Genomic DNA, 56920 nt, shown 5'->3' with positions numbered 1-56920 from the left:
AAATTAGGACCTAAGTCTTGCATAAATTGCGCCGAATCAACAGAGGGCAAGGGGCATTGCCAGATTTTTTCTCCAAAATGACGCTTCTGCCGCGCAAGCCCCCCCTTCGCCCGCCTGCGCCCCTACAGGCGGCGGGGTCAATCATGCCCCGCGTGCCTCGACCAGAGGGCATGAAAATGGTGGATCGGGCCATGGCCGGAACCGACCGAAAGCGCCCCGCCTGTCCGGATCGCTCCCCCAAGCCATATCCGGGCCGACGAGACCGCCTGTCGCAGCGCTTGACCCTTGGCAATTTCGGCGGCAATGGCGCTGGAAAGCGAACATCCCGTACCATGCGTATTGACCGTTTCGATCCGCTGGCCTTCGAACCAGAAGGCCGCTGACCGTTCCACGAAGAGATCGGGGCATTGCGGGCCGGGCAGATGCCCTCCCTTTACCAGCACCGCGCGTGCGCCCATGGCCATGAGCGCTTCTGCCTGCCTGCCCATTGCGGCACGGCTGACGGCCTCGTCATCGCCCAGAAGTGCGGCGACCTCCGGCAGATTGGGCGTGACAAGCGTTGCCCGCGCCAAAAGGCGGGTCTTCAGCACGCCAACCGCCTCCGCCTCCAGCAGACTTGCCCCGCCCTTGGCGACCATGACCGGATCGAGCACGACGGGAATGTCGGGATGCGCATCGAGACAATCGGCAATCGCCGTGGCGCTGCCGGCATTGGCAATCATGCCGACCTTGACGGCATCCACCCGAATATCGGCAAAGACGGCTTCGATCTGGGCGCGCACGAAAGAGGGCTCAAGCGCCATGACGGCACTGACGCCGCGGGTATTTTGCGCCGTCAGTGCCGTGATCGCCGCCATGCCGAAGGTTGCACATGCCGCAAATGTCTTGAGATCGGCCTGGATTCCGGCCCCGCCGGATGGGTCGGATCCTGCAATCGACAGCACATTGGCAATCTGGCCGGGGATAGGATCTTGCATGGATTTCATCCTGTCGCTGCTGTTTTAGCCGGTTGCGAAGGCGCATCGGATCGGCGCGAAGCTAACCTTCCCGCATCAGGAATGGAACCGGAAACTGCCTTCAGGCATTCAAACGATGTTTGCGTTTCAATTCCTCTCCGGACAGCCCCTGCCGCAGGCCGCCCGTTGAGCCGCCCTCACGACCAGGGACCAACGGTCCCCGCACGCAAAGGCCGGGAGGGAGCCATATCAAAGGAGTATTGCAGCATGACTTCAGTGTTACAGGCCCCAGTGCCCCATGCCTCCGAACCTTCCCCATCTGCCTTTTGCGATGGCGGCTTCGAAGCGCGGATTCCTGCCCTGATCAGAAGTCATCCAGCCGCCTATGCCGTATTTTTCGACATTGACGGCACATTGCTCGACATTGCCGGCAAGCCGGACGAGATCATCGTGCCGCACGGACTTCCCGAAGCGCTGGCAAAGCTGCAAGACATGCTGGGAGGCGCGCTTGCGCTGGTGACGGGGCGCGGCATGGATTTCGCAGACCAGCTCTTTGCGCCCTTTCGTTTTCCGCTTGCGGGCCTGCACGGCGCCGAGCGGCGGGATGCCTTGCAGAACCTGACACGGGCGGAGCCGACGGCGGCATTCCTCGACGCAAAGGCTTATTTGCAGCACATGGCAGAAGAGCTTCCCGGCATTCTGATCGAAGATAAAGGTGCGGCCATTGCCGCCCATTACCGCCATGCGCCAGCGCTTGCCGATGAGCTGGAAAAGCTGATGAACGATGTTCTTGCCAGATGCGGCAAGCGTTACGCCCTGCAAGCTGGCAAGATGGTGATGGAAATCCGCCCGGCAGGCGCCAGCAAGGGCAGCGCCGTCGATGCTTTTCTTGCCATGGAGCCGTTCCTTGGGCGGGTTCCGATCGCCTTTGGCGACGACCTGACGGACGAAGCCATGTTCGATGCGGTCAACCGCAAAGGCGGCATCTCGGTTCATATCGGCAGCAAGGGCGAGCGAGAAACCCGCGCCACCCACAGGCTTGCCGACCCGCAGGCCGTGCGCAGGCTTGTTTTTGCAGCCACCTCGGCCAATCCGCCACCGAATGGCTGAGGCCACGGCTTTTCGTGCGCAAATACGAAAAACCACCAGGGAAGGCCTGCCCCGGCAGGCGCCAATTACAGGAAGACATGACATGAGCAGACTGGTCGTCATATCCAATCGGGTTCCCGTTCCAGACGAAAAGAAGGGCGCCCCGGCAGGTGGCCTTGCGGTTGCGTTGCGGGCCGCGCTCGAGGAGCGCGGCGGCGTATGGATGGGCTGGTCGGGCAAATCCAGCGGCGAGCAAGACGCAGGCCCGCTTTCCATGATCGAGGATGGCAACATCACTTATGCGCTGACCGATCTTACCGATCGCGACGTGGAGGAATATTACCACGGCTTCGCCAATCGCGTGCTCTGGCCCATCTGCCATTACCGGCTGGATCTGGCCGATTACGGACGCAAGGAAATGTCGGGTTATTTCCGGGTAAACGGCTTCTTCGCCGAACGGCTGCTGCCGCTGCTTCAGCCCGACGACACCATCTGGGTGCATGATTATCACCTCATTCCGATGGCGCGGGAGTTGCGGGAACGGGGCGTCACGAACCGCATCGGCTTTTTCCTGCACATTCCCCTGCCCCCCGCCGATGTGCTGTTTACCATGCCCGTGCATGAAGAGATCATAAAGTGCCTTGCCCATTACGATCTCGTGGGGTTCCAGACGGATCACGATCTGGCCAATTTCGTCGGCGCGCTCGAACGGGAGGGCATTGGCCACTCGCCAGCGCCCGGACATCTGGTTTCCTTCGAGCGCAAGTTTCGTGGCGGCGCCTATCCCATCGGCATCGAAACGGCTGCCTTTGCCGGCTTTGCCCGGCGTGCTGCCAGCCATGCCATGGTCAGGAAGGCCGAGGAGAGCCTGGTCAGCCGTCCGCTGATCATTGGGGTGGACCGTCTGGACTATTCCAAGGGCCTGACCCAGCGCATCGACGCCTATGAGCGCTTCCTCGTGGACAACCCGCACCATCGGGGCAACGTCACCTATTTGCAGGTAACGCCGAAGTCCCGCTCCGAGGTTCCCGAATACGAGGCCATGCAGCGCACCGTGGCCGAACAGGCGGGCAGGGTCAATGGCGCGCTCGGCACGGTGGACTGGGTGCCGATCCGCTACATCAACCGTTCCGTCGCAAGGCCGCTGCTGGCCGGGCTTTACCGTCTGGCGCGGGTGGGCCTCGTCACGCCGCTACGCGATGGCATGAACCTCGTGGCCAAGGAATATGTGGCGGCGCAAAACCCCGAAGATCCGGGCGTCCTCATCCTGTCACGCTTTGCCGGCGCCGCCCGTGAAATGAACGGCGCCCTGCTGGTCAACCCCTATGACATGGAAGGCACGGCCAATGCCATCAAGCGGGCGATAGAAATGCCGTTGGAAGAGCGCAAGGCCCGCTGGCAGCAGATGATGGACCGGCTGCTGGTGCATGACGTCAACCGCTGGTGCGACGATTTCCTCAGCGATCTGACCGAAGAGGAAAATGCCGCTCACGCCGCCTTGGCGACGTGATATTCCTTGATGGCCGCCATTTTGATGGCCGGATAACGCTCGGATTCATAGCGCAGGGAGAAACCGTCCTGCGCCATGAACACCGGATCGCCATCGAGATCCCGGCAGAGATTGCCGCGCTGGACGTTGAGAAACTTTTCCAGCTCGGCCGGCTGATCGGATGAGATCCAGCGGCAGACCGAAAAGCGCGACATTTCAAAAGAGACAGGCAGGCCATATTCCGCCGAAAGCCGCTCTTTCAGCACGTCGAGCTGCAAGGCGCCAACCACCCCGACGATGGCCGGAGACCCGTCTTCCGGCTGGAACAGCTGCACCACGCCCTCTTCCGCCATTTGTTGCAGGGCTTCCTTCAGCTTCTTGGCCTTCATCGCATCTTCCAGACGCACGCGGCGCAGGATTTCCGGCGAGAAGTTCGGCACGCCCTGGAAGACCAGCGCTTCGCCTTCCGTCAACGTATCGCCAATGCGCAGCGTGCCGTGGTTGGGAATGCCCACCACGTCACCGGCATAGGCGGTATCGGCCAGTTGCCGCTGCGAGGCGAAGAAGAATTGCGGCGCGGTCAGGCCCATCTGCTTGCCGGTACGGGCCAGACGCGCCTTCATGCCGCGCTCCAGCTTGCCCGAGCAGATACGCGCAAAGGCAATGCGGTCGCGGTGGTTGGGGTCCATATTGGCCTGGATCTTGAAGACGAAGGCGGTCATCTTCTCTTCCGCCGCATGAACCTTGCGGGTATCGGCCACCTGGTCGCGCGGCGGCGGCGCAAAGGCGCCGAGCGCGTTGATGAGATCGCGCACGCCGAAATTTCTCAGCGCCGAGCCAAAGAAGACCGGCGTCATGTGCCCTTCCAGAAAGGCCTCCACATCGAAGGGGCGGCAGGCCTCGCGCGCCAGCTCCAGTTCCTCGATGAAGGCGGCGCGCTCGTTTTCCGGCAGATGTTCCGCAACGCTTTGCGGACCGTTGACGGCAAGACCTTCCACCTGCGTATCATTGCCCCGGAAGGTGTTGGCCTTAAGATTGTAGGAGCCGCAGAAGGTCTTGGAGCGCCCCACCGGCCAGGTGACAGGGGCCGTGTCCAGCGCCAGCTTTTCTTCCACTTCATCGAGAATCTCGAAGGGGTCGCGGCTTTCGCGGTCCATCTTGTTGATGAAGGTGATGATGGGAATGTCGCGCATACGGCAGACTTCGAACAGCTTCAGCGTCCGCGGCTCGATACCCTTGGCGGCATCGATGACCATGACGGCCGCATCCACGGCCGTCAGCGTCCGGTAGGTGTCGTCGGCAAAATCCTCGTGACCGGGCGTGTCGAGGATGTTGTAAACCTTGTCGTCATATTCGAAGGTCATCACCGAGGTGACAACCGAGATGCCGCGCTCTCGCTCGATCTTCATCCAGTCGGACCGGGTCTGGATGCGGTCCTTCTTGGCCTTGACCTCACCGGCAAGCTGGATGGCGCCACCGAACAGCAGCAGTTTTTCGGTAAGCGTCGTCTTACCGGCATCCGGGTGGGCGATAATGGCAAAGGTGCGGCGGCGGGCGACCGCTTCTGCGAGCGTCTCGGGCATGGGTCTGCAATATCCTTGTGAATTGCGCGTTATCTAGCCTTTCATCGGCAATTATGCAATTGAGGAGCCGAAAAAGGATAGACGCCATGCCCGATGCCAATGCCCCCCGCCTTCTCCTCAAGCGCCTGCCGCATGGCGAAGGGCTTGCCCTGCCCGCCTATGAAACCGCCGGCGCGGCTGGCATGGATCTGAGCGCTGCCGTGGAAGAGGCTCGGCCCCTCACGCTTTCGCCCGGCAAGCGCGCGCTGGTGCCGACCGGCTTCATATTGCAGATTCCGGAGGGTTTCGAGGCGCAGATCCGCCCGCGCTCCGGCCTTGCCTTCAAGCATGGCATCACCTGCCTCAACACGCCCGGCACCATCGACAGCGATTACCGTGGCGAGGTGAAGGTGCTGCTCGTCAATCTGGGCGAGGAGGATTTCACCATCACCCGCGCCATGCGCATTGCCCAGATGGTGATTGCCCCCGTAACGCAGATGGCAGTGACCGAGGTTGACGAAACATCGCAGACGCTGCGCGGCACCGGCGGCTTCGGCTCCACAGGACTATGAGGCGTTGAAATAAAGATTTGAAACAGGCCGCTTTGCGAAGCGATTTTTCCCTCACGGCTCGTCGTGAAAGATAAAGGGTTCTGGTGCTTCATCGCCTTTGCCCGTAATCTCTGCCGCGAAAACAGTCGAAGGGAGATATGCATGTCCGACACGAACAAGCCCGGTCGCGGTCGCATTTACGGGTCGATCACGGAAACCATCGGCAACACCCCGATCGTCAGGCTGGACAAGCTGGCCAGGGAAAAGGGCGTGAAGGCCAACCTCCTGGCCAAACTCGAATTCTTCAACCCCATTGCCTCCGTCAAGGACCGTATCGGCGTGGCGATGATCGAGAGCCTCGAAGCCAACGGCACCATCACCCCCGGCAAGAGCGTGCTGGTGGAGCCCACCTCCGGCAATACCGGCATTGCACTGGCCTTTGCCGCTGCCGCCAAGGGCTATCGCCTCATTCTCACCATGCCGGAAACCATGTCGATCGAGCGGCGCAAGATGCTGGCGCTTTTGGGCGCGGAACTGGTGCTGACCGAAGGGCCAAAGGGCATGAAAGGCGCCATTGCCAAGGCCGAGGAACTGGCCGCCACCCTGCCGGACGCCATTATTCCCCAGCAGTTCGAAAACCCGGCCAACCCCGAAATCCATCGTAAGACCACCGCCGAGGAAATCTGGAACGATACCGATGGCGCCGTGGATATTTTCGTTTCCGGCATCGGCACCGGCGGCACGATCACCGGCACCGGGCAGGTGCTGAAATCCCGCAAGCCGGACCTCAAGGTGATTGCCGTCGAACCTGCCGACAGCCCGGTACTCTCGGGCGGCCAGCCCGGACCTCACAAGATCCAGGGCATTGGCGCGGGCTTTGCCCCCAAGGTTCTCGATACCGCGATCTACGATGAAATCGTGACCGTGACCAATGACGAGGCCTTCGAAACGGCCCGCCTCGTGGCGCGACTTGAAGGCGTGCCGGTCGGCATTTCATCCGGCGCGGCGCTGACGGCCGCCATCAAGGTCGGCTCGCGGCCTGAAAACGAGGGCAAGACGTTGGTGGTCATTATTCCCTCTTTTGCAGAACGTTACCTTTCAACGGCGCTTTTCGCCGGGCTTGGTGAGTAAATCAGGCAAAACATGCGCGTATCGCGTCTGCTGCGGGAAAAATCCGCAACAGGCGCGATAACATCGTAAAATGAACAAGCTACGGCGATTGCTTAAATTCGGCAGCCGGTCTAGGGTGTGTGGACATTCGGCATCCGGAGTGGCGAAAACGATGATTTTCGAGAACCGGAGCGGAGTGTACTTGAGTACATGAGCACCGGGCGCGCAGAAAATTACGGTTTGCGGCCGCTCAAGGGCGAATGTCCACACACCCTGGTCTCGCTTTTCTGACATGCCGAATGAAGCGGAAAGATAATGCGCCTGCGAAGCAAGCTCGACAGATTGCCTTCCTTCAAGGCCATGGACCGACCTTTCCGCGTGCATGAACATGTGATGGTCTGTTGCGCCACCGTGCTGGTTTTCCTCGCGGTTCTGGCGCTTCGCTTCTGGCTCGATACCTATCTCAACGGCACTTTTCCCTATGTCACCTTCTTCCCCGCCGTTCTTCTGGTTGGCTTCGTTTTCGGGGTTGGGCCGGGCGCGTTGATGGCCGTGCTGGGCGGTCTTGCTTCCTGGTATTTCTTCATACCGCCCTATTTCAGCTTCGAAGTTTCCCTCAGCACCACCATTGCCATGCTGCTCTATTGTTTCGTGGTCATCACCGATCTTGGCCTGACCGCCCTGATGATGCGGGCCTACCGGGCCGAGAAACTGGCGCGCGCCGAGGTGGAAATGCTGGCCGAGCAGCAGGAAGTCATGGCGCGGGAACTGGACCATCGGCTCAAAAACGTCTTCGCCACCATCAACGCCATCATCAGCCTCTCGCAGCGCCATGCCAGCGATGTCCCCGGCTTTTCACAGGCGCTACGTGAAAGGCTCAATGCCATGGCGCGGTCCAACCTGCTGCTGCGCGGCCTTCGGCCCGGCGACGAGGCCACCGTTCAAAGCGTGATTGCGCAATCGCTGGAGCCCTTCGACAAGCGCGGCACCGCCCGGATCGAATTGCACGGCCCGGCCATATCGGTCAGCGGTCAGGCCGTGGTGCTTCTCAGCCTCATCCTGCATGAACTCGGCACCAATGCGGTGAAATACGGCGCCTTCTCCGTGCAAGACGGTCAAATCCGCATCGACTGGAAGGTTGACGGGAGCGAGAACGAAAAACACCTTGAAATCCGCTGGCAGGAACGGGGTGGCCCCTGCCCCAAACCGCAGGATGATGGCGAGGGCGGCTTCGGCTCGGTTCTGGTGCGCAAGGTCATAGGCGCCGTCCGCGGCAGCGCCACATTGCGCTTTCCGCCGGAAGGGGCCGTGGCCGATCTCATGATTCCGCTTTCCGCCATCACCCCGAAACAGACCGAGGAAAGCGACGGCCATATCGCCGCCTAAAGCACGTCGAGCAAAAGTGTGCAGCGGCTTCCACTTTTGCTCGACAAAGTTTTTTCCCCGTTTGCCGTGACGCAAACCCGGCTTCCACTTTTGCTCGACAAACTTTACCCTCCGTTTGCCGTGACGCAAAACCGGCTTCCACTTTTGCTCGACAAACTTTACCCTCCGTTTGTCGTGACGCAAAACCGGCTTCCACTTTTGCTCGACAAACTTTACCCTCCCCCCCAAACGAAACAATCCCGGATACCCCAATGACCGATTTGCAAACCGTTCTCGATGCCGCCGACAAGGCCTTGCCGGAAAGTCTGGATCGGCTTTTCGAGCTTGTTCGGATCAAGTCGATCTCCACCGACCCTGCCTATAAGGAGGAATGCCGCAAGGCTGGCGCCTGGCTGGTGGAGGTCTTGAACGAAATCGGCTTTACCGCTTCCCTGCGCGATACGCCCGGTCATCCCATGGTGGTTGCCCATCACGAGGGCGCAAACGAGGCTGCGCCGCATGTGCTGTTTTACGGCCATTACGATGTGCAGCCGGTGGATCCGCTGGAGCTTTGGGAAAACGATCCCTTCGCGCCCGCCATCAAGGAAATCTCGCCGGGCCGCAAGGTCATCACCGGGCGCGGCACCTCCGATGACAAGGGGCAGCTGATGACCTTCGTGGAGGCCTGCCGCGCCTATAAGGCCGCCCGTGGCAACCTGCCTCTCGGCATCACCATTCTCTTCGAGGGCGAGGAGGAATCCGGCTCTCCGTCGCTCAAACCCTTCCTGAAGGCGAACGAGGCCGAACTCAAACGGGATTTTGCCCTCGTCTGCGACACCAGCATGTGGGACCCGCAGACACCCGCCATTGCCGCGGCACTTCGCGGACTTCTGGGGGAGGAAGTCACCGTCACGGCGGCGGACCGCGATCTCCATTCCGGCCTGTTTGGCGGCGCAGCGGCCAATCCCATCCACATTCTCACGAAAATCCTTGCCGATCTGCATGACGAAAACGGCCGCGTGACGCTTGATGGCTTCTATGAAGGCGTCGAGGAAACGCCAGACAACATCAAGGCCTCATGGGAAGCCCTTGGGCGGGATGCAAAATCCTTTCTCGGCGAAGTCGGCCTTTCCGAGCCCGCGGGCGAAAAGGGCCGCAGCGTTCTGGAATTGACCTGGGCGCGTCCGACCGCAGAAGTCAACGGCATTACCGGCGGCTATACCGGCGAAGGCTTCAAGACGGTCATTGCGGCCAAGGCGTCTGCCAAGCTTTCCTTCCGGCTGGTCGGGCAGCAGGATCCCGAGAAAATCCGGGAAAGCTTCCATGCCTTCGTGAAGGCCCGCATTCCAGCCGATTGCTCGGTCACGTTCCAGGATCATGGCGCATCGCCCGCCATCCAGCTTCCCTATGACTCCGAAGCGCTGACCAAGGCCCGGCTTGCCCTTTCCGAGGAATGGCCCAAACCCGCCGTCGTCATCGGCATGGGTGGCTCGATACCGATCGTCGGTGATTTCCAGACAATGCTGGGCATGGATTCGCTTCTCGTCGGCTTTGGTCTGGTGGATGATCGCATCCACTCCCCCAACGAAAAATACGAGCTGAATTCCTTCCATAAGGGCATTCGCTCTTGGATCAGGATCATTGACGCGCTGGCGAAATAAGCACGTTGTGACGCTCCTGCGGCCGCTCTTGCCAGTACATCCGTGGTCAAGGGCCGCAGGGCGATCACATCGGGCAGATGAAATCTCCATCCGCTTGAAGAAATGATTGCGCAAAATACTTAACCATCATTTACAGCGCCCGGCGTTTTATGGAACGCACAAAGAAAACTGTAACGCGATGAGGGATGACGTTTCCATGAGCCTGCAATCCGTGAAAGACTTCTTTGCCAGCCACGCCCCGGATATTACCGTGCTGGAAACCGAAAAAAGTTCTGCAACCGTCGCCATGGCGGCAGAGGCGCATGGCGTCGATCCGGACCAGATCGCCAAGACGCTCTGCATCCGGGCGGGTGAAGAGGTTATACTCCTGGTGGCGGCAGGCATGGCGCGGCTGGACAATCGCAAGTTTCGAGATCGTTTCGGCGCAAAGCCGAAAATGCCGGAAGCGGAAGAGGTTCTGGCGCGAACGGGCCATCCTGTGGGCGGTGTGTGCCCCTTCGGTCTTGCAACGCCAATGGCGATATATTGCGACAGGTCTCTTCAGGCGCACGCCGAAATCCTGCCCGCCGCCGGCGCCGGAAATTCGGCAGTCCGGCTGACCCCTGATCGCCTGATCGAACTGACCGGCGCCGAATGGGTTGATGTCTGCCAATCCGGTTCGGGCATAGCTGGCTGAGATATGGCCGACTGAGAAATGATCTTTCTGCAAACATGAAAAGGGCGGCGCCTGCCACGCCGCCCTCTCCTCCTCACCCATGCCCACTCAGGAAAATTGACGCGCCCCACTAGAGCGGTTCATTGTTTCACGGAAACATTGAGCCGCTCTAACTATTTGTTTTTACGCATTTTCAAACGGAAAACCGGCTTCCACTTTTCCTGAAAATGCTCTAACAAGCGGACCCATTCAATCTTGTGTGACAGGCTTTTTCGGGCGGAAATGCATGTCGGCTCAGTAACGATACCAGGGGCGGCGCTGCTCCTGCTGCTGCGTACCGATCAGATAGCCCACGAGACCGCCAATCAGGGCCATGCCCAGAAGGGCGGTGGAGGCCGCAGTGGGATGCTCGCGCACGATGCCCGCAACCGTTGCGGCTTCATCGCGGGCGTAGCGCGCGGCCTGCTCTGCCTGACGGGCGGCAGAAGATGTCTTGCTGCGCAAATCGTCTGCAAGCGAGTAGCCCTGACTTGTCAGACTATCCTTCAAATGAGCCAGCTGGGCTTGAAGTTCGCGCATTTCAGCCTGCATTCGCATGTTATCAGCCATAACAACTCCTTTTGGCATTTCGTTCATCGTCTGCCGTTTCAACGGACTGCCCCGCGCTTTGTTCCGAATGCGACTTCTTCCCGTTTTTTTGAAAGGGCCATAGAGGGACCGGGTCTTTTCATCCCTGACGATCCATTATAGGCAGGGAGAATCCGGTACTTGAAAACAATCAACCGTCCGCGCTCAGGAGACCGACCGGCACGCATGGCACGCAATCCTTCATCCCGCCGCATCGAACCCAGTCTCGGCCCCTCGAAAGACGAGGGCGATGACGATATTCGTCTGGACAGCGAGGATCGTGTGACGGGCCCTCGCGGCAAGGGGACCGCTCCACGGGGTGCAACCGCCAAAACGCCGCGCGTGCCCCAAGAGAGCGCCCGGCGAAAAACGCGGTCCGGACCCGGTTTTTTCGGTGCCATCCGCCGTCTTTTCTACTGGTGCATAACCCTTGGCATCTGGGGCGGCATCGCTGTGGCGGGCGTGATTGCCTATTTCGCCGCACAAATGCCAAGCGCCAGCAGCTGGACCATTCCCGACCGTCCCCCCAACATCAAGATCGTCTCGGTCGATGGCACGGTCATTGCCAATCGCGGCGCAACCGGCGGCGAGGCGCTGGCGCTCGAGGAAATGTCGCCCTATCTGCCGGAAGCCATCGTCGCCATCGAGGACCGGCGCTTCTATTCGCATTTCGGCGTCGATCCCATTGGCATCGCCCGCGCTTTCGTCACCAACATTCTCGTGGGGCAGAAGGCGCAGGGCGCTTCCACCATCACCCAGCAATTGGCGCGCAATCTTTTCCTCTCGCCGGACAAGACGCTGGAGCGCAAGGTGCAGGAAGTGCTGCTCTCGCTCTGGCTCGAACACAAGTTCACCAAGGAGCAGATCCTCGCCATGTATCTGAACCGGGTCTATTTCGGTTCGAATGCCTATGGGGTGGAGGCGGCCTCCCAACGTTATTTCAGCAAATCGGCCCGTGACATCAATCTTGGGGAGGCCGCCACGCTGGCAGGCCTTGTTAAGGCGCCGTCCCGCCTCTCCCCCGCCACCAATCCGCAAGCCGCGCAGGACCGCGCCCGTGTGGTGCTGGGCGCCATGCGCGAGCAGGGCTATATTTCAGACAGCGACCTGACGCGCGCCATGGCCCAGCCGCCTGCCCGCGCCAAAAGCTATTGGTCCGGCGCCGGTCAATATGTGGCCGATATGGTGATGGACGAGCTGAAAGGCCTGATCGGCGAGGTCAAAACCGATGTCGTCGTGACCACCACCATTGACGCGGATCTCGAAAAGGCGGCGGAAAAATCGATAGCCACGACACTCGACAAGGACGGGGCCAAGCAGAACGTCTCGCAAGGGGCACTTGTCGCCATCGATGGCAATGGCGCGATCCGGGCACTGGTCGGCGGGCGCGATTATGCCACCAGCCAGTTCAACCGCGCCGTCAAGGCAAAACGCCAGCCGGGATCGGCCTTCAAGCCTTTCGTTTATGCGTCCGCCATGGAGCTTGGCGACACGCCGGACACCATCCGCAACGATGCCCCGATCCGCATTGGCAACTGGACGCCGGAAAATTACGAGCAGAAGTATAATGGCCCGGTCACGCTCGCCTATGGCTTTGCCCATTCCCTCAACACCATCGCCGCGCAGCTTGTCATGGAAGCCGGTCCCGATCAGGTCATCAAGCTGGCGCATCGTCTGGGCATCGAATCCGAGCTGCAAAGCAATGCGTCCATCGCGCTTGGCACGTCGGAAGTCTCTCTGCTGGAACTGACCTCGGCCTATGCGCCCTTCATGAATGGCGGCTTCAAGGCAACCCCGCATGTGATTGCCGAAATTGCCGATGTGAGCGGCAAATCTCTCTACAAGGCCGATTACGGCGAGCCGCCGCGCGTGCTGAACCAGCAGATCGTCCAGCAGATGACGCTTCTCATGGAAGGCACGGTGCGCGAGGGCACGGGCAAGGCCGCCCAGCTCAAGGACTGGCAGGTGGCGGGCAAGACCGGGACCACGCAATCCTTCCGCGATGCCTTGTTCGTGGGTTTCACCAGCAATCTGACCACAGGCGTCTGGTTCGGCAATGACGACGGCACACCGATGAAGAAAGTGACCGGGGGCGGTCTGCCGGCAAAGACCTTCAAGGATTTCATGACAGTGGCGCACAAGGGCCTGACGCCCGTGCCGCTGTTTGGCGACCAGCGCCCGCAGGAAGACAGCGAGCCTTCGCTGACCTCCATGATCCAGCAGGTTCTGTCCGGCACGCCGGACAATGCCTATCCGCCTGCTCCCGCCTCGCCGCAGCAACCCTCGGCAGCCGTGCCTCCGACGCAGACAGGCCGTGATATTCTTCCGCAGGCCCAGCCGCAAATGCAGCCGAACGGCGCTTTACGCGGACAATATCCCGCGGGCGGCGCGCAACAGCCTGAAGCGGCCGATCCCTATGGCAGGGCAGAAATGCCGCCGGCGCGCAATGAACCCGGCCACTGGCAAGACGAAAGCGGCTACCCCGCGGAAGATATGGGCCCGCCCGCCGACCTTGACGAGACATCTCGACAGCCCGCTCAAAGGCAGGGTGGAAGCACGACCCTTCTCGATGTGATCATGGGACGCTGATGCAAAAAGCCACAGGCAAAGGTCCGGCGCAAGCAAGCACGGTTATGGTTTTCCGCTTTCGCATAACAAGGCGGGTTTTCGCCGCTCAAAAAGGCAAACCACCGAACCGGCACGGCTCCGAAGGACCAAATTTTCGTTCCGCAACCACAGACTTCAACATCCCGTGAATTTGGTGCCTTGCAGTCCCAAATTCCGGTTCTTATATACGCCGCATAAGGCAGCATCGCTGCGCAAACCCGAAGACAAAAATCCACGTCGAGGGGCTGTCAACGGAATGCTTTTGGGGTTCCGACAGCCTGCTTCAAGGAGAGAATAACATGGCAAAAGTAATCGGTATCGACCTTGGAACGACCAATTCCTGCGTCTCCGTCATGGATGGCAAGGACGCAAAGGTCATCGAAAATTCGGAAGGTGCACGCACGACGCCCTCCATGGTGGCCTTTTCGGAAGACGGCGAGCGTCTGGTCGGTCAGCCCGCCAAGCGCCAGGCTGTCACCAACCCGACCAACACGCTGTTTGCCGTGAAGCGCCTGATCGGCCGCCGCTTCGAGGACCCGACCGTCGAGAAGGACAAGGGTCTCGTGCCCTTCCACATCGTGAAGGGTGACAATGGCGACGCCTGGGTCGAGGCCAATGGCAAGGGTTATTCGCCCTCACAGATCTCCGCCATGGTTCTCCAGAAGATGAAGGAAACCGCGGAAGCCTATCTCGGCGAAAAGGTCGAAAAGGCCGTCATCACCGTTCCGGCCTACTTCAACGACGCCCAGCGTCAGGCCACCAAGGATGCAGGACGCATCGCCGGTCTGGAAGTGCTGCGCATCATCAACGAGCCGACCGCGGCCGCCCTGGCTTACGGTCTCGACAAGCGCGAAGGCAAGACCATTGCCGTTTACGACCTTGGCGGCGGCACCTTCGATATTTCCATTCTCGAAATCGGCGATGGCGTCTTCGAAGTGAAGTCCACCAATGGCGACACCTTCCTTGGCGGTGAAGATTTCGACATGCGACTGGTCGAATATCTCGCAGCCGAGTTCAAGAAGGACAATGGCATCGAGCTGAAGAACGACAAGCTTGCCTTGCAGCGCCTGAAGGAAGCCGCTGAAAAGGCCAAGATCGAGCTGTCTTCCTCGCAGCAGACGGAAATCAACCTGCCCTTCATCACCGCCGACGCCTCCGGCCCCAAGCACCTGACGATGAAGCTGACGCGCGCCAAGTTCGAAAGCCTCGTGGACGATCTGGTGCAGCGCACCGTCGCGCCCTGCAAGGCCGCATTGAAGGATGCAGGCGTTACCGCCGCCGAGATCGATGAAGTCGTGCTGGTCGGCGGCATGAGCCGGATGCCGAAGGTTCAGGAAATCGTCAAGCAGCTGTTCGGCAAGGAGCCGCACAAGGGTGTCAACCCGGATGAAGTGGTTGCCATGGGCGCTGCCATCCAGGGCGGCGTGTTGCAGGGCGACGTCAAGGACGTACTGCTGCTCGACGTGACGCCTCTGTCGCTGGGTATCGAAACGCTGGGTGGCGTGTTCACCCGTCTGATCGATCGCAACACCACGATCCCGACGAAGAAGAGCCAGGTCTTCTCGACCGCGGAAGACAACCAGCAGGCTGTTACCATCCGCGTCTCGCAGGGCGAGCGCGAAATGGCAGCCGACAACAAGCTGCTTGGCCAGTTCGACCTCGTCGGCCTGCCCCCGGCCCCGCGTGGCGTTCCGCAGATCGAAGTGACCTTCGATATCGACGCCAACGGCATCGTGCAGGTTTCGGCTAAGGACAAGGGTACCGGCAAGGAGCAGCAGATCCGCATCCAGGCCTCCGGCGGCCTTTCCGACGCCGACATCGAAAAGATGGTCAAGGATGCCGAAGCCAATGCCGAGGCCGACCGCAAGCGCCGCGCCGTGGTGGAAGCGAAGAACCAGGCCGAAAGCCTCGTTCACTCCACCGAAAAGTCCCTGAAGGACTATGGCGACAAGGTTTCCGAGGCGGACAAAAAGGCCATCGAAGACGCGATTGCCAGCGTCAAGGGCGCACTCGAAGCGGCCGAGCCGGATGCCGATGACATCCAGGCCAAGACCCAGACCCTCATGGAAGTATCCATGAAGCTTGGTCAGGCCATTTACGAGGCGCAGCAGGCCGAGGCTGGTCATGAAGGCGCATCCGGCGAGAAGGACGACAATGTCGTTGACGCCGATTATGAAGAAGTGAAGGATGACAACACGAAGAAGTCGGCTTGATGCAGACTTCTCGTAAAACATCTTTCGGAACATGGCTGGCCTTCGGGCCAGCCGCATTCTCCTTGCTGATCGCCACGACGGCCTTCGCACAATCGGCGGGAGATGCGCAGCGCCGCATCAGCACTGCCGAGGCAACCGTCATGCAGGCCATTGCCAGGCGGGATTCGGGCATGTTGCGCAAGGCTATCAGTGATCTGGCCCCGCTTATCGAAGCAGGGTTGAAGCGCAAGAAGGCCGGTGGACAGGTTTCGTCCTGCGATCTGGCCGCGCATTCGCTGGGTTTTGCCGCCACCGCCCTGACTGAGGCTATTACGCAGCGCGGCGAACCGCGAAAGCTGCTGATGGGTGACGCGCGGGACGCGGCTGCGGATTTCAGCAAGGACATGGCCGCCTGCGATGTGCAGGCCGGACAGAAAATCGGCAACCACGCGGGCGTGGAACGGGCTTTGAGAGCTTTGTAAGACCATGGCAAAGGCAGATTTTTACGAAACCCTCGGCGTTTCGCGAAGCGCGGATGAAAAGGAGCTGAAAAGCGCCTTTCGCAAGCTCGCGATGACCTATCACCCGGACAAGAATCCGGGCGATGCCGAAGCGGAAAAGAAGTTCAAAGAGATAAACGAGGCTTATGAAACGCTGAAGGACCCCCAGAAGCGTGCCGCCTATGACCGTTTTGGTCACGCTGCCTTTGAACAGGGCGGCATGGGTGGTGGCGGCTTTGGCGGGGGCGGCTTCGGTGGCGGCGGCGGTGGCTTCTCCGACATCTTCGAAGATATTTTCGGCGAGATGATGGGAGGCGGCCGTGGCGGGGCCCGCGCCCGCTCCAGCGGTGGACGCGAACGCGGCGCCGACCTTCGCTACAACATGGAGATCTCGCTGGAAGAGGCCTATGCCGGCAAGACGGCGCAGATCAGGGTGCCAACCTCGATTACCTGCGAAGTGTGCTCGGGATCCGGCGCCAAGCCCGGCACCAAGCCCACCACCTGCTCCACCTGTCAGGGCTCCGGTCGTGTACGCGCAGCCCAAGGGTTTTTCTCGATCGAACGCACCTGCCCCACCTGTCATGGCCGGGGCCAGACGATTTCCGATCCCTGCACCAAGTGCCATGGCCAGGGCCGCGTGACCGAAGAGCGTCAGCTTTCCGTATCGATTCCTTCCGGCATCGAGGACGGAACGCGCATCCGGCTGCAAGGTGAAGGTGAAGCAGGGCTGCGCGGCGGGCCGTCCGGGGATTTGTACATCTTCCTCTCGGTCAAGCCGCACCAGTTTTTCCAGCGCGAGGGGGCGGATCTTTATTGCTCCGTGCCGATTTCGATGACCACCGCAGCCCTTGGCGGAACCTTCGACGTCACGACACTGGATGGCAGCAAATCGCGCGTAACCGTGCCGGAAGGCACGCAATCGGGCAAGCAGTTCCGGCTGAAGGGCAAGGGAATGCCCGTGCTGCGCTCGCAGCAGATGGGCGATCTTTATATCCAGATCCAGATCGAGACGCCGCAAAAGCTCACCAAACGCCAGCGCGAACTGTTGCAGGAATTCGAGCAACTGTCCTCCAAGGAAAACAACCCCGAATCCACCGGCTTCTTTGCCCGGATGAAGGAATTCTTCGAAGGCTAGAGCATTTCCAGGAAAAGGGGAAACCGGTTTTCCGTTTGAAAATGCGCAGAAACAAACAGTCAAAGCGGTCACGCCGGCAAGGTGATGACGCGAAAGACAATATCCGCCGCCTTTGGGCGGCGGAACTGTTTGTGGATGGATGCCCGGAGATTGCCCTCGGTCCTTCAATAGAGCATTGTCCGACCGTATTGCGTGTGGCCCGCAGAAGAGGACGATCCGTTTATGAGCCTGGCAGGCAAGCAAATTCTCCTGGTCATCGGCGGTGGTATTGCTGCCTATAAAAGCCTCGACCTCATCCGCCGTCTGCGGGAACGAGGCGCCTGCGTGCGCCCTTTGATGACGGCAGCCGCGCAGCAATTCGTAACGCCGCTGGCGGTGGGGGCGCTGAGCGCGTCGCATGTCTATACGGACCTTTTTTCCCGCGAGGATGAGCAGGATGTCGGCCATATCCGGCTGGCGCGGGAGTGTGATCTGATCGTCATCGCGCCTGCAACGGCTGACCTGATGGCAAAAATGGCCAATGGGCTGGCTGACGATCTTGCCACCGCCGCCCTGCTGGCGCGGGACAAGCAGGTGCTGGTTGCGCCCGCCATGAACCCGCGCATGTGGGAAAATCCGGCCACCAAACGCAATGTCGCCTGTTTGAAAGCCGATGGCATTGCCTTCATCGGCCCCATGCGCGGCGAAATGGCCGAAAGCGGCGAGGCAGGCCTTGGCCGCATGGCCGAGCCTCTGGAGATCGTGGGCGCTATCGAGGATATGTTGAGCGCCCGCTCCCGCCCCTTGCAGGGAAAAAAGGCCATTGTCACTTCCGGCCCCACGCATGAGCCGATCGATCCGGTGCGCTATATCGCCAATCGCTCCTCCGGCAAGCAGGGCCACGCCATTGCCGAGGCGCTTGCCAGGCTGGGCGCCGAGGTGACATTGGTGTCAGGGCCGGTTACGCTGGCTGACCCTGCCGGGGTGAACGTCATTCATGTGGAGCGTGCCGAGGACATGCGAGACGCGGTGCTGAACGCCCTGCCCGCAGACATTGCGGTGATGGTCGCGGCGGTGGCAGACTGGCGCGTGGCGGACGCATCCACGCACAAGATCAAGAAGCAGCCCGGAGAAGGCCCGCCTGCGCTGGTTCTGGCTGAGAACCCGGACATTCTTGCCACCGTCGGACATCATCAGGCACGTCCGCGCCTGGTTGTCGGCTTTGCTGCGGAAACGCAGAATGTCAGCGTCAATGGTCGCGCAAAGCTGGAGCGCAAGGGGGCCGACCTGATCGTTGCCAACGATGTTTCACCCGAAACCGGCATCATGGGCGGCGAACGCAACAGCGTCAGGCTGATTTATCGGGAGGGCGAGGAAAGCTGGCCGGAGCTTTCCAAGGCCGACGTTGCCGCAAAACTGGCGGAAAAAATCGCAGCCATGCTGGCAGATGCGTGATCCCTGGAGCATTTCCAGCAAAACTGTATTCGATTTTGCGACAACGACAGGCGAAAAAACAATGACGTAAAGCGTCAGCCGCGAATCTGAAAGATCGCGACACGCTTTATAAAGCGTTGAAGCTCGCTCAGCCAGCCCGTCGGCAATCGGCGGATTGGAGCAGCGAGCGTATTTCCCGCAGCAATCGATCCGGGTTGACCGGCTTCTGCAAGACCATATTCGCTCCACTCGTCAGCGCATCCACCCGCGAACTGTCACGCAGATCGCCTGTCAGCACCATGATGGGGCAGCGGCGGCGGCGCTTGAGCTGTTCGATCATGCGGATATAACGCAGAACCGATGGCCCCTCGCCGCCGGGCATACCGAGATCGGTTATGATGAGATCGGCGCTGGCGCCATCATCCGAGGCCACCTCGCGACGCAAGGCGTCGAAATCGCCGACCAGCGCGACCTTGTGACCGGCCTTTTGCAGCACGGCCTTCAACAGCGTGGCATTGACCAGATCATCCTCACCCACCAGCACGTTCAGGCATTCAGCCGTGGGGCTGGCCTCGCCGATGTCTCGCTCCTCCTCCGCTTCAATGGCGTTATCGAAGCCGCTCATCAGGCCGCGCAGCACGTCGCTGAGGGTCTGTTCACGCAGCGGACGGATGAGCCAGGCATCGAAGCCGGTCAGTGGACGGGTCGGGCGCTCCTCCGGGGTCACGAGAAACGTGCGACGCAGTCTGGGCAGGGTTTCAAGTTTTGCCGCCAGATGCGCATCGTAACCGGAGATGCTGCGGTGATCGACGATGAGATCGGTAACAGGCGCAGCAGTCTGGCTCAGTCGCAGGATTTCCTCCAGCGCCTGCATCGGATCGGCCGTTGCGAAACAATATCCGCCCAACGCCTTGACGCTGGCCCGGCAGCTTTCCGCCGCCGGTCCCTCCGGCGCCAGCACCACCACCACGGAGCCCGCCAGAAGCTCCTCATGCGGGATCTGCGGCCGGTCAGAACCTGCCGGACGGCAGGGAAGCCGGATTTCGAACAGGCTACCCTTGCCCTTCTGGCTTTCGGCAACCGCCAGCGAACCGCCAAGCGCCATCATCAGCCGTTGCGAGATAAAAAGGCCCAAACCCGTGCCGCCGCTGCGTTGCAGAAGATCGCCCGCCTGCGAGAACTCGACGAAAAGCCGTGCCCGCTCTTCCTCCGTCATGCCGGGGCCGGTATCGCGAATACGAATGACCAGTTCCTCACCCAGGCAGGTGCTTGTCACCAGAACACCCCCCTCCTGGGTAAATTTTACGGCATTGCCAATGATGTTGAACAGCACCTGCCGCAGGCGCGCCACATCCACCTCGATTTCCGGCGGTACGGCGGCAGCGGCGGTTGCGGCAATTTCTATGCCCTTGGCGTGGGCGCGCGGGGCCAGCATTTCCACCACGCCCTCAATCAGCCGGCGGGGTGAAACACGCTGGTTGTGAAGCTCGAAATGGCCGGTTTCCAGTGTCGAAAAATCGAGAAGATCCGCCACCAATTGTTGAAGCGCCTCGCCCGCCTGCACGATGGAGGCCAGATAATTTCTCTGCTCCGGTGACAGCTCAGTCCGACCCAGCAGGTAGCTCATGCCCAGAATACCGTTGAGCGGCGTTCGCATTTCATGGCTCACAGTTGCCAGAAGCCGCTCCCGCACACTTTCTGCCGTTTCTCTCGGTAGGGAGACATCCTGCATATCCATCGGGGCCACGCCTGCCATCCTGCTGCTGGACAAGGAACGGGATCGTTCCTGTTCGGGACAGTTTCTTCTCTACAGCGTCCCGGTTAAGGAAACGTCGCATCATTTCGGCATTGTGTGAGAGGGACTGTTGCCGAACTGTAAAAGTAATTGCTAAAATTTACAACATGTCGGGCAAAACCGCGCAGGCTTTCAATGCGCCTCGCGAGATCTCCGCCATGGCTGGAACAATGCTCTTGCAGAGATGCGCCTCGTGATCCTCAAGGCTTCTTGCGCCGCAAAAGCAGCAGTTCTTCCAGCAGGATCAGACCGGCGCCGACGCTGATGAAGGAATCTGCCAGATTGAAGACGGCAAAGGACCATGTTTGCGTATAGAAAAGGATATAATCGACGACATAGCCGTAAACAAAACGGTCGATGATATTGCCGAAGGCACCCGCAATGATCAGCGAATAGCCGAAATGAGCAAAGCGATGATCGCCGCTGGTATTGCGCCAAAGCCATAGCACGAAGGCCACGATGACAAGCCGCATTCCGACGATGGCCCAGGCATCGAGATGCGAGAGCATGGAAAAGGCAACGCCCAGATTATGCGTGCGGAACAGCCCCAGCATCGGCACGACATGCACCAGCTCATGCATGGGCAGCATGGCCTCGACCGCGTATTTTATCGCCTGATCCAGCAAAAGCGCCAGCAGGATGCAGAGGATGGCCGGAATCGGGCGGGAAAACAGCGCGGGAGAGCGGGTCATTCTGCGCCTTCCAGTGTCAAGAGATGGCGGCGCGCCTCAAATAGCATGATGCCGGTGGCAATGGCGAGATTGAGCGAATCCGCCAGCCCCGCCTGCGGGATGCGCGCCAGCCGGTCGGCGGCGGAGGCCAGTTCTTCCGGCAGGCCGGATTGCTCGTTGCCCATCATCACGACGGTCGGGCGGCTCTTGTAATCAATCTTGCGATAATCCACCGCCCCGGCCAGATGCGTGGCGACAAGGGCCACACCCGCCGTCTTTTTCCAACGCAGAAAATCCTCCACGCCGGTCTTCACCAGCGGTACTGCAAAGACGGAGCCCATGGTGGCACGCACGGTTTCCATGGAAAACGGATCGGTGCAATCGCCGATCAGCATGACGCCGGAGGCCCCGGCGGCGTCGGCGGTGCGGATGATCGTGCCGAGATTGCCGGGATCGCGCACGCGGTCCAGCGCCACCCAGGTTTCGTTTTTATCCAGCCGGACATCGGAAAGCGCACGCCAGCGCTGGTCGAACACCGCCGCCACCATTTGCGGATTGTCCTTGCGGGTAATGGAGGACATGACCTTTTCGCTGACTTCCAGCACCATGCCACCACGGGCAACGGTCCGCGCCGCAACCTTCTCCACCAGCGGCTTGCCACGCGCCGCCTTGGAATAGAGCAGATAGCGAATGCTCCAGCCCAGCTCCACCGCATCGATCACCAGTTTCAGCCCTTCGGCCAGAAAGGTACCGGTTTCTTCCCGCGTTTTCTTCTGCGAAAGCGCCTTGATGTCCTTGACCAGCGGATTGGCGAGGCTCGTAACCTCTTTCACCTGCCCGACGCGGCGCTCCGTCCGTTCCCGGCCCTGATCCTTGAAACCTTCGCTCATAGGGGTGTCCAACGGCTGAAAAGAGAAGTGGAAAGGGCGCGCGCCGGTGTCTTGCCATCCAGGCCCGCCTCGCGCAGCACAAGCTCGCCGGACTCGACCAGCCCGTTCCTGCCGCGCATGGTCTCCCGCATCAGCTCATGAATGGCGTAAAAACTGGCCCGGATGGAATAGGCGGTCAGCACCAGCCCCTTGGGTTTTGGCGCCAGGATTTCACGGCAGGTTGCCAGCATTTGCGGCAAATGGTCGAAAAGCTGCCAAACCTCGCCATTGGGACCACGGCCGAATTTCGGCGGATCGGTGAGGATGATGTCATAGCGGCTGCCACGGCGCTCCTCGCGCTGAATGAATTTCATGGCATCCTCGCAGATCCAGCGGATCGGCGCTTTTTCAAGACGACTCAGGGCCTGATTTTCTCGCGCCCAGCCAATCGCCTTCTTCGAGGCATCGACATGCGTGACCTCCGCTCCGGCCGCCGCCGCCACCAGCGAGGCAACCCCGGTATAGCCGAAGAGGTTCAGCACCTTGAGCGGCCTGTCCGAAGCTTCGATCACCGATTTCATCCATGTCCAATGAGCAATCTGCTCGGGAAACACGCCAACATGGCGGAAGGCCGTGAAGCGCCCATGAAAATCCACGCCCAGAAGATTGAGCGGCCATGTCTCTCCCAGCGCCTCACGGGAAAAGCGCCAGCGGCCCATGCCGTCCTCGTCGGTATCGCCGGTAAAGATGGCATCCGCCTTTTCCCAGACATGTGCGGGCAGAGCGGGCGGCCAAAGCGCTTGCGCTTCCGGCCGCACGATGCGGTAGGGGCCATATTGCTCAAGCTTCAGGCCGTGGCCGCTGTCGATGAGGTGAAAATCGCCAGCTCCGGTCGATTCCAGTATGACTGGAACCGCTTCACGCGGCAGGGCGCCGCTGCGCAATGCAAGCGGCTCGCTTGCAGCTTGCGGCTCAACACGGCCCACTTTCACGGCCTCGTCAGGCCTTGGCTTTGCGTGCGCGGCTCCAGCCTTCTCCGGCCTGTCTTCTCTGAAGGTCCGATCCGGCCTCGGCCGCCGTGGTGCGCCAGCGGATTTCGCAGCGCCAGAGCGCTGCTGCGGCGGGCGTTTGGATCTGTCTTTCACGGCAGGATCGGCCTTCTGTTCGGTTCAAGCGAAATGCGCGCCCGCCGCCGGACAGGCCGCGGAAAGGCGTGGGCGGCCCATAGCATCAAGCAGGGCCGCAAGGAAGGGCGTAAAGCCCCCTCAGCGCGAAGAAAGCGTCGGCAATTGGGCGGCAGCCACCTCGTCGGCGCGCTTGCGGTGCCTGTCGGCCTCGCTTTCCCAGCGCGCCGCAGAGCGTGCCTCGATGCGCGCCCGCTTGCGATGCTTGCCCTGCGCAAGCCAGGTGGCAGCCGCACCGGCAATCGCGCCCACCAGAAAGGCCAGAAGCAGGAAAACAAAGAAGGGCGCTGCGGTGGACAGCAACTGATCCTCTGGCCGGAAGGGATTGAGCGCCAGCGTCACCATCTGCCGGTTGGCGACACACAACACCACCAGAACGACGGCAAGGGGAACAAGCACCACCAGATTGACGATTTTCCTGATCATTTCGATGCTCCTTTCACCGTCGAGGATGGAACGGCCATTTCCTTCTCAAGGCAGGAATGCGCGCTGGCGCCGCCGGTTCCAGACCTCGATTGCGGGAGGCATTTTCTGCCTCAATCGGCATCTTCATCAATATCGACATCGCCCATTCCCGGATTGAGCCGCTCGCGCAACTCCTTGCCGGTCTTGAAGAAGGGAACCCACTTCTCCTCGACGAACACGGTTTCCCCGGTGCGGGGATTGCGCCCGGTTCGGGACGGACGGTTTTTCACCGAAAAGGCACCAAAGCCGCGCAGTTCCACACGATTGCCGCCCGCCAGCGCGTCGGTGATCTCATCGAGAACCGCGTTGACGATGTTTTCGACGTCACGGTGATAAAGATGCGGGTTACGCGCGGCAACGATCTGCACCAACTCCGACTTGATCACGACAGCCCCCTTTGATTTGCAAACATTGTTTTCAATTTAACCACCCGATCGCCGCACCGCATGATATTGCAGCAGAAAGCAGCGCCTTCGGGCGCGGATGCCGGTAAAACACCATAGAAAATCGGATTAATCAATCGGTTAAGGGTTTTTGCGGCAATCTGCGGTAAAACATCTCCTCGCAGCCGCTCTTTCGGGGGCGGCAAAACCTTGCAAGAGGCGCCAAAAAAACCATATTGGCAGCCTTTGAGGGACATGCAAAACATGCGCCTTGCGCCCGGACATTGCAAAAATACCGGACCGCAGAGCTTCACGGATGGCAAAACCATGCTCAACAGCCTCGACGCAAACTCTCGCGAGCAGTTTGCCAAAGTGTCGAACGACCGCTACCGGCGGGCGCTTGGACATTCCGCGCGCGTTCGCAGGCTCAAGATCCTGCTGCCGCTTTGCGCCGCCCTCCTTTCTTTAGGCTTCGTTGCGGTTTCCATCGTGCGGACCTACCTGCCTGAATCCATCAAGATCGCCGGCGCCGACATCGAGGATGGCAAGGTCGTGATGTCCAGACCCGCCATCGCCGGACGCAACACAGACGGTGCATCCTATTCCATGAATGCCCTGCGCGCCCTTCAGGACATCAAGAACCCGAACCTCATCACGCTCGAAACCATCACCGCCAAGGTTCCCGTCAGCGAGGGCGACATGGCCGACATCCGGGCCGAGCGCGGCACCTATGACCGGGCCAGCGACCGCTTCGTCCTCGACAAGCCCTTTGACATCAACATGGCAAGCGGCATGACGGCGCGCTTCCAATCCGGCGATCTCGACATCAAGGCCGGGAAGCTCAAGACCAAGGACCCCGTCTCCATCAACACAAAGGAAGCGTCCATAGTTGCGCAGTCCATGGATATGACGGATAAGGGGCAAATCATCACACTCACGGGAGCCGTTCGGATGACGATTTCGGGTTCCGCCCTTCAGAAACAAGGCAATTGAGAGCCCGATCATGACCAAAGGATCCCGTGGTCTTCCCGTTTCCGCAGCCCTTGCAGCGCTTCTGGCGCTGTCTTCGGCGGCATTTGCCCAATCCACCACCAGCAATATGAACGGACTGAAGCTTTCCGGCGACAAGCCGATCCAGATCGAAAGCGACGAGCTTGAGGTGCGCCAGCAGGAAAACAGCGCCTTCTTCAAGGGAAATGTGCGGGTGGTGCAGGGCACCACCACCATGCAATCACAATCCATGGTGGTGAAATACAAGAACAAGCAGGGCGAAGGCCAGGGCAATGCGCAAGCCGGCGCGGGGCAATCGGGTTCGGGTCAGGGACTGACCGGGGGCGACGCCAAGATCGACACCATCGATGTGTTGAAAGACGTGGTGCTGAACACCGAGACCCAGAAGGCAACCGCCGACAAGGGCCATTTCGATATGAACAGCCAGGTCTTCATCCTTGAGGGCGACAAGGTCGTTCTTTCGGAAGGCAAAAACGTCTTCGTCGGCTGCCGCCTGACCGTGAAAATGACAACGGGCGAAGCAAAGCTTGATAGTTGCGGGGGGCGCGTGCAGATCCAGCTCGACCCGAAATCCCAGCAGAAACAATAGGTTTTCGCCCGTGACAACGCCAGACTCCAGCGCGGCGCCAAAGCCGCCGCGTGACAAGAGCCGCTATCAGGGCACGCTTATTGCCCACGGCCTGACCAAGACCTACAACACCCGCCGCGTGGTCAATGGTGCGTCGCTCGTTGTCCGGCGCGGCGAAGCCGTTGGTCTGCTCGGTCCGAACGGAGCTGGCAAGACCACCTGCTTCTACATGATTACCGGACTTGTGCCCGTGGACGAAGGCACGATCGCCATTGACGGCAACGACGTGACCTCGATGCCCATGTATCGGCGCGCACGCCTTGGCGTCGGCTACCTGCCACAGGAGGCCTCGATCTTTCGCGGCCTTTCCGTGGAAGACAACATCCGCGCCGTGCTGGAACTGCACGAACCGGACAAGACGAAGCGCGAGGCAAAACTCAACGAATTGCTGGCGGAATTCAACATAGAACGATTGCGCAAATCCGCAGCCGTGGCGCTTTCGGGCGGTGAACGGCGTCGTCTTGAAATTGCCCGCGCCCTTGCCACCGACCCCACGTTCATGCTGCTGGACGAGCCCTTTGCGGGCGTGGATCCGATCTCGGTATCGGATATTCAAAATCTCGTGCGCCATCTCACCGCGCGTGGCATCGGCGTGCTGATTACCGACCATAACGTGCGTGAAACGCTCGGCTTGATCGATCGGGCCTATATCATTCATGCGGGGGAAGTGTTGACCCATGGCCGCGCCGATGACATCGTCAACAATCAGGACGTCCGCCGTCTCTATCTCGGCGACAAATTCAGCCTGTAAGGCCTGAATTCGATTTTGATGAAGCGGCATTGGTTTCGTTGAAACACAGACTCCCTATAAAAATCCGCCAAACTTGATTTTCGAGGCGGAATCCGCCCGCAGACCGCTTGACCAAACCCCCTAAAAAAGCAATTTTTGGGCCAATCGCAACTTCCCTATGCAAATTTTGCAGAACAAAGGGAGTTCGAAGGGAGCGTAGGGGAGTTTGCGTCCACCATGGCCCTGTCAGCCAACCTTTTTCTTCGCCAAAGCCAATCATTGGTGATGACGCCGCAGTTGATGCAATCCATCCAGCTGCTCCAGATGACCCACCTGGAACTGGTTCACTTCATCGGGCAGGAGGTTGAGAAAAATCCGCTGCTCGAAATTGCATCAAATGATGAAGCGGCAGGCGGTGGTGCGGATGCCGCAAGCAACGATGCGCAGGCCGATAGCAGCCCCGAGCCCGAAGCAGGCCTTGCCAGCGACTGGTATGAAAACGGCAACGCCCAGGTTGGCGAAAGCCTGGACAGCAATTACGGGGTGGCCTTCAGCGACGATGCCGCAGCCCCCAGGATTGACATGCCGGACATGCTTGGCCAGTGGAAATCGATGCCCGGCGGGACGGCGGATGGCGCCGACGGCTACGACCTCGATGACTTCGTGGCCGTCAGAACCACCCTTCGCGATCACATTCTTCAGCAATTGCCGTTTTCGATTACCGCAGCAGCCGACCATATGATTGCGCTGGCCCTGCTCGACCAGATCGACGAGGCTGGCTATCTGCGCGCCGATCTGGACGAGATCGCCGGCAGCATTGGCAGAGCGAAGCCGGACGTGGAGCGGGTGCTGGGCATATTGCAAAGCTTCGACCCGCCGGGGATCTTCGCGCGCAGCCTTGGCGAATGCCTGGCCATCCAGCTTCGGCAGCGCAACCGCCTCGACCCTGCCATGGCCACCCTTCTCGATCATCTGGAGCTTCTGGCGCGGCGCGACTTCGCCCAGCTCAAGCGGTTGTGCGGCGTGGATGAAGACGACCTCCTGGACATGATGGCGGAAATTCGCGGCCTCATGCCGAAACCCGGCGCCGCCTTCGATACCGGCCCCACCCAGACCATTGTCGCCGATGTCATCGTTACCCCCGCCAAGGGCGGCGCCTGGGCGGTGGAGCTTAATCCGGAAACTCTTCCGCGGGTGCTGGTCAATAACCAGTACCACGCCGAGATCAAGAAACAGGGCCGCCAGGAACAGGGCGAGCAGGCCTTTCTCAGCGAGTGTATGCAAAACGCCACATGGCTGATGCGCAGCCTCGACCAACGCGCCCGCACCATCATGAAGGTCGCGACAGAAATCGTGCGTCAGCAGGACGCCTTCCTGCATCACGGGGTCGATCACCTGCGGCCGCTCAATCTCAAGACGGTGGCCGAAGCGATAAAAATGCATGAATCGACCGTCAGCCGCGTGACGTCCAACAAATACATGCTTACACCCCGTGGCCTTTTCGAGCTGAAATATTTCTTCAGCGTCTCGATCGGCTCGGCAGAGGGCGGCGATAATCACTCCGCAGAAGCGGTTCGCCACCGTATTCGCCTCCTGATCGCGCAGGAGACCGCCGATAATATTCTCTCCGATGACGATATTGTCGAAAGTCTGAAGAGTTCCGGCGTGGACCTTGCCCGCCGCACCGTGGCGAAATACCGCGAGGCCATGAATATTCCCTCCTCCGTGCAACGCAGACGCGAAAAGCGCGCCATGGCCCGCAGTTCCGGCTGACGGCGTGCCGCAGAGTTAACAAGACGTTGACTTTTACAGCCTCTATCTTTAGAGGGACGCGAAATACATGCAGAAGATGAAAAATCCGGGATCGAACACGGGACATTGCCAATCGATGCGAAGGCAGGTCCCGGCAAGGCCGCTGGCGACCGAGGGGGAAACGGCAACGATGGCGGAGAAGAATGGCAGGGCAGCTGAATGGAAACATCCATGGGTTGCCGACTGAAACGGGGATGGGGCATGGCAAACACGGAAGTGCTTGGACGTGCGCGCGCCTTGGCGTAAACTGGTTTCCGCAAATCATTATAAGAAGGGAAACTCCATGAGTGTGCGTGTATCCGGCAAACATATGGAAATCGGCGAATCGTTCCGTGAGCGGATCGAGACACAGATCGCAGATGCCGTGACCAAATATTTCGACGGGGGATACTCCGGTCAGGTAACGGTCACGAAATCCGCGTCGCGCTTCTCCGCCGATTGCATCGTGCATCTCGATAGCGGTGTGAAGCTCCATGCCGCCGGTGAAGCCAACGATCCGCAGCCTGCCTTCGACGCGGCGGCAGAGCGGATCGAAAAGCGCCTGCGCCGCTACAAGCGCAAGCTCAAGGACCATCATGCCGCCAGCGCCACCGAGATTGCCTATACCGTCATGGACGCCGTTCCCGACGAACATGAGGAAGTGCCGGAAGATTTCGCGCCGACCATCGTGGCAGAAAGCACCAAGAAGCTGAAGACGATGTCCGTGGCCACCGCCGTCATGGCGCTGGACATGACAGACGAGCCGATTGTTCTGTTCAGAAGTCCGGGCAAGGATGAATTGAACATTGTCTATCGCCGCAATGACGGCAATATCGGCTGGATCGATTCCGCGACCATCAAGGGCTGACTGGATCTGGCAGGAAACATGCGCCGCCTGCGGCGCATGTAAAACAGGAAACAGAAAGGAAAGGCGATGGATGCCATGGCCTTTCCCCAAGACGGCGGCGGCGTAAAGGAAAACCCAATGGCCTTGGCAGATTTGCTGCATCAAGATGCGATCATTCCCGCCCTGAAAGTCAATTCCAAAAAACAATTGCTTCAGGAGCTGGCAGCAAAGGCCGCAAAGCTGACCGGGATTTCGGAGCGGGAAATCTTCGACGTGATCCTGCAACGCGAACGCTTGGGCTCAACAGGCGTTGGCAATGGCATTGCCATCCCGCATGGCAAGCTCACCAGTATCGGCTCCATCAAGGGTATCTTTGCCCGCCTTGAAACGCCGGTGGACTTCGAGGCCCTGGACGAGCAGCCGGTCGATCTCGTCTTCCTTCTTCTGGCGCCGGAGGGCGCGGGCGCCGACCACCTGAAAGCGCTGTCGCGCATTGCCCGCGTGCTGCGGGATCAGGATCTGGTGGCAAAGCTCAGGGCCAGCGATTCGCCAACCGCCCTTTACACCTTCCTCAATCAGGATCAGGCATCCAACGCAGCCTGAAGACCGGATGCCTCCACCGTGGAAAGACCGGGTTCAGTTCAAAACGAACAACGTCCTTAAGCTGTCTTTAATATAGATGCTTTACCTCTCTGTCGGGGCCACCCCATGCGGGCCTGTGGCCAATCCGACCTGGTGGGGGTTGATAGAGCGTGCAGCTTCCGAAATTTATACAGGACAAGCCCGTTCGCGAGGCCCTTATCCTTGGCCTTACGGGTCTTTGCATCTGGATTCTCGCAATCGAGATCGACCTGCATGAAAGCATCGACAAATTTCTGCACGCCCACGAAACCTGGCAGTTCGATGAGGCGTTTACCGCCATCAACATTATCGGGATATACAGCCTGATCTATGCCTACCGGCGCATTACCGATCTCAAGCATGAAATCGCCCGCCGCAACCGGGCAGAGCGCAATATCGACTGGCTTGCCCATCACGACCCGCTGACGCTCCTGCCCAATCGCCGCGCGCTGGAAAAGCGGGACCACAAGGCAAAGGCCGATACGCCATCCGTCATCTATTGCATCGACCTTGACGGGTTCAAAAATGTCAACGACCTTGTCGGCCATCAGGGCGGCGATCTCCTGCTGAAGGAAGTGGCCCATCGGCTCAAGACCATGCTGCCTTCGGCCCAGGCCTACAGGCTGGGCGGCGATGAATTTCTGGTCATTGCCGACAGGACGCCGGCCACCGATTGCATGAGGCTCGGACATCGCATTCTGCGCCTTTTGTCTGCCCCCTATGACGTCGGCGGCATGACCTCCGAAATTGGCGCCAGCATTGGCTTTGCGCTTTATCCTGAAGACTCTGCCGATTTTTCCGATGCAATTCACTGTGCCGACGTGGCCATGTATGTGGCCAAGAAAAGCGGGCGAAACGGCGTGTTCGGCTTCGAGCGGATCATGGAGGATCGCATTCTTCGCCGGGCCGAGACGGAGATGGCGCTGAAGCGCGCCATACGCAGTGACAGCATCGTTCCCTATTACCAGCCGCTGATTGACCTGCGCACCGGCGATATTCGCGGTTTTGAAGCGCTGGCCCGCTGGGAAGCTGGTCCAAACCACATCATCCCGCCTTCCGATTTCATCGCGCTGGCGGAAGATGCGGGGCTGATCGTCGAGCTTTCGGAGCGCCTGTTGAAGGCGGCCTGCCGGGATGCCGTAAACTGGCCGCCCGAGACAATTCTGGCCTTCAACATTTCGCCACTGCAACTGAGCGACAAGCAGATGCCGCTCAGGATCATGAACGTCCTGCTCGAAACCGGCTTTCCCGCCCATCGCCTGGAGCTGGAAATCACCGAAACGGCATTGGTGCGCGACATGGACTCCGCTGGCGCCATTCTCGGCGAATTGCAGGCGGCCGGCATCAAGATCGCCCTCGATGATTTCGGCACCGGCTATTCCAGCCTGTCGCAGCTTTCGAAATTCCGCTTCGACAAGATCAAGATCGACCGCAGCTTCGTCACCGGCTTCGAAACGGACAAGAAGCGGGAGGACATCGTGCGGGCTATTCTTGGCCTCGGCCAGGGCCTGGGCATATCCACCACCGCCGAAGGCATCGAGGAAAACCATCAGCTCGACTTCCTGAAAAGCGTGGGCTGCGATTTTGGCCAGGGCTATCTCTTCGGCAAGCCGGTCAGCGGAGAAGATACCCGGCGCCTGCTGGCACGTCACGCGCGGCCCAACGAAAATGCCGGGACGGATGCCGCATGAAACGCAGCGAAGAGTGAGCATTTCCGCTTCCAAGCCGGGAGAAATCGGCTATGAAGCAGGGGTTTGTTCATTCAGGGATTTTTGTCATCATGACGCAATTCGACGTCCTCACCATCGGCAACGCCATCGTTGACATCATATCCCGCTGCGAGGACAGCTTTCTTCTCGACAATGACATCACCAAAGGCGCGATGAACCTCATCGATGCCGAGCGCGCCACGCGGCTCTACAGCCTGATGGGCCCAGCCATCGAGACCTCCGGCGGCAGCGCCGGAAATACGGCGGCAGGCGTTGCAAGCCTGGGAGGACGCGCCGCCTATTTCGGCAAGGTGGCCGCCGATCAGCTGGGTGAAATCTTTACCCATGACATTCGCGCCCAGGGCGTGCATTACACGACCCGTCCGGGCACGACCGAGCCGCCCACCGCCCGTTCGATGATTTTCGTCACGGAAGACGGTGAGCGCTCGATGAACACCTATCTCGGCGCCTGCGTCGAGTTCGGCCCCGAAGACGTGGAGCCGGACGTGGTTGCAGCATCCCGCGTCACCTATTTCGAGGGCTATCTCTGGGATCCGCCGCGCGCCAAGGAAGCCATTGTCGAATGCGCCCGCATTGCCCATGCCAATGGCCGGGAAGTTTCGATGACGCTTTCCGACAGTTTCTGCGTTCACCGTTACCGGGATGAGTTTCTCGACCTCATGCGGTCCGGCACCGTGGATATCGTCTTTGCAAACGAGCAGGAAGCGCTTGCCCTTTACGAAACGGAGAATTTCGAGGATGCGCTTGAGCGCCTTGCCAGCGATTGCAAGCTTGCAGCCGTGACGATGAGCGAAAAGGGCGCGGTGATTGTGCGCGGCAAGGAGCGTATTCGCATCCCGGCAACCGCGATCGAAGAACTGGTGGACACCACGGGCGCTGGCGACCTTTTCGCAGCCGGCTTCCTTTATGGCTATACCAGCGACCGTTCGCTGGAAGACTGCGGCAAGCTGGGCTGCCTGTCCGCTGGCATTGTCATCCAGCAAATCGGCCCCCGCCCCAACCTGTCGCTGAAAAAAGCCGGGCAGGACTACGGGCTTATTCCCGTCTGATCCTGCGGCGGCGGCAAAGCTGGGGCTGTGGGGGTCAGTTTGAGCCAACCATCCCCTTCATCGAACAATTCGCAAAGGCGGCAGCGGTTTCGCCTTTTCTCGCCGACAATGCTCCCTACGCCTTCAAAAGCGGTCTATTTGAACACTTCGCCGGGATAGGCGCCCCAGATTTCTCCCTGGGCGACCCAGCCTTTGACCTCGTCGGTCTGCACATGGCACCAATTGCCATTGCATTCGCGCACATGGACAACCACACCCGGTTGCAGCTTGGCCGTGACCCGAGCATTCGGCAGGCTCTCGGCGCGGAGGTTCACGAAAATATTATCGCCCTTGCCCTTCATCCATGGCGCGGCCAGCGCGGTGCGCTCTCCCGAAAGCAGCGTCTGGTTGACCCATCCCTCCGTTCCGTCCGCATCGCGGATCCGGCGCCAGTTTTCATATTCCTGCACGATTTCCACCGGCAGACCCGCCTTGGTATACATCCACGAGGCGGCATAATCCGTTCCCGGCCCGATGCGAAGATTGACGCGGGCCGATTTCAGGCTGACAAAGCGCGGCAAGGGAAGGCCGCTGGCGCCCTTCATGGATTGCGCAGCCGCAGGATACGCACCCGAGGCAACGACCACGGCGGCAAGAATGAAATGTTGCAAGCCCTTCAGCATTTTTCACCTTCCAGCAATCTGCTGAAATGCTCTCGCTTTCTCTTTTGTTTCACCAGGATCCGATCAGCAAAACCGTGTTACACTTTTCCTGGACTTGCGATGGGGCGCCCTTGCCCGATAAACGGGCAACACCGCCCCAAACCTCTTTGCAACGCAAGTCCGGACAAGGAAAACCGTGTTACACTTTTCCTGGACTTGCTCTATGTGAATCATGCGGGAATCATCGCCCGTCCTGGTTAACGACATCTTTACAAGGTATCGAAACTCGCCATGACGCAACGAAAAAAAACCACGGTCTATCTGACGCGGAAATTGCCGGATGCGGTAGAAACGCGGATGCGTGAGCTGTTTGACGCCGAATTGAATGTCGATGACGCACCGCGAACGCGCGAAGAATTGATCGCCGCCGTGCAGCGTTGCGATGTTCTGGTTCCCACCGTGACGGATCGAATCGATGCAGGCATCATCGAGGCGGCGGGTCCGCAGATGAAGCTGATCGCCAGTTTTTCGAACGGTACGGACCACATCGACGTGGATGCCGCCGCCCGAAAGGGCATCACCGTTACCAATACCCCGAACGTGTTGACGGAAGATACCGCCGATATGACCATGGCGCTCATTCTTGCCTTGCCGCGCCGCCTTGCTGAAGGATCGCGCATCCTCACCGACCAGCCGGGCGAATGGGCAGGCTGGTCGCCCACCTGGATGCTTGGCCGCCGGATCTGGGGCAAGCGCATCGGCATTGTCGGCATGGGCCGCATCGGCACAGCTGTTGCAAGGCGCGCGAAGGCCTTTGGGCTCTCCATTCATTATCACAACCGCAAGCGCGTCAATCCACAGACTGAGGACGAGCTGGAAGCCACCTATTGGGACAGCCTCGACCAGATGCTCGCACGGGTGGACATCGTTTCCGTCAATTGCCCCTCGACCCCTGCCACCTATCACCTGCTTTCGGCCCGCAGGCTGGCGCTGATGCAGCCCACCAGCTACATCGTCAACACCTCACGCGGCGGCATCATCGATGAGACGGCCCTCATTCAATATATCCGGGAGGGCCGGATTGCCGGAGCCGGGCTCGATGTTTTCGAAAACGAGCCCGCCGTGAATCCAAAGTTGCTGAAGCTTGCGGAAGAGGGCAAGGTGGTTCTTCTGCCGCATATGGGATCGGCCACCATCGAGGGCCGCATCGATATGGGCGACAAGGTGATCATCAATATCCGCACCTATTTCGATGGCCACCGTCCGCCGAACCGGGTGCTGCCCGGCCGGAGCTGACGCCGGGCACATGCCGCATCGTCACCGAGGCAATCAAGCCTGTAGAGGCTTGACCATCTCCACGAAGGTCGTTCGCTCGTAACCGGGATGGCTTTTTTCGGCCACCCTTCGAAATCCCCAGGCAGCGAAGCGCTCATGGTTTCCCTTGAGCTCGATGCGGGTTTCCAGCTTGAGCCGCGTTACGCCACAGGCCCTTGCCACGCCTTCGGCAGCCGCCAGCATGGCGCGGCCAATGCCCTTGCCCTGCAAATCCGGCAGAACGGCGAGTTTGCCAAGATAGAGCGTTTCCGCGCCCTCCTGACGGCAGAAAAGACAGCCCACGAGGCGGCCATCCATCATTGCCGCATAGCCGATCTCTTCCGCAGCCTTGGCACGAAGCGTCTCCGGCGTCAGCTTCAATGCCGAGGATGGCGGGTCGATCAGCGGATGCATGTAATCGAAGGCGGCCAGCACCAGCGCCAGAAGCCCGTCCCAATCCTTGAAACTCTCATCAATCTGAAGAATCTCCACCGTCATGGATGCTGTCCTTCTTCCCTGCGCCGCCGATATGCCACCGTGTCGAAACGCGCCGACAGGCCATCGTAAAGTAGCAGACGGCCCACTAACGGATTGCCAATGCCGGTGATGAGTTTGATGGTTTCCATGGCCATCAGCGTGCCGATCACCCCCGTCAGCGCACCGAGGATACCCGTTTGCGCACAGGCGGGAACAAGACCCTGCGGCGGCTTTTCCGGAAAGAGATCGCGGTAACGCGGAAAAAGGCACCCGTCCTTGTCCCTCTCATAGGGTTTCAACACGGTCAACTGCCCCTCGAACCGGCCGACCGCACCCGTCACCAGCGGACGTTCCGCCGCCTGCGCGGCATCGGCCGCCGCATATCGGGTGTCGAAATTGTCAGAACCGTCGATCAGCACGTCATAGCCTGACAGGTAAAGCGCGGCAAAGGCCTGGTCGAAGCGCTCCTCGTGGCAGATGACACGGACATGGGGATTGAGCCGGGCCAGAGCTGCGGTTGCGCTTGCCGTTTTCAGCTCCCCCACCGTCTGGGTGTCATGAATGACCTGCCTTTGCAGGTTGGACAGCGAAACGCGGTCATCGTCCACGATACCGATAGAGCCCACCCCCGCCGCCGCCAGATAATGCAAGACGGGCGCGCCGAGCCCACCAGCGCCAATCACCAGAACGCGGGCGGCTTTCAGCTTCTGCTGGCCAGCACCGCCCACCTCCGGCAGCAGGATATGACGCTGGTAACGGGCAATTTCGTCTGGTGTCAGAGGTTCCATCGGGAAAGCTCCATTTCAAAGCGTCAACATACCATCCTGCACGCTGACATGCTGGGCCTTATCGCCCAGTGCCGCGAACATCTGCCGGTCCGTGCCGGTCATGAAGGCCTGCCCGCCCAGCGCATCGATCCGTCCAAACAACGCCGCCCGGCGGTTTTCGTCCAGATGGGCGGCAATTTCATCGAGCAGCAATATCGGCGCATATCCCGTCATGGTGGCCGTCAACTCGGCATGGGCCAGGATGATGCCCACCAGAAGCGCCTTCTGCTCGCCCGTGGAACAGCGCTCCGCCTCCATATTCTTTTCCCGATGCCGCACCAGAAGGTCGCTGCGATGCGGGCCCTCCAGCGTGCGTCCCGCAGCCGCATCCCGCCCCCTGCCCTGCTCCAGCAGGCTGCGGTAGCGATCTTCCAGATCGATGGCGGGCAGATTGGCGCCGTCGTCCATAAAGCCCGACAGGGCAAGATCGGCCACCGGAAAATTCTCCGGGTCCTGCCGCTCGAAGATAAGCGCGGAGAGAAGCCGCATCATTTCCTGCCGTGCCAGCGCCATGGCGATGCCAAGCGCCGCCATTTGCTCCTCCAGCCCGGAAAGCCAGGCCGGATCGAAACGGCCTTCCGACAAAAGCCGGTTGCGGCTGCGCATGGCCCGCTCGAAATCGCTGGCGCGGCGCCCGTGCAACGGATCGATCGACAGAACGAGCCGGTCAAGGAAGCGGCGGCGATCAGACGAGGTGCCGGTAAACAACCCGTCCATGGCGGGCGTCAGCCAGACGAGGCGCAGGTGATCGGTGAGTTCGTCTACCGACCTTGCCGCAGCCCCGTTGACGCGCAAGCGGCGAAGGGCCGCCTCCTCCTGCACCTCCGTGCCGGTTCCAAGCTCCACCTCCCCCGCCATGCCCTCAAGTGCTGCGAAAATGGAAAATCCGCCGGAAGCCCCGGCCCGCGCCACATCCTGCAGCACCGCGCGCCGCAGACCACGCCCCGGTGAAAGAAAGGAAACCGCCTCCATGAGATTGGTCTTGCCGGAACCGTTCGGGCCGGTCAGCACCACATGGCGACCATCCAGCGCAAGCGACGCTGCCGCGTAGTTGCGAAAATCGGTCAGCTTCAAACGGGTGATGAAGGTTTTTTCAGGCATTACGACGCGGGCTTGCAGACTGTTCGTGACATCTGGTCCTCGAAATCACGGCATGGGGCTTGAAGGCCGGCTTCATGGCGCGCATTCATTCTTCAAGCCCGGAGAAGAGGCCGCTTGACCTGTTACACCCAGATCGGCACCCTGGGTTCCTGTGCTGCGAGCATCACTCCGTGATCCTCGTTTCACTCATCAAACCACTAGGCGCAATCGCCGCATGAGACAAGAGCGCGACCGCCTTTTCCACCGGGCAAGCCCGTGGGAGACTGCCATCTGAAAGGCTGACCCATGCAGGACGATGATTTGACCCCGGAAGAGGCCCGGCGGGACCATTGGGACATGATGCGTTTTCTGGCGGGCAATGCCGCACTGGGGGCAGCGCTTGGTCTGATCGTTGCCGGTTTGCTGCTGTGGCTGGACGTGGGTGGAATTGGCCGGCTGCTGGACCATAGCAACGACGCTCCGGTGGTGGCGCTGATGCTTGGACTGCCGCTGGCGCTGATCTTTGCCGCCGCCGTGACGGCCTCGGCGGTGATGCTCATGCCCTATCGCAAGAAGAAAGCCCGCCGGGACTGACTTGACGCGCCACCGGAAGACCGCCATCTCACCGGCACAAGGAGACGCTATCATGACAGAAGACGAAGCCCGCCTGATCCGTCTGGAGGAAACCGTGGCCCATCAGGCAAGGACCATCGACGAGCTTTCCGAGCAACTGACCCAGCAATGGAAGCTGGTGGAGCAGATGCGCCGCAAGTTGGACCAGCTGACCGACAGTTTCCTGGCCCTTGAGGAGCAGGCGCTGGGGCCTGCGCCCGTGACGAGGCCCCCGCATTACTGACGAGGTGCCGCAACAAAGCGGCCTCCGCGTCTCTTTGAACGTGCTTCAGCGCCAGACGAGAAGTCCGATCAGGCCAACGACACCCACTGCGATGCGCCACCATGCGAAAGGTGCATAACCCCGGCGGCTGACGAAGTTGAGAAGCCCGCGCACCACGAGGAGCGCGGAGAAAAAGGCGGCAATGAACCCAATGCCGATGAGGATGCTGTCATCGAAGCTCAGGGTGTTGCGGTTCTTGTAGAGATCCAGCACGAAAGCGCCCAGCATGGTGGGCATGGCGAGGAAGAAGGAAAACTCCGCCGCGGAGCGCTTGTCCGTGCCCAGCAGCAACGAACCGACAATGGTGGAGCCGGAGCGCGACGTGCCGGGGATCATGGCAAGGCACTGGAAAAGCCCGATCTTGAAGGCAAGCGACAGCGGATAATCCATCACATCGGTATAGCGCGGCTGAAATTTCATCCGGTCCACCAGAAGCAGGATGACGCCGCCAACGATCAGCATGATGCAGATGAGCATCGGCGTCTCGAAAAGCACGGCCTTGATGAAATCATGCGCGATGGCGCCAATGACGGCGGCGGGCAGGAAGGCCACCAGCACCGCCAGCACGAAGCGGCGGCTGCGCACGTCATTGGGCAGGGCGAGCGCAATGGAAATGAGCTTGTGGGCATAAACTGACAGGATGGCCAGGATCGCGCCCAACTGGATCAGCACGGCAAAGGTGTTTCCCGGCGAATTGAAGCCGAGAAAATGCCCGGCCAGCAACACATGCGCGGTGGAGGACACGGGGATGAACTCGGTCAGACCTTCGATGAGGCCGAGAATGAGCGCGCTGATGATCGATTGATCTTCCATGGAATATCCTAGAGCAGGTGGTCGATGACCAGTTGGAATACGAGGCGGTTGCGCAACAGGCTTCCCACCGCGGGAATGATTCTCCTTCCCCCTGAAACGCAGGGATTTGTGGCTATCTCGGCGGCAAAGGTCAATCTCTCTGGTGAAAGCGCGGCTATTGCAGATGACAAAACAACCGATTCGCCTATATGACAGGCCGGAAAGCCCATGGTGACGGATGCGTTGCGCTTCCGCTCACGCTGCCTCACCGCCCCCGGATAGATCCAAGAACCCAGATGTCCACTCTTTATCATCACCCCATGTCCACCGCCTCGCGCTTCGTTCGTCTGATTCTGGCCGAATACGGCTATCAGGTCGATCTGGCGGAGGAGCAGACATGGGAAAAGCGCCGCGAATTCCTCAATCTCAATCCCGCCGGCACCCTGCCGGTCTATGTGGATGACAATATGCGCACCCTGTGCGGGGCAACCGTCATCTCCGAATTTCTCGACGAGACCCACGGAGTATTGAAACGCGACCGGCGGCTTCTGGCGGAAGATCCCTTCCAGCGGGCGGAAATCCGCCGTCTTGTGGACTGGTTCCTGCAAAAGATGGAGCAGGACGTGACCCGGCCTCTGGCGCGTGAGCGCGTGTTCAAGCTGCAAACGCCGAACGGCCTTGGCGGCGGCGCGCCGGATTCGAAGATCCTGCGCACGGCCCGCAGCAATATTCACCAGCATATGAAATATCTGAGCTGGCTTGCCGGTTCGCGCACCTGGCTTGCCGGAGACCGCCTGAGCTATGGCGACCTGGCGGCAGGCGCGGCGATTTCCGTGCTGGATTATCTGGGCGAAATCGACTGGGCTGAAGCGCCTCTTGCGAAGGACTGGTATCAGCGGCTGAAATCCCGGCCAAGCTTCCGCCCGCTTCTGGCCGAGCGCGTGCGCGGCCTGACCCCGGTTTCGCATTACGCCGATCTCGACTTTTAACGGACAGGCGCCATGGGGCAGGCAGCATCCCTTGCGCGGCAGCGGGAAAGGCAGGTGAAGCTCACCGCCTTTCTCAAGCAGGAAGCTGCCGACAAGGGTTTCGATCTCTGTCGCATCACCCTTCCCGATGCCATTCCGCAGGCGCCTGCAAGGCTGCGGCAATTTCTCGAAGCTGGCCATCACGGCACCATGGAATGGATGGCGGAAACGCAGGCGCGCCGCGCCGATCCCCGCGTGCTGTGGTCGCAAGTACGCTCCATTGCCATTTTCGCCATGAATTACGGGCCCGATCACGACCCGCGTGCCTTGCAGGGCGATAGGGCAAAGGCGGCCATTTCCGTGTACGCCCGCAATCGTGATTATCACGACATTATCAAGGGCCGGCTGAAAGAGGTTGCCACGCGCTTTGCCGCGCGCGCGGGCGAAGATGTCAAGGTGTTCGTCGATACCGCGCCGGTGATGGAAAAACCGCTGGCAGCGGCAGCGGGGCTCGGCTGGCAGGGCAAACACACCAATCTCGTCAGCCGGGATTTTGGCTCATGGCTCTTTCTCGGCAGCCTGTTCACCACCGCCGAGCTTGACGCCGATGAGGCCGAGCGCGACCATTGCGGCTCCTGCCGCGCCTGTCTGGATGCCTGCCCGACGGCGGCCTTTCCCGCCCCCTACCAGATCGATGCGCGCCGCTGCATTTCCTACCTGACCATCGAGCATAAGGGCGTGATCGATCGCAATTTGCGCCCCGCCTTCGGCAACCGCATCTATGGCTGCGACGATTGCCTTGCCGCCTGTCCATGGAACAAGTTTGCGCAACAGGCGCAAGAGATGAAACTTCAGGCAAGGAAAGAGCTGAACGCGCCCGACATCGAAAGCTTTCTGTCACTCGACGATGCGGGCTTTCGGCATTTTTTCAGCGGCTCGCCGGTCAAGCGCATCGGGCGCAACCGCTTTGTACGCAATGTGCTGATTGCGGCAGGCAATTCCGGCAAGCCTGAGCTTGCACCGGCCTGTGCCGCCCTGATTGCCGATGACAGCGCCGATGTGCGCGCCATGGCGGTCTGGGCGCTGTCACGGCTGAAGCCCCTGCCCTATCTTCAGGCGCTCAGGGCCAAACGCAAGAACGAACAAGACCCGGATGTATTGCGGGAATGGGAAGCAGCAGGAGTTACATGACATGGTGCTGGTGATTTTCGGGGCGGGTTATTCCGGCAAGGCCATTGGCCAGGCGTTTGCGGCCAGGGGGCAGACGGTTTACGGCACGACACGCTCCAGCCGGAAAGCGGCAGCCCTTGCCGCCCTTGGCATCGAGCCGCTGATCTTCGATGGTGAAACGCTTTCAAGCGAGGCGCTCGCCATCCTCGCCCGCGCCACCCATTTCGTACAATCGGTAGCGCCGGGCCCGGAGGGCGACCCGCTGATGCGGGTAAGCCAGGGCGACCCTTTTTTGCTGATGCCGCAATTGCGCTGGGCAAGCTACCTCTCCACCGTCGGCGTCTATGGCGATCATGACGGGGGCTGGGTGGATGAGGAAAGCGCCTGCCGTCCGGTTTCGCAGCGGTCCGTGGAGCGGGTGGAGGCCGAGCAGCAATGGCTGGCAGCGGCTGGAAAGGCTGATATTCCGCTGGCGGTGCTGCGCCTTTCGGGCATTTACGGTCCCGGACGCAATGGCTTCGTCAACCTCGCCAATGGCACGGCGCGGCGGCTGGTAAAACCCGGACAGGTCTTCAACCGGATCCGCGTGGAGGATATTGCCCGCGCCAGCCTGTTTCTGGCCGAACGGGGCGAAGGCGGCATTTTCAACGTCACCGACCATGAGCCCGCCCCGCCACAGGACGTCGTGACCGAGGCAGCACGGCTGATGGGCAGGGAGCCGCCGCCAGAGCAAGCCTTCGAAACCGCCGAGCTTTCCCCCATGGCGCGCTCCTTCTATGGCGAGAACAAGCGGGTCTCCAACGCAAAGATTTGCAACCTGGGATTTGTATTCGAATTTCCGGATTATCGGGTTTCACTTGCGCAATTATGGGCGGAAAAATGCTGTCCTGCGGAGGCTTCCTGAACAACCATTCCCGGAAAAACGATATTTGCATGGTGAAATTTTCGCGCCTGACATGATTTCACCCGAAATAAGGCCGGATTTGTGGCCTTGTTTCTCCCCGGATCAGAAAAATTTTTTGTGATCAGATTCCCTGCGAGTCATAAGCAAGAATCCCCTGCTTTTTAACTGATTCCAAAGCACTTTTCTCAAAAGTTACTAAATCATTACTATGAAGAACCATCACGAATGTTACGGACTGTAATGTTCCGTGAACGCAAATGGCACTTTTTTGCCATTTTTTGCCCTGCCTTAGCCGTCCCACGCAAAATTCATCTCAGAATGAGCAAAGGGAAGTTAAGACTTGGCAGACACGACTGGTTCCATCATGGCTATAGCCGTTCTTGCAACCGCATTGGCAATGACCCCTCTTACTGCTTTTGCTCAAACAACCTGTGGCGGTGCTTCCTGGTATTCCGCCGGTTCCCGTACAGCTTCCGGCGAAAGAATGAGCGCTGGCAACTTCACCGCCGCCCACAAATATCTTCCCTTCGGATCGAGGGTCAAAGTCACCAACCGCAACAACGGCAAGACGGTGGTGGTTCGCATCAACGATCGCGGACCTTTCATCCATGGTCGCGTTCTTGATCTTTCCAAGGCTGCCGCCGCCGACATCGGCATGGTTTCCAGCGGCACAGCCAAGGTCTGTTACGAGCTGGTCGGCTGAACGCTGCGGGCTTGCCCTTTCGGCTTTTCGCCGCTACCACGGCGGCCATGATGGAAAGCCAGGGAGATTGAGATGCGTTTGGGCGGCCGTTTGAGTGGTGCCATTGAAGTTCTGGCGGATATTGAAGCCCGCCGCAGGCCCGTGGCCGACGCCCTGAAGGATTGGGGCCTTGCCCATCGGTTCGCAGGCTCCGGCGATCGTTCCGCCATCGGCAATATTGTCTATGACGCCTTGCGGATGAAACTGTCCCACGCCTATCTGCTGGATGACGACAGCCCTGCCGCCATTGCCCATGCCGTGCTTCTGCGCCAATGGGGCCACAGCCCGGAAGAGCTGGCAGCCGCCCTTGAAGGCGACAGTTTCGCGCCCGCCCCCCTGACCGATACGCAGCTTTCCGCCTATCGCAGCCGCAATCTTGCCGATGCGCCTCTTTCCGTTCAGGGCGATATTCCCGACTGGGTGGAACCCTCCTTGCAGCTTGCCTTTGGCGAGGGCTGGCTTGCGCAGGCGAAGGCGCTATGCGAGCGCCCAAGCCTTGACCTCAGGGCCAATACCTTGAAATCCTCCCGCGACAAGGTGGTGAAGGTGCTGGAGCGCTCTGGCGCGGAAGCCGCCCCGCTTGCGCCCCAAGGCATTCGCATTCCGCCGGGCACCGGCCCCTCGCGCCTTCCCAATGTCACCGCCGAACTTGCCTTCCAGAAGGGCTGGTTCGAGGTGCAGGACGAGGGATCGCAGCTCGTGGCCGAACTGGCAGAGGCAGCCGAAGGCGAAAAGGTGCTGGATTTCTGCGCCGGAGGCGGCGGCAAGACACTGGCCATGGCCGCATCGATGAACAACAAGGGGCAGGTCCATGCCTTCGATGCCGATCGCAAGCGTCTTGCGCCCATCATCGAACGGCTGAAGCGGGCAGGCACGCATAATGTGCAGGTGCATGACCGCGCCCAGGCCTTGCAGGCTCTGGAAGGCAAGATGGACAAGGTGCTGGTGGATGCTCCCTGCACCGGCACCGGCACATGGCGGCGCAGGCCCGACACGAAATGGCGGCTGACGACCCGCAATCTTCAGGAGCGCGTGGACCAGCAGGCCGAAGCCCTTGCCGAAGCCGCCCGCTATGTGCGGGTTGGCGGGGCGCTGCTTTACGTGACTTGCTCCGTGTTGCCGGAAGAAAACCAGGATCAGATCGCAGCCTTCCTTGCCCGCCACCCGGACTTTGCCGCAGTTGACATGATGCCGCGCTGGCAGGCCCGCTTCGGCGAAACGGCCACGCCCGTAACCAACGGCACCGGCGGCATTACGCTCAGCCCGGCATTGACGGGAACGGACGGCTTCTTCTTTGCGCGACTGGAAAGACGGGCCTGAACTCTGCCTCGCGTAAAACGTGTTTATTGCCTAAAACACTAAAGTATTCCTGATTGTTTGACACAAGTTTACTTTTGTTTCATCACATGGCGGAGGCGATGTTTGCCGTTGCAGTCATCGTCTTTTCGCGCATCGGGCCTGTCCGGCGCGCAGAACGCCTGGAGAGGGGCCGGTGAACACGCTTTTGCCGTCGATCTTCGGGGGATGAGATTACGGAGCAGGGCAAGCCCCTGCTGAGCAAAGGGCGCGCCGCGCCGAAGGAGATTGAATGTCGCGCTTTTCCATGATCGGCGCCGGTCTGGCGATGATGATCGCTTCCACCAGCCTCGTGGCGGCCCCGGCCTTTGCCGCACCCACCGAGGAGGCGGTGCTCAAGCAATATGCCACCCTGGCCGAGGCCAAATATGACGATTCCCTGATCACCGCCAAGGCGCTGGACAAGGCCATCGACGCGCTGATCGCCGCGCCCAGCAAGAAGACGCTGCGGGCCGCCCGCACGGCCTGGCTGAAGGCGCGTGTTCCTTATCAGCAGTCGGAAGTCTACCGTTTCGGCAACAAGATCGTCGATGACTGGGAAGGAAAGGTCAATTCCTGGCCGCTGGATGAAGGCCTGATCGACTATGTCGATGCCTCCTACGGCACGGAGAGCGACACCAACGCCCTTTTCACCGCCAATGTCATTGCCAATGAAAAGATCAAGATCAATGGCGAAGAGGTGGATGCAAGCCATCTGACGCCGGAGTTCCTGGAAAAGCTGCATGAGGCAGGCGGCGTCGAGGCCAATGTGGCCACCGGCTACCATGCCATTGAATTCCTGCTCTGGGGACAGGATCTGAACGGCACCGGTCCCGGCGCCGGCAACCGCCCCTTCACCGATTACGACACCAAGAACTGCACGGGCGGACATTGCGACCGCCGCGCCGAATATCTGAAATCGGCCTCCACGCTGCTGGTCAAGGATCTTCAGGAAATGGTCGATGCCTGGAAGCCGGAAGGCGAGGCAACCAAGACCCTCCTCAACGACCCCAAGGCGGGCGTTGCCGCCATTCTCACCGGCATGGGCTCGCTCTCCTATGGCGAACTGGCCGGTGAGCGCATGAAGCTTGGCCTGCTGCTGCACGATCCCGAAGAAGAGCATGATTGCTTCTCCGACAACACCTACAACTCGCATTATTATGATTCCGTCGGCATCCGTTCGGCCTATACCGGCCAGTATACCCGTGTTGACGGCACGAAGCTTTCCGGTCCCTCGCTCTCCCAGCTCGTTGCCGCCAAGGACAAGGCGCTGGACAAGGAAATGAAGGAAAAGCTAACCGTCACCGACAAGGCCATGAAGGCCATGGTCAAGCGCGGCAAGACCGTGGAGGCCTATGACCAGATGATTGCCGAGGGCAACAAGGAAGGCAACGCCACCGTGCAGGCCGCCATCGACGGGTTGATCGACCAGACGAAATCCGTGCAGCGCGTCATTGCCGCGCTTGATCTGGGCGAAGTCAAGCTGGAAGGATCAGACAGCCTCGACAATCCGGGCGCCGTCTTCAAGTAAGGCAACCGCGCCTTGCTGCCTTTCACACTGCCAAAACAGTCTTTCACGCGCCCTCGTGCTTCCCTGAAGCATGGGGGCGCTTTAAAATTCTGTTCCTATTTCCCTTCAGGGATTAATCCGGCTTCCGGCCGTCAATTTACCGGAGGCGCGAAGGCTCGCTTGCTCGCAGGGGTATGGACCTTTGCGACCTTGGTACTCCTGTCTGCTTTGCCCGCATCCGCACAAGAGCGCAGCGCGCGCGCGGATCTGGGCGAGGCGGACCGCGCCCGCGTTGCGGACGTCACGCGCCCGGCCACGGATTTTTCCAGACCCGAACCGTTCGAGGCCATGACGGCGGGGGCTGCCAGCTTTTCCGGCAAGCCGGACCATGACGCCTTTCGCCATCCGCTGCCGACATTGAGCCTTGAAGACCAGCACCGCTTTGTGCTGGGCAAGGCGCTTTTCGAGAAATTCTGGGTATCCTCCCCCTCCTCCACGCAAGCCTCGGACGGGCTTGGACCGCTGTTCAACGCGCGCTCCTGCGAAAGCTGTCATCAGGGCGGCGGTCGCGGCCGCCCTCCGCGTGACGATGGCGATGCCACCTCCATGTTCCTGCGTCTTGCCCGCCCGGCCCGCACCGCGCAGGAAGAGGCCGACATTGCCAGCCTGAAGCAATTGAATTTTCCCGACGCCACCTATGGACGGCAATTGCAGGATCAGGCCGTGCCAGGATTGGCCGCCGAAGGCCATATGGCCGTGACCTATGGCGAAGAGACCGTGACGCTTTCCGGCGGCGAGGTGGTGCGGCTGCAAAAACCGGCCTATGCCATTACCGGCCTTGCCTATGGGGCGCTGGAAGCCGGCACGAGCCTTTCCCCGCGCATGGCAAACCCGATGATCGGCATGGGGCTGATCGAGGCGATTGCGCCTGAGGATATTCTGGCACTGGCCGATCCCGACGATCGCAATGGCGACGGCATTTCCGGCAAGCCGTCCTTCGTGCTGGATCACCGCAGCCATCAACGGGTTTTGGGCCGGTTTGGCTGGAAGGCGGAGAATGGCACAGTGCGCGACCAGAGCGCATCGGCCCTGGCCGGCGACATCGGCATTTCCTCGCCTGACGATCCCCGCCATGCGGGCGATTGCACCGCCGCTGAAAAAGCCTGCCTTGCCTTGCCCAACGGCGTACAGGCGCGGCTTGGCCCCGTGGAAGCGCCGCCGCCCGTTCTCGATCTCATCACCCTTTACAGCGAAAGCCTCGCCCCGCCCAGACGCCGCAATGTGGCCGACCCGCAGGTGCTGCGCGGCAAGCAGAATTTTTACGCCGCTGGCTGCACAAGCTGCCACCAGCCGAAATTCGTGACGCAGCGCGATGCCGCAAACCCTGCCTTTGCCTTCCATCTGATCTGGCCCTATTCCGATTTTCTCCTGCATGATATGGGAGACGGCCTTGCCGACGGTCAGCAGGTGGGGCTGGCCACGGGCCGGGAATGGCGAACACCGCCGCTCTGGGGTCTGGGACTGGCCCGCACCGTCAACGGACACGGCTTCTATCTGCATGATGGCCGCGCCCGCAGTCTGGAGGAGGCGATCCTCTGGCATGGCGGCGAAGCCGAAAAGGCGGCAGACGCCTTCAAGACAATGCAGCCCGACGATCGCCGGGCGCTCATCACCTTTCTGGAGTCGCTTTGATGAAAGCCCGTATATCCGCTCTGGTCGCCGCCCTTGCACTCCTGCCATCGGCGCTCGCCGCCCAACAGGCAGATGTCCACCATGCCGCTGGCTTGCAGCTTCAGGCCGTTCCCGCCGTGATGGCAAAGGTCGTGGACGGCTTCATTCGACCGGGCTACCGGGGTTTCCACGCCAGCGCCAAATCTCTGGAAGAAAGCATGACGCAGGCCTGCGCCAATCCTTCGCAGGCCGGGCTGGAAGCGGCCCGGAACGGCTACAGGGATGCCGTGCTTGCCTGGTCGCGGATCGAGATCGTCCGCACCGGCCCGGTCATCGAGGACAACCGTTTCGAACACATCCTGTTTTATCCCGATCGCAAGGGGCTGGCGCTCAAGCAGATTCAGGCCGCCATCGCCTCCACCGATGGCAACTTTGCGAATTCCGTGGCGCTGCGGCAGAAATCCGTGGCCATACAGGGGCTGGGCGCGCTGGATTATGTGCTTTACGGCACAGGGGCCGAACAATTGACAGGCAAGGACGGCGCGTCCCGCTGCCTTTATGGCGCAGCCATTGCCGGTAATGTCGAACACATGGCAGCGGAGCTTGCCGCATTATGGGATGCGCCGGACGGCATTGCCAAATCGTGGAAGGAACCCGGCCCCGCCAACGAGATATTCCGTGACGCGCCGGAGGCTGTGACCGGATTGATAGGCATTCTCGTCCACGGCATGGAAACCGTACGCGACGAGCGACTGGAGACCTTCTACAAGGGCGCGGGTGGCCGCATTGCTCCCAGGCAGGCGATCTATTGGCGCTCGGGCCTGACCTTCGCCTCCATGCAGGCCAATATCGACGGCATCACCAGCCTGTTGAACGGAGCGGGCGTGAAGGAACTGATGCCCGAAGACAAGCGCGGCGAGGTGGACAAGGTCAATACACTGGCGGAAAAGCTGAAGGCCACGCTGGCAAGCCTGCCCGCCGACCCGGAAAAAGCCACAGGCGATGCCAGCGAGAAGGCCAGGCTCGATCTCCTTCTGGCCGACAGCCGCGCAATGATTACCGCGCTCAGCGACGGCGTGGGCGGAGCGGTCGGGCTCTCTGCGGGCTTTTCCTTCGCGGACGGGGATTGAGCGGTGCAAGCAGCGAGCGCGCTCATTGACCGGCGGCATTTTCTGAAAGCTGCGGGAGCCGTCTTTCTGGCAGGGCTTGCGCCCGGCGCGGCGGAAGCGCTGATGCGCAGCGACGCCGTCTATGCCTCGGCCTTTCGCGACGGCAACGGCGCCTTCGGTCTTGCGATCCTGAGCGAGGCTGGCGATATTCTCGCCACGGCAGAGCTGCCGGGCCGCGCCCATGGGCTTGCCTCCAGCCCCGCCACCGGCAAGGTCGTTGCCTTTGCCCGCCGCCCAGGCATGTACGCCCTGGTCATGGATGTCGATGGGAATGCTCCGCCGCTGGTGATTTCCGCGCCCGAGGGGCGACATTATTACGGCCACGGACATTTTTCGCCAGATGGCCGCATTCTCTACGCCAGCGAAAACGATTTCGACGGCAATCGCGGCATGATCGGCCTTTATGACGCCAGGGATGGTTTTCGCCGCATCGGCGAGTTCGAAGCACATGGTCTGGGCACCCATGACATGACCGTCAGCGACGACGGCAGGCTGCTGATCATCGCCAATGGCGGGATCGAAACCCATCCGGATTTTGGCCGAACGAAGCTCAATCTCGACAATATGCAGCCCTCTCTGGTGCTGGCGGATGCCGCAACCGGCGCATTGATCGAAAAGCACGACATGCCGGAAGCCTTGCGGCAGCTTTCCACCCGGCATGTGGATGTGGATGCGCGGGGCCGCGTCTGGTTTGCCTGCCAGTATGAAGGTCCGAGAACCGATCTTCCACCGCTGGTCGGCCATTTTGCCCGCGGCGAGGATCTTCGCTTCATCGACCTGCCACGGCAGGTCACGCAGGCGCTTGGCAATTATGTCGGCGCCATTGCCGTCAACCGGGGCGAAGGGCTTGTCGGCATCACCTCCCCCAACAAGGGCATGGCGGTAACGATCGACGGCAAATCCGGCAGGGTGGTGAATGAGCGTGCGGTCGCCGATGCAGCCGGTATCGCGGCATCTACCGCATCTTTTGCCGTTTCCTCCTATCGCGGCGACTTCGGCGATAAAAAACAGGCGGTGAACTGGGATCAGCACATCATCCGTTTGCGTTGACGTGGCGTAAACAGCATAAAGAGGTTTCCCATGCGCCGTGCCGCGACTTACATTGTCTTCGTTCTCCTCGTTGTCGGGTCAGGCTCGCTGATGGGCATCATGAACCTGCCGGGAGAATGGTATCAGTCGCTGCAAAAGCCATCCTTCAATCCGCCGGCATGGATATTCGGGCCGGTCTGGACCGTTCTCTACGTGATGATCGGCGTGGCGGGCGCCCGGATCTGGCTGAAGGCGCCGCGCTCCACGCCCATGGCGCTGTGGCTGGCGCAGATGATCCTCAACCTCATCTGGACGCCCGCCTTTTTCGGGCTGCACAGCCCCGGCTTCGGCTTGATCGTCATCCTGCCGCTGCTGGTGCTGATCTTTGTTTTCATCGCCAAGGCGGCAGCGGTGGACCGGGCCGCCTCCCTGCTTTTCTGGCCCTATGCGCTGTGGGTTTCCTTCGCGACCCTTCTCAACCTATCGCTTTTTGTGCTGAATTAGAGCATTTTCAGGAAAAGTGGAAACCGGTTTTCCGTCCGGAAATGCGTAAAAACAGACAGTTAGAGCCTTTCCCTGTTTCCGTGAAACAGGGAAAGGCTCTAATCCATCAGCCAGCGCCCGGCGCGGTTTTTTCCCCGTCACGGCACCTTGCCGCCCGCGCCAACGCATGGCAGATTTTGCAGCGCAAAAAACATTTCCCGAGAAAGACGGAAATCGTCTTTCCCGCGGTGATGGGCAAATAGATCTTCGGAGCGCCTCGGCATGTCTGCAAAATGCCGGAACGCTCTGGACAATTTCGGGCGGAACAGTGGAAGAGCGGATACGCGCAAGCTTTGCCAGACAGGGCGCAATGGAGATGCTGGGGGCGGAACTGACCCGCATCAGCCACAAGCTCGTGGAAATCGAGCTGCCCTTCGACCAGAAGCTGACCCAGCAACACGGCTTTCTCCATGCAGGCGTCATCTCGGCCGCGCTGGACACGGCCTGTAGTTATGCCGCCTATACGGTGCTGGAAGCGGATGCTTCACTGCTGACCATAGAGTTCAAGGTAAACATGATGTCGCCGGGGCGCGGCGAGCGCTTCCTGTTTCGCGGCGAAATTACCAAGCCGGGTTCCACCATCATTGTTGCCGATGGCCGTGGCTATGCTATAGGCGACGGACCCGCAAAGTTGATCGCCTCGATGACCAGCACGATGATGGTCATTCGCGGACGCCAGGACATTCGTGAATGACATTCGAACTGAAATCGGTTTCCGGCAAATCCATCCTTTTCATCATGGCGGCCGAGCCTGAATATGGGCAATTGCTGCGCCCGCGCATCCAGCCGCTGATGACGGGCATTGGCCCGGTGGAAGCCGCCATCGTCACCACGCAGGCATTGACGCGGCTGGAGGCGGAGGGAAGGCTCCCCGATCTCGTCGTATCGCTCGGATCGGCCGGATCGCGCCGTCTGGAACAGACGGAAGTCTATCAGGTCTCGTCCATCGCCTATCGCGACATGGATGCCTCCGCCTTCGGCTTTGCAAAAGGGCAGACGCCGCTTCTGGACCTGCCGCCGGTGGTGGAACTGCCGCTGCGCATTCCGGGCATTCCCACGGCCAGCCTTTCCACCGGCGCCAATGTGGTTTCCGGTGCGGTCTACGACACCATCGAAGCGGACATGGTGGACATGGAAAGCTGGGCCGTTTTGCGCGCCTGCCATGCCTTCGATCTGCCGCTGATCGGCCTTCGCGGGATTTCCGATGGCAAGTCCGATGTCAATCACATCGATGACTGGACGGAATATCTGCATGTGGTGGACCGCAAGCTGGCGGCATCGGTGGATGCGCTGTTTGCTGCCATGGGCAATGGTGTTTTCTGGTTCTAGAGCATAATCCGACCGGAGTGAAACGAGGATCGATAGGATTATGCTTCAAAAAGAAAACGCGAGAGCGCCGATCTGATCCAATCAGATCGAAAAGCGCCCCAGAGCCTTTTCGGACGGAAAGCCGCGCACGAAACGGATTTTGAAGATTCCGGCAATCGGGTGATTGCCAGACGCATCGCTTTTATTTAAAGGCTCGCCATGACCCAGACAGCACATCCCGACAGCATCCTGATCATTGATTTCGGCAGCCAGGTGACGCAGCTGATTGCGCGCCGCATTCGCGAGGCCGGGGTCTATTGTGAAATCCACCCCTTCCAGAGCGCGCGAGACGCCTTTCTGAAGCTCTCGCCCAAGGGCGTGATCTTCTCCGGCGGCCCGGCCTCCGTGACCGATGACGGCAGCCCGCGCGCGCCACAGGAGGTGTTTACGGCGGGTATCCCGATCCTCGGCATTTGCTACGGTCAGCAAACCCTCTGCACCCAGCTTGGCGGTGTGGTGGAAGGCGGCCATGCGGCGGAGTTCGGCCGCGCCGATGTGGAGATCAGAAAAGCAAGCCCGCTGTTTGAAGGCTTCTGGGAGGTTGGCAAGCACTACCCCGTCTGGATGAGCCATGGCGACCGCGTGACGAAGCTGCCGGACGGCTTCGAGGTCATCGCAACGTCGGAAAACGCTCCTTTCGCCATCGCCGTCGATGAAAAGCGCCGCTACTACACCACCATGTTCCATCCGGAAGTGGTGCATACGCCGGATGGCGCAAAGCTTCTGTCCAATTTCGTGCACAAGATCGTCGGGCTGAAATCCGACTGGACCATGGCGGCCTACCGGGCCGAAATGATCCGCAAGATCAAGGAGCAGGTGGGCGATGGCCGGGTGCTCTGCGCGCTTTCCGGCGGCGTGGACTCCTCCGTTGCCGCCGTTCTGATCCATGAAGCGATCGGCGATCAGCTCACGTGCGTTTACGTCGATCATGGCCTGATGCGCATGGGCGAAAGCGAACAGGTCGTCGGCATGTTCCGCGACCATTACCATATTCCGCTGATCCATGTGGATGCCTCTGACCTGTTCCTGACGGAGCTGGCTGGCGTGAGCGACCCGGAAGTCAAGCGCAAGACGATTGGCCGCCTGTTCATCGAGGTTTTCGAGGCGGAAGCCGCCAAGATTGCCGCCGATGGCAAGGGCGCGCCGAAATTCCTGGCGCAGGGCACGCTCTATCCCGACGTGATCGAAAGCGTCTCCTTCTCCGGCGGCCCGTCCGTCACCATCAAGAGCCACCACAATGTCGGCGGCCTGCCCGAGCGCATGAACATGCAGCTCGTCGAGCCGCTGCGCGAACTCTTCAAGGATGAAGTGCGCGCCCTTGGCCGCGAACTTGGCCTGCCGGACAGCTTCATTGGCCGCCATCCCTTCCCCGGTCCGGGCCTTGCCATTCGCTGCCCCGGTGCCGTTACCCGCGAGAAGCTCGACATCCTGCGCAAGGCGGATGCGATCTATCTCGATGAAATCCGTAAGGCTGGCCTCTACGATACCATCTGGCAGGCCTTTGCCGTGCTGCTGCCGGTGCAGACCGTGGGCGTCATGGGCGATTACCGCACCTATGATTTCGTCTGCGCACTGCGCGCGGTGACGTCCGTGGACGGCATGACGGCGGATTTCTATCCCTATGACATGAACTTCCTGGGCCGCACCGCAACCCGCATCATCAACGAAGTCCGCGGCATCAACCGCGTCGTTTATGACGTGACATCGAAGCCGCCCGGCACCATCGAGTGGGAATGAGAGACGACGATTAGACCGCGTCCGGTGAGCACAGGTTCACCGGACGCGCTTTGTGCTTTTGTTTTTTCGCATTTACGGACGGAGAACCGGTTTTCACTTCTCCTGAATCCCGCTTGATAATGGCAAGCTTTGATAGGCTTGACTCGAATTAATATATCCATTTATCTGGATATATGGATGATAAATCGACGATCAACAGTCTCGCCGCACTGGCGCAACCCACCCGGTTACAATTGTTCCGGCTGCTTGCTGCCGAGGAGCCGCAGGGTATTTCAGCTGGCGATCTGGCCAGAAGGCTGAATGTTCCGCAAAATACCATGTCGGCGCATCTTTCCGCCATGTCACAGGCCGCTTTGATCTACGGCACAAGGCATGGGCGATCCATCGTGTACCGCGCCGACCTTGGGGCTTTGCGCGCCGTCATCCTTTATCTGCTTCAGGATTGTTGCGGCGGACGGCCTGACCTGTGTTTGCCGCTGCTGAGCGAGCTTCAAGCCTGCTGCGCATCGAGAGAGTGTTGATGAGTCGCTGCCGCAATTTCGCTGTTCGGCTTCCAGTCGGGAGCGGCGCTGGCAACCGTGGTTGGCGTTTTGGTGGAAATGCCCGTCATGCTGTCTGTCGTATGGATGGTCAATCGCAGCAAGGGCTGGTACGAGCGGCCTTCTCTTGAGGCAAGCAAGCATCACCCGAAAGGATAAGCCTCATGGACGTCACGATTTATCACAACCCCGCCTGCGGCACGTCGCGCAATACGCTGGCACTGATCCGCCATGCAGGCATAGAACCCCGCATCGTGGAGTATCTAAGCAGTCCGCCGGACAAAGCATTGCTGCGCGCGATGATTTCAGCCGCAGGTCTCACCGTGCGGCAGGCAATTCGTGAAAAGGGCGCGCCCTTTGCCGAGCTTGGCCTTGATGACCCGTCCTTGCCCGATGACCAATTGCTCGATGTGATGATCGCGACCCCTGCTCTCATCAACCGGCCTTTCGTTGTCACCCCGCTTGGCACACGGCTTTGCCGCCCCTCGGAGGCTTTGCTGGACATCCTGCCACCGGCGCTTTTTTCCTCAGCCTTCACCAAGGAAGACGGCGAGGCAGTCCTGGACGCGGAAGGAAAGCCCGTGAAGGGTTGATGCGTGCTGCGGCCACCCTGCCTCACGTGCCCCTCATTGAAAAGCCAGGTCTCAGATCAGCGGCCGGTTCCATAGGGGCAAGGGCATAATACCAAGGCTCGAAGATGCTACTGCATAATTCCTTAAATCGGAATCGATTTAAGGTGAAAATTATGCAGCAGATTTAAAGTGTTACAGCATCCTCGCCTTGAAGAGGCAAACGGAAAAAGCGCGCCGCAGTAACTGTGGCGCGCCCTTCGAAATCAGAGCGCTTTTCGATCTGATTGAATCAGATCGGTGCTCTAAGATTTTCTTTTTGAAGCATAATCTTGTCGATCCTCGCTTCACTCCGGTCGAATTATGCTCTCGCCGGAATAATCGCTCGGAAGGGGCTCGACAGCCAAGCGGGCTTCCCCCTTTACCGAATGCAGGCCAGACGGGCGCAATGACCCGCCGGGACTTTGCGTTTACTTCTGTTCAACCGGCGTGATGGAGGCCGTGCTGCACGGGTCCACGCCATAGGCGGGAGCGCAGTTTCCCTTGCGGGCAGCGACGGTAGAAGGAGCCATGAAAGAACCGGCGATGACAACCAATGCCGCACACGCAAAAAACAGTGCGATAGACTTGCCCATGGAGACTGACCTCAAAAATGCAAAAATGGGGGGCTGGGGACGTGTTACGAGACCCGAAGCAGTGGCTTGGTTTAATCAGGCCTCGCGCTTACATCAATAGAATATCTTGCTGAACCGCCCGTTAACGCAAGGAAATTTCGCCTGCGTCTTTTGTGCAACGGTCTGACAGTCAAACGTCGCGGGAAGCGGCAGTGCAAGGCGCACGTTCAGATCTCAGACGCAGGGTTTTTGCGCCGTCTTCAGGCCAATCAAACCCTGCCGCCGCTCTTTCGAAACCGCGGCAGGGCGTTCGGGTATCAGGCCGCCTTGCCGGAGCGCGTATACTGGCCCTGCGGACGGAAATGCACGAGATAGCCGGGCAGCACGGCAGCAAGCGGCGTTGCACGAATGCCAAGCCCCTCCAGCGTACGGCCTTCCGCAGTCGCGGCCGGGGAAACGACGTTGTCCTTCTTGAGCAGCACCACCTGATCGGCGGTCAGCGGCGGGGCGATCAGCGGAACGGCGGAAGCCACACCACCGATGAAGGAGGCAAGGCCGAAGGGCAGCGAGACCAGCGGCTTGCGCCGGTCGATGACGCGCAGCATCTCCTCGAGACATTCGCGGAAGGTCAGAACTTCGGAGCCGCCAAGCTCATAAATTCCGGGCGCCACGTGACCATCGACGGCACGGCCCACGGCTTCGGCAAGGTCTTCCACGAAGATCGGCTGGAATTTCGTCTTACCGCCACCGATCAGCGGCAGGAAGGGCGCGGTGCGCGACATGGCCGCAAACTTGTTGAAGAAGCCGTCTTCCGGGCCGAAGACGATGGAAGGACGCAGGATCACGGCATCCGGCACCAGTTGCGATACGGCCTGTTCGCCACGACCCTTGGAAGCGGCATAAAGCGATGCGGAGGCCACATCAGCGCCGATGGCCGAGATATGCACAAGCTTTGCGCCAACGCCCTTGGCGGCATCGGCAACGGCGCGCGCGCCGAAATCCTGCACCGCATCGAACTTGTTGCGCCCGGCCTCGAAAAGAATGCCGACGCAATTTACCACGAAAGAAGCGCCCTCCACGGCCTTGCGCACGCTTTCCGGGTAACGCAGATTGGCCTGGGCCAGCGAAATCTGCCCGACATTGCCGAAGGGCAGGACGAAACCGGCAAGATCGGGACGGCGCACGGCAACGCGGATGCGATAACCACGGCGGGCAAGGGCACGCACCACATGCCTGCCGACGAAACCGGAGCCCCCGAAAACGGTGACGAGCGGCGGAAGGGTGGCGAGTGTCATGAAAGGCTCCTGGACATGAAGATGAAACGATCGGCTATCCTGCCGCTTTCTAGCTGAAATACCACAGAAGGTGAAGCAGAATCAGGCCCGCAACCCCAGCCGTTTCAAGCGCCGTTTGACCATCGTCAAACACCTTCCACAACGACGATTTCGCCCTCGGCAACCTCCTGACGAATTTTTACGGCCGCCTGATATTCCGCCGATCGATAGCATTCCACGGCTGCTGCGTAGCTTGGAAATTCGATGATGACATTGCGGGCGCGCGCTTCGCCCTCCAAGGCCTCGACCTGCCCGCCGCGTGCCAAAAATACCGCGCCGAACCGCTCGAAGGCAGGCCTGGCGGTCGCGATATAGTCCTTGTAGCGCTCACCGTCGCGAACATCCATTCGCGCAATCCAGTAGCCCTTGGCCATGAAAACACCTCTTTTCAGCCGATTGATCCCAAGCATCTGATCGCAAAAGGAGCCCGCGACCGAAAACTCATGAAAGCGAAAGCCGGCTTGCCGTCCGGGCCTGACTAGAGTGTCTGGAGATTCGACGTTGGGTGAGGCGAAAACGGTGATTTGCGAGAACCGGAGCGGAGTGTACTTAATGTACATGAGCACCGGAATCGCAGCGAATTGCCGTTTGCAGCCCATCCAACGTTGAAAACCCACACACCCTAAAAACAAAGTCGCCGAGACAGATTGCCTATTTCCTTTTCAAACATTTCAGGCCTCAATGGCAATCACTTCAATCGAATTTCCGTCAAGCTGGAGATGCGATTCACATTTTCTGGCCGGGTATTCGCGGCATGATCCGCAGCCAGCCATCATCAGAAAGCCAAAGCGGGGGACAAGGCTGTCCGTCCTCCTCACCCCGACCTTTTCCGAAATAATTCCCCCAAGCGGGAGCGACCAACAGGTTCCTTGCCCCATGCCTTTCCTGCCGCATTCCCTGCATCGGCTCATTCCGAAAACCGGTTCCCACTTTTCGGGCCGATGCTATCGCGCCTTCATGCCGCATCGGCTCAGTCCGAAAACCGGTTCCCACTTTTCGGGCCGAT

General features: G+C 60.3%; 56 protein-coding genes and 1 pseudogene. 39 read left to right on the top strand and 18 right to left on the bottom strand.

The window, feature by feature from the left end; translation table 11 throughout:
* Positions 1–137 precede the first annotated feature (137 nt).
* On the bottom strand, positions 138–977 hold the full coding sequence (thiD, locus tag T424_RS0104290; protein WP_037066627.1) for a bifunctional hydroxymethylpyrimidine kinase/phosphomethylpyrimidine kinase: 840 nt from the start codon (positions 975–977) through the stop codon (positions 138–140).
* A 246-nt stretch (positions 978–1223) separates the two neighbouring features.
* Here thiD and otsB point away from each other — a divergent pair, with 246 nt between their 5' ends.
* Both otsB and otsA read left to right on the top strand, forming a co-directional pair.
* On the top strand, positions 1224–2066 hold the full coding sequence (otsB, locus tag T424_RS0104285) for a trehalose-phosphatase (protein ID WP_051558782.1): 843 nt from the start codon (positions 1224–1226) through the stop codon (positions 2064–2066).
* An 82-nt stretch (positions 2067–2148) separates the two neighbouring features.
* Positions 2149–3555, top strand: coding sequence for an alpha,alpha-trehalose-phosphate synthase (UDP-forming) (gene otsA / locus T424_RS0104280; RefSeq protein ID WP_027486624.1), 1407 nt, complete (start codon positions 2149–2151; stop codon positions 3553–3555).
* On the opposite strand, the gene T424_RS0104275 is transcribed toward otsA, so the two are convergent.
* On the bottom strand, positions 3534–5117 hold the full coding sequence (locus tag T424_RS0104275) for a peptide chain release factor 3 (RefSeq protein ID WP_027486623.1): 1584 nt from the start codon (positions 5115–5117) through the stop codon (positions 3534–3536). The genes otsA and T424_RS0104275 overlap by 22 nt on opposite strands.
* A gap of 86 nt (positions 5118–5203) precedes the next feature.
* Here T424_RS0104275 and dut point away from each other — a divergent pair, with 86 nt between their 5' ends.
* The 5 genes from dut (at position 5204) to T424_RS0104250 (ending at position 10459) form a co-directional block, all read left to right on the top strand.
* Entirely contained in the window at positions 5204–5668 is a 465-nt protein-coding gene (gene dut / locus T424_RS0104270; protein WP_027486622.1) for a dUTP diphosphatase, read from the top strand.
* A 141-nt stretch (positions 5669–5809) separates the two neighbouring features.
* Positions 5810–6778: a cysteine synthase A gene (gene cysK, locus T424_RS0104265; RefSeq protein ID WP_027486621.1), complete on the top strand. Its 969-nt coding sequence runs from the start codon at positions 5810–5812 to the stop codon at positions 6776–6778.
* Positions 6779–7072: 294 nt separating this feature from the next.
* Complete coding sequence (locus T424_RS20165) at positions 7073–8143, top strand: HWE histidine kinase domain-containing protein (protein WP_210164378.1); 1071 nt, start codon at positions 7073–7075, stop codon at positions 8141–8143.
* A gap of 251 nt (positions 8144–8394) precedes the next feature.
* Entirely contained in the window at positions 8395–9783 is a 1389-nt protein-coding gene (locus T424_RS0104255) for a M20/M25/M40 family metallo-hydrolase (RefSeq protein WP_027486620.1), read from the top strand.
* 196 nt (positions 9784–9979) lie between these two features.
* Entirely contained in the window at positions 9980–10459 is a 480-nt protein-coding gene (locus T424_RS0104250; RefSeq protein ID WP_027486619.1) for a YbaK/EbsC family protein, read from the top strand.
* A gap of 273 nt (positions 10460–10732) precedes the next feature.
* Here T424_RS0104250 and T424_RS0104245 read toward each other — a convergent pair whose 3' ends face one another.
* Complete coding sequence (locus tag T424_RS0104245) at positions 10733–11047, bottom strand: hypothetical protein (RefSeq protein WP_027486618.1); 315 nt, start codon at positions 11045–11047, stop codon at positions 10733–10735.
* Between the two features lie 204 nt (positions 11048–11251).
* Here T424_RS0104245 and T424_RS0104240 point away from each other — a divergent pair, with 204 nt between their 5' ends.
* The 5 genes from T424_RS0104240 (at position 11252) to coaBC (ending at position 18933) form a co-directional block, all read left to right on the top strand.
* Positions 11252–13654, top strand: a complete 2403-nt coding sequence (locus T424_RS0104240) for a transglycosylase domain-containing protein (RefSeq protein WP_027486617.1) — start codon at positions 11252–11254, stop codon at positions 13652–13654.
* 317 nt (positions 13655–13971) lie between these two features.
* Positions 13972–15885: a molecular chaperone DnaK gene (dnaK, locus tag T424_RS0104235; RefSeq protein ID WP_027486616.1), complete on the top strand. Its 1914-nt coding sequence runs from the start codon at positions 13972–13974 to the stop codon at positions 15883–15885.
* Complete coding sequence (locus tag T424_RS0104230; RefSeq protein WP_027486615.1) at positions 15885–16346, top strand: hypothetical protein; 462 nt, start codon at positions 15885–15887, stop codon at positions 16344–16346. Before dnaK ends, T424_RS0104230 begins: the two co-directional genes overlap by 1 nt.
* A gap of 4 nt (positions 16347–16350) precedes the next feature.
* A complete protein-coding gene (gene dnaJ, locus T424_RS0104225) occupies positions 16351–17499 on the top strand; it encodes a molecular chaperone DnaJ (RefSeq protein ID WP_027486614.1) in 1149 nt (382 codons plus the stop codon).
* Positions 17500–17721: 222 nt separating this feature from the next.
* Positions 17722–18933, top strand: a complete 1212-nt coding sequence (coaBC, locus tag T424_RS0104220) for a bifunctional phosphopantothenoylcysteine decarboxylase/phosphopantothenate--cysteine ligase CoaBC (RefSeq protein WP_027486613.1) — start codon at positions 17722–17724, stop codon at positions 18931–18933.
* Positions 18934–19060: 127 nt separating this feature from the next.
* On the opposite strand, the gene T424_RS20160 is transcribed toward coaBC, so the two are convergent.
* The 7 genes from T424_RS20160 to T424_RS22410 all read right to left on the bottom strand — a co-directional run bounded on the left by T424_RS20160 (position 19061) and on the right by T424_RS22410 (position 24536).
* A complete protein-coding gene (locus T424_RS20160; protein ID WP_245269440.1) occupies positions 19061–20650 on the bottom strand; it encodes a hybrid sensor histidine kinase/response regulator in 1590 nt (529 codons plus the stop codon).
* A 257-nt stretch (positions 20651–20907) separates the two neighbouring features.
* Positions 20908–21399, bottom strand: coding sequence for a signal peptidase II (gene lspA / locus T424_RS0104210; protein WP_027486612.1), 492 nt, complete (start codon positions 21397–21399; stop codon positions 20908–20910).
* Positions 21396–22268 (bottom strand): TrmH family RNA methyltransferase, encoded by an 873-nt coding sequence (locus T424_RS0104205; protein WP_027486611.1) that lies wholly within the window; start codon positions 22266–22268, stop codon positions 21396–21398. The genes lspA and T424_RS0104205 overlap by 4 nt, the downstream gene beginning before the upstream one ends.
* Entirely contained in the window at positions 22265–23392 is a 1128-nt protein-coding gene (locus T424_RS0104200) for a class I SAM-dependent methyltransferase (RefSeq protein WP_027486610.1), read from the bottom strand. Before T424_RS0104200 ends, T424_RS0104205 begins: the two co-directional genes overlap by 4 nt.
* 120 nt (positions 23393–23512) lie before the next feature.
* On the bottom strand, positions 23513–23857 hold the full coding sequence (locus T424_RS0104195; RefSeq protein WP_027486609.1) for a lipopolysaccharide assembly protein LapA domain-containing protein: 345 nt from the start codon (positions 23855–23857) through the stop codon (positions 23513–23515).
* Positions 23858–23967: 110 nt separating this feature from the next.
* Positions 23968–24282 carry an integration host factor subunit beta gene (locus tag T424_RS0104190; protein ID WP_027486608.1) on the bottom strand — a complete coding sequence of 105 codons (315 nt, stop codon included), beginning with the start codon at positions 24280–24282 and terminating at the stop codon, positions 23968–23970.
* Positions 24279–24536: a hypothetical protein gene (locus tag T424_RS22410; protein ID WP_154664796.1), complete on the bottom strand. Its 258-nt coding sequence runs from the start codon at positions 24534–24536 to the stop codon at positions 24279–24281. The genes T424_RS0104190 and T424_RS22410 overlap by 4 nt, the downstream gene beginning before the upstream one ends.
* Before the next feature lie 70 nt (positions 24537–24606).
* Between T424_RS22410 and lptC the strand changes: the two genes are divergently transcribed.
* The 8 genes from lptC (at position 24607) to T424_RS0104145 (ending at position 32686) form a co-directional block, all read left to right on the top strand.
* The gene (gene lptC / locus T424_RS0104185; protein ID WP_027486607.1) at positions 24607–25272 is read left to right on the top strand and encodes an LPS export ABC transporter periplasmic protein LptC; all 666 of its coding nucleotides are present in this window, start codon (positions 24607–24609) and stop codon (positions 25270–25272) included.
* Positions 25273–25282: 10 nt separating this feature from the next.
* Complete coding sequence (locus T424_RS0104180; protein WP_027486606.1) at positions 25283–25879, top strand: LptA/OstA family protein; 597 nt, start codon at positions 25283–25285, stop codon at positions 25877–25879.
* Positions 25880–25889: 10 nt separating this feature from the next.
* Complete coding sequence (lptB, locus tag T424_RS0104175; RefSeq protein ID WP_027486605.1) at positions 25890–26669, top strand: LPS export ABC transporter ATP-binding protein; 780 nt, start codon at positions 25890–25892, stop codon at positions 26667–26669.
* 216 nt (positions 26670–26885) lie between these two features.
* Positions 26886–28421: an RNA polymerase factor sigma-54 gene (gene rpoN, locus T424_RS0104170; protein WP_027486604.1), complete on the top strand. Its 1536-nt coding sequence runs from the start codon at positions 26886–26888 to the stop codon at positions 28419–28421.
* A gap of 322 nt (positions 28422–28743) precedes the next feature.
* Complete coding sequence (gene hpf, locus T424_RS0104160; RefSeq protein WP_027486603.1) at positions 28744–29307, top strand: ribosome hibernation-promoting factor, HPF/YfiA family; 564 nt, start codon at positions 28744–28746, stop codon at positions 29305–29307.
* 117 nt (positions 29308–29424) lie between these two features.
* Positions 29425–29889 (top strand): PTS IIA-like nitrogen regulatory protein PtsN, encoded by a 465-nt coding sequence (ptsN, locus tag T424_RS0104155; protein ID WP_027486602.1) that lies wholly within the window; start codon positions 29425–29427, stop codon positions 29887–29889.
* Between the two features lie 149 nt (positions 29890–30038).
* A complete protein-coding gene (locus T424_RS20155; RefSeq protein WP_245269419.1) occupies positions 30039–31598 on the top strand; it encodes a putative bifunctional diguanylate cyclase/phosphodiesterase in 1560 nt (519 codons plus the stop codon).
* Between the two features lie 89 nt (positions 31599–31687).
* Entirely contained in the window at positions 31688–32686 is a 999-nt protein-coding gene (locus T424_RS0104145) for an adenosine kinase (protein WP_027486601.1), read from the top strand.
* 134 nt (positions 32687–32820) lie between these two features.
* Here the strand turns inward: T424_RS0104145 and T424_RS0104140 are convergent, their stop codons facing one another.
* Positions 32821–33348: an SH3 domain-containing protein gene (locus T424_RS0104140; RefSeq protein ID WP_051558779.1), complete on the bottom strand. Its 528-nt coding sequence runs from the start codon at positions 33346–33348 to the stop codon at positions 32821–32823.
* Positions 33349–33618: 270 nt separating this feature from the next.
* Between T424_RS0104140 and T424_RS0104135 the strand changes: the two genes are divergently transcribed.
* Positions 33619–34623, top strand: coding sequence for a 2-hydroxyacid dehydrogenase (locus T424_RS0104135; protein WP_027486599.1), 1005 nt, complete (start codon positions 33619–33621; stop codon positions 34621–34623).
* 33 nt (positions 34624–34656) lie between these two features.
* On the opposite strand, the gene T424_RS0104130 is transcribed toward T424_RS0104135, so the two are convergent.
* Genes T424_RS0104130 through recF form a run of 3 tightly spaced genes read right to left on the bottom strand, consistent with a single transcriptional unit; the run spans position 34657 to position 37046 of the window.
* A complete protein-coding gene (locus tag T424_RS0104130; protein ID WP_027486598.1) occupies positions 34657–35133 on the bottom strand; it encodes a GNAT family N-acetyltransferase in 477 nt (158 codons plus the stop codon).
* A 2-nt stretch (positions 35134–35135) separates the two neighbouring features.
* Positions 35136–35906, bottom strand: coding sequence for a molybdopterin-synthase adenylyltransferase MoeB (locus tag T424_RS0104125; protein WP_027486597.1), 771 nt, complete (start codon positions 35904–35906; stop codon positions 35136–35138).
* A gap of 15 nt (positions 35907–35921) precedes the next feature.
* The gene (gene recF / locus T424_RS0104120; RefSeq protein ID WP_027486596.1) at positions 35922–37046 is read right to left on the bottom strand and encodes a DNA replication/repair protein RecF; all 1125 of its coding nucleotides are present in this window, start codon (positions 37044–37046) and stop codon (positions 35922–35924) included.
* A 285-nt stretch (positions 37047–37331) separates the two neighbouring features.
* Between recF and T424_RS0104115 the strand changes: the two genes are divergently transcribed.
* Positions 37332–37619 carry a hypothetical protein gene (locus T424_RS0104115; RefSeq protein WP_084268383.1) on the top strand — a complete coding sequence of 96 codons (288 nt, stop codon included), beginning with the start codon at positions 37332–37334 and terminating at the stop codon, positions 37617–37619.
* A gap of 52 nt (positions 37620–37671) precedes the next feature.
* A complete protein-coding gene (locus T424_RS0104110; protein WP_027486594.1) occupies positions 37672–37881 on the top strand; it encodes a SlyX family protein in 210 nt (69 codons plus the stop codon).
* Between the two features lie 45 nt (positions 37882–37926).
* Here the strand turns inward: T424_RS0104110 and T424_RS0104105 are convergent, their stop codons facing one another.
* Positions 37927–38733: an undecaprenyl-diphosphate phosphatase gene (locus tag T424_RS0104105; RefSeq protein WP_027486593.1), complete on the bottom strand. Its 807-nt coding sequence runs from the start codon at positions 38731–38733 to the stop codon at positions 37927–37929.
* A gap of 275 nt (positions 38734–39008) precedes the next feature.
* Between T424_RS0104105 and T424_RS0104100 the strand changes: the two genes are divergently transcribed.
* The 16 genes and pseudogenes from T424_RS0104100 (at position 39009) to arsC (ending at position 53990) form a co-directional block, all read left to right on the top strand.
* Positions 39009–39701, top strand: coding sequence for a glutathione S-transferase family protein (locus tag T424_RS0104100; protein WP_027486592.1), 693 nt, complete (start codon positions 39009–39011; stop codon positions 39699–39701).
* A gap of 12 nt (positions 39702–39713) precedes the next feature.
* Positions 39714–40871 carry a tRNA epoxyqueuosine(34) reductase QueG gene (gene queG / locus T424_RS0104095; RefSeq protein ID WP_027486591.1) on the top strand — a complete coding sequence of 386 codons (1158 nt, stop codon included), beginning with the start codon at positions 39714–39716 and terminating at the stop codon, positions 40869–40871.
* A gap of 1 nt (position 40872) precedes the next feature.
* On the top strand, positions 40873–41754 hold the full coding sequence (locus T424_RS0104090; RefSeq protein WP_027486590.1) for an SDR family oxidoreductase: 882 nt from the start codon (positions 40873–40875) through the stop codon (positions 41752–41754).
* A gap of 364 nt (positions 41755–42118) precedes the next feature.
* The gene (locus T424_RS0104085) at positions 42119–42457 is read left to right on the top strand and encodes a septal ring lytic transglycosylase RlpA family protein (protein ID WP_037066625.1); all 339 of its coding nucleotides are present in this window, start codon (positions 42119–42121) and stop codon (positions 42455–42457) included.
* Between the two features lie 72 nt (positions 42458–42529).
* Positions 42530–43816 carry an RsmB/NOP family class I SAM-dependent RNA methyltransferase gene (locus tag T424_RS0104080; RefSeq protein WP_027486588.1) on the top strand — a complete coding sequence of 429 codons (1287 nt, stop codon included), beginning with the start codon at positions 42530–42532 and terminating at the stop codon, positions 43814–43816.
* A 283-nt stretch (positions 43817–44099) separates the two neighbouring features.
* Complete coding sequence (locus T424_RS0104075) at positions 44100–45362, top strand: imelysin family protein (RefSeq protein WP_407921377.1); 1263 nt, start codon at positions 44100–44102, stop codon at positions 45360–45362.
* A gap of 189 nt (positions 45363–45551) precedes the next feature.
* Positions 45552–47033 (top strand): di-heme oxidoreductase family protein, encoded by a 1482-nt coding sequence (locus T424_RS0104070; RefSeq protein ID WP_245269417.1) that lies wholly within the window; start codon positions 45552–45554, stop codon positions 47031–47033.
* Positions 47033–48142 (top strand): imelysin family protein, encoded by a 1110-nt coding sequence (locus T424_RS0104065; protein WP_027486585.1) that lies wholly within the window; start codon positions 47033–47035, stop codon positions 48140–48142. Before T424_RS0104070 ends, T424_RS0104065 begins: the two co-directional genes overlap by 1 nt.
* A gap of 3 nt (positions 48143–48145) precedes the next feature.
* The gene (locus T424_RS0104060; protein ID WP_027486584.1) at positions 48146–49231 is read left to right on the top strand and encodes a DUF1513 domain-containing protein; all 1086 of its coding nucleotides are present in this window, start codon (positions 48146–48148) and stop codon (positions 49229–49231) included.
* A 30-nt stretch (positions 49232–49261) separates the two neighbouring features.
* Positions 49262–49714, top strand: a complete 453-nt coding sequence (locus T424_RS0104055; protein ID WP_027486583.1) for a TspO/MBR family protein — start codon at positions 49262–49264, stop codon at positions 49712–49714.
* A gap of 349 nt (positions 49715–50063) precedes the next feature.
* A complete protein-coding gene (locus tag T424_RS0104050) occupies positions 50064–50447 on the top strand; it encodes a PaaI family thioesterase (protein ID WP_245269435.1) in 384 nt (127 codons plus the stop codon).
* On the top strand, positions 50444–51082 hold the full coding sequence (locus T424_RS0104045) for a 5'-methylthioadenosine/S-adenosylhomocysteine nucleosidase (protein WP_027486581.1): 639 nt from the start codon (positions 50444–50446) through the stop codon (positions 51080–51082). Before T424_RS0104050 ends, T424_RS0104045 begins: the two co-directional genes overlap by 4 nt.
* A 198-nt stretch (positions 51083–51280) precedes the next feature.
* A complete protein-coding gene (guaA, locus tag T424_RS0104040; RefSeq protein WP_027486580.1) occupies positions 51281–52858 on the top strand; it encodes a glutamine-hydrolyzing GMP synthase in 1578 nt (525 codons plus the stop codon).
* 173 nt (positions 52859–53031) lie between these two features.
* The gene (locus tag T424_RS0104035) at positions 53032–53379 is read left to right on the top strand and encodes an ArsR/SmtB family transcription factor (protein ID WP_027486579.1); all 348 of its coding nucleotides are present in this window, start codon (positions 53032–53034) and stop codon (positions 53377–53379) included.
* A 3-nt stretch (positions 53380–53382) separates the two neighbouring features.
* Positions 53383–53556: pseudogene (locus T424_RS23000) on the top strand (arsenical-resistance protein); the annotation flags it as partial.
* Between the two features lie 5 nt (positions 53557–53561).
* Positions 53562–53990 carry an arsenate reductase (glutaredoxin) gene (arsC, locus tag T424_RS0104030; RefSeq protein ID WP_027486578.1) on the top strand — a complete coding sequence of 143 codons (429 nt, stop codon included), beginning with the start codon at positions 53562–53564 and terminating at the stop codon, positions 53988–53990.
* Between the two features lie 446 nt (positions 53991–54436).
* Here arsC and T424_RS22930 read toward each other — a convergent pair whose 3' ends face one another.
* The 3 genes from T424_RS22930 to T424_RS0104015 form a co-directional block, all read right to left on the bottom strand.
* Entirely contained in the window at positions 54437–54601 is a 165-nt protein-coding gene (locus T424_RS22930) for a hypothetical protein (protein ID WP_027486577.1), read from the bottom strand.
* A 296-nt stretch (positions 54602–54897) separates the two neighbouring features.
* A complete protein-coding gene (locus T424_RS0104020) occupies positions 54898–55875 on the bottom strand; it encodes a complex I NDUFA9 subunit family protein (RefSeq protein ID WP_027486576.1) in 978 nt (325 codons plus the stop codon).
* 125 nt (positions 55876–56000) lie between these two features.
* Entirely contained in the window at positions 56001–56288 is a 288-nt protein-coding gene (locus tag T424_RS0104015; RefSeq protein ID WP_027486575.1) for a DUF1330 domain-containing protein, read from the bottom strand.
* Between the last annotated feature and the right edge of the window lie 632 nt (positions 56289–56920).

It is taken from the genome of Allorhizobium undicola ORS 992 = ATCC 700741 (assembly GCF_000621665.1).
GTDB lineage: Bacteria > Pseudomonadota > Alphaproteobacteria > Rhizobiales > Rhizobiaceae > Allorhizobium > Allorhizobium undicola.
This window is presented reverse-complemented; position numbering and strand designations above follow the sequence as displayed.

Bases quoted from the DNA above. Each gene is read 5' to 3' on its own strand.
- T424_RS0104080 (WP_027486588.1), top strand. From the start codon at position 42,530: ATGCGTTTGGGCGGCCGTTTGAGTGGTGCCATTGAAGTTCTGGCGGAT.
- T424_RS0104020 (WP_027486576.1), bottom strand. From the start codon at position 55,875: ATGACACTCGCCACCCTTCCGCCGCTCGTCACCGTTTTCGGGGGCTCC.
- otsA (WP_027486624.1), top strand. From the start codon at position 2,149: ATGAGCAGACTGGTCGTCATATCCAATCGGGTTCCCGTTCCAGACGAA.
- lptC (WP_027486607.1), top strand. From the start codon at position 24,607: ATGCTCAACAGCCTCGACGCAAACTCTCGCGAGCAGTTTGCCAAAGTG.
- T424_RS0104115 (WP_084268383.1), top strand. From the start codon at position 37,332: ATGCAGGACGATGATTTGACCCCGGAAGAGGCCCGGCGGGACCATTGG.
- T424_RS20160 (WP_245269440.1), bottom strand. From the start codon at position 20,650: ATGGATATGCAGGATGTCTCCCTACCGAGAGAAACGGCAGAAAGTGTG.
- arsC (WP_027486578.1), top strand. From the start codon at position 53,562: ATGGACGTCACGATTTATCACAACCCCGCCTGCGGCACGTCGCGCAAT.
- T424_RS0104035 (WP_027486579.1), top strand. From the start codon at position 53,032: ATGGATGATAAATCGACGATCAACAGTCTCGCCGCACTGGCGCAACCC.
- T424_RS0104055 (WP_027486583.1), top strand. From the start codon at position 49,262: ATGCGCCGTGCCGCGACTTACATTGTCTTCGTTCTCCTCGTTGTCGGG.
- coaBC (WP_027486613.1), top strand. From the start codon at position 17,722: ATGAGCCTGGCAGGCAAGCAAATTCTCCTGGTCATCGGCGGTGGTATT.
- T424_RS0104085 (WP_037066625.1), top strand. From the start codon at position 42,119: ATGGCTATAGCCGTTCTTGCAACCGCATTGGCAATGACCCCTCTTACT.
- T424_RS0104230 (WP_027486615.1), top strand. From the start codon at position 15,885: ATGCAGACTTCTCGTAAAACATCTTTCGGAACATGGCTGGCCTTCGGG.
- T424_RS0104090 (WP_027486590.1), top strand. From the start codon at position 40,873: ATGGTGCTGGTGATTTTCGGGGCGGGTTATTCCGGCAAGGCCATTGGC.
- T424_RS20165 (WP_210164378.1), top strand. From the start codon at position 7,073: ATGCGCCTGCGAAGCAAGCTCGACAGATTGCCTTCCTTCAAGGCCATG.
- T424_RS0104205 (WP_027486611.1), bottom strand. From the start codon at position 22,268: ATGAGCGAAGGTTTCAAGGATCAGGGCCGGGAACGGACGGAGCGCCGC.
- rpoN (WP_027486604.1), top strand. From the start codon at position 26,886: ATGGCCCTGTCAGCCAACCTTTTTCTTCGCCAAAGCCAATCATTGGTG.
- T424_RS0104275 (WP_027486623.1), bottom strand. From the start codon at position 5,117: ATGCCCGAGACGCTCGCAGAAGCGGTCGCCCGCCGCCGCACCTTTGCC.
- dnaK (WP_027486616.1), top strand. From the start codon at position 13,972: ATGGCAAAAGTAATCGGTATCGACCTTGGAACGACCAATTCCTGCGTC.
- otsB (WP_051558782.1), top strand. From the start codon at position 1,224: ATGACTTCAGTGTTACAGGCCCCAGTGCCCCATGCCTCCGAACCTTCC.
- T424_RS0104250 (WP_027486619.1), top strand. From the start codon at position 9,980: ATGAGCCTGCAATCCGTGAAAGACTTCTTTGCCAGCCACGCCCCGGAT.
- thiD (WP_037066627.1), bottom strand. From the start codon at position 977: ATGCAAGATCCTATCCCCGGCCAGATTGCCAATGTGCTGTCGATTGCA.
- T424_RS0104145 (WP_027486601.1), top strand. From the start codon at position 31,688: ATGACGCAATTCGACGTCCTCACCATCGGCAACGCCATCGTTGACATC.
- T424_RS0104255 (WP_027486620.1), top strand. From the start codon at position 8,395: ATGACCGATTTGCAAACCGTTCTCGATGCCGCCGACAAGGCCTTGCCG.
- T424_RS0104140 (WP_051558779.1), bottom strand. From the start codon at position 33,348: ATGCTGAAGGGCTTGCAACATTTCATTCTTGCCGCCGTGGTCGTTGCC.
- cysK (WP_027486621.1), top strand. From the start codon at position 5,810: ATGTCCGACACGAACAAGCCCGGTCGCGGTCGCATTTACGGGTCGATC.
- lspA (WP_027486612.1), bottom strand. From the start codon at position 21,399: ATGACCCGCTCTCCCGCGCTGTTTTCCCGCCCGATTCCGGCCATCCTC.
- T424_RS0104075 (WP_407921377.1), top strand. From the start codon at position 44,100: ATGATCGGCGCCGGTCTGGCGATGATGATCGCTTCCACCAGCCTCGTG.
- T424_RS22410 (WP_154664796.1), bottom strand. From the start codon at position 24,536: ATGTCCCTCAAAGGCTGCCAATATGGTTTTTTTGGCGCCTCTTGCAAG.
- T424_RS0104015 (WP_027486575.1), bottom strand. From the start codon at position 56,288: ATGGCCAAGGGCTACTGGATTGCGCGAATGGATGTTCGCGACGGTGAG.
- T424_RS0104195 (WP_027486609.1), bottom strand. From the start codon at position 23,857: ATGATCAGGAAAATCGTCAATCTGGTGGTGCTTGTTCCCCTTGCCGTC.
- T424_RS0104180 (WP_027486606.1), top strand. From the start codon at position 25,283: ATGACCAAAGGATCCCGTGGTCTTCCCGTTTCCGCAGCCCTTGCAGCG.
- T424_RS0104100 (WP_027486592.1), top strand. From the start codon at position 39,009: ATGTCCACTCTTTATCATCACCCCATGTCCACCGCCTCGCGCTTCGTT.
- T424_RS0104125 (WP_027486597.1), bottom strand. From the start codon at position 35,906: ATGGAACCTCTGACACCAGACGAAATTGCCCGTTACCAGCGTCATATC.
- T424_RS0104045 (WP_027486581.1), top strand. From the start codon at position 50,444: ATGACATTCGAACTGAAATCGGTTTCCGGCAAATCCATCCTTTTCATC.
- dut (WP_027486622.1), top strand. From the start codon at position 5,204: ATGCCCGATGCCAATGCCCCCCGCCTTCTCCTCAAGCGCCTGCCGCAT.
- ptsN (WP_027486602.1), top strand. From the start codon at position 29,425: ATGGCCTTGGCAGATTTGCTGCATCAAGATGCGATCATTCCCGCCCTG.
- T424_RS0104135 (WP_027486599.1), top strand. From the start codon at position 33,619: ATGACGCAACGAAAAAAAACCACGGTCTATCTGACGCGGAAATTGCCG.
- recF (WP_027486596.1), bottom strand. From the start codon at position 37,046: ATGCCTGAAAAAACCTTCATCACCCGTTTGAAGCTGACCGATTTTCGC.
- T424_RS0104050 (WP_245269435.1), top strand. From the start codon at position 50,064: ATGGAGATGCTGGGGGCGGAACTGACCCGCATCAGCCACAAGCTCGTG.
- T424_RS0104245 (WP_027486618.1), bottom strand. From the start codon at position 11,047: ATGGCTGATAACATGCGAATGCAGGCTGAAATGCGCGAACTTCAAGCC.
- dnaJ (WP_027486614.1), top strand. From the start codon at position 16,351: ATGGCAAAGGCAGATTTTTACGAAACCCTCGGCGTTTCGCGAAGCGCG.
- T424_RS0104065 (WP_027486585.1), top strand. From the start codon at position 47,033: ATGAAAGCCCGTATATCCGCTCTGGTCGCCGCCCTTGCACTCCTGCCA.
- guaA (WP_027486580.1), top strand. From the start codon at position 51,281: ATGACCCAGACAGCACATCCCGACAGCATCCTGATCATTGATTTCGGC.
- T424_RS0104110 (WP_027486594.1), top strand. From the start codon at position 37,672: ATGACAGAAGACGAAGCCCGCCTGATCCGTCTGGAGGAAACCGTGGCC.
- hpf (WP_027486603.1), top strand. From the start codon at position 28,744: ATGAGTGTGCGTGTATCCGGCAAACATATGGAAATCGGCGAATCGTTC.
- T424_RS0104240 (WP_027486617.1), top strand. From the start codon at position 11,252: ATGGCACGCAATCCTTCATCCCGCCGCATCGAACCCAGTCTCGGCCCC.
- queG (WP_027486591.1), top strand. From the start codon at position 39,714: ATGGGGCAGGCAGCATCCCTTGCGCGGCAGCGGGAAAGGCAGGTGAAG.
- T424_RS0104105 (WP_027486593.1), bottom strand. From the start codon at position 38,733: ATGGAAGATCAATCGATCATCAGCGCGCTCATTCTCGGCCTCATCGAA.
- T424_RS22930 (WP_027486577.1), bottom strand. From the start codon at position 54,601: ATGGGCAAGTCTATCGCACTGTTTTTTGCGTGTGCGGCATTGGTTGTC.